The 56703-nt window shown below is 62.2% G+C and carries 55 protein-coding genes and 1 pseudogene (1 of these 56 only partly in view); 16 read left to right on the top strand and 40 right to left on the bottom strand.

Annotated features, from left to right (window positions below; genetic code table 11):
* The 12 genes from ABIT12_RS08840 to ABIT12_RS08785 all read right to left on the bottom strand — a co-directional run.
* Positions 1–441: the 5' end (the start) of an FAD-dependent monooxygenase gene (locus ABIT12_RS08840; RefSeq protein ID WP_348042580.1), read on the bottom strand. The gene continues 1011 nt to the left of window position 1, outside the view; the window shows 441 of its 1452 coding nt (coding positions 1–441); the start codon lies at positions 439–441; the stop codon falls past the left edge of the window.
* Positions 442–574: 133 nt separating this feature from the next.
* On the bottom strand, positions 575–1252 hold the full coding sequence (locus ABIT12_RS08835) for an ROK family protein (protein ID WP_348042579.1): 678 nt from the start codon (positions 1250–1252) through the stop codon (positions 575–577).
* Between the two features lie 12 nt (positions 1253–1264).
* The gene (gene zwf, locus ABIT12_RS08830) at positions 1265–2641 is read right to left on the bottom strand and encodes a glucose-6-phosphate dehydrogenase (RefSeq protein ID WP_348042578.1); all 1377 of its coding nucleotides are present in this window, start codon (positions 2639–2641) and stop codon (positions 1265–1267) included.
* 2 nt (positions 2642–2643) lie between these two features.
* Complete coding sequence (gnd, locus tag ABIT12_RS08825; protein ID WP_348042577.1) at positions 2644–3654, bottom strand: phosphogluconate dehydrogenase (NAD(+)-dependent, decarboxylating); 1011 nt, start codon at positions 3652–3654, stop codon at positions 2644–2646.
* An 18-nt stretch (positions 3655–3672) separates the two neighbouring features.
* On the bottom strand, positions 3673–6072 hold the full coding sequence (locus tag ABIT12_RS08820; RefSeq protein WP_348042576.1) for a glucan 1,4-alpha-glucosidase: 2400 nt from the start codon (positions 6070–6072) through the stop codon (positions 3673–3675).
* A 160-nt stretch (positions 6073–6232) separates the two neighbouring features.
* Positions 6233–7234, bottom strand: coding sequence for a TIGR03842 family LLM class F420-dependent oxidoreductase (locus ABIT12_RS08815; protein ID WP_348042575.1), 1002 nt, complete (start codon positions 7232–7234; stop codon positions 6233–6235).
* 64 nt (positions 7235–7298) lie between these two features.
* Positions 7299–8108, bottom strand: coding sequence for an ABC transporter ATP-binding protein (locus tag ABIT12_RS08810; RefSeq protein ID WP_348042574.1), 810 nt, complete (start codon positions 8106–8108; stop codon positions 7299–7301).
* A complete protein-coding gene (locus tag ABIT12_RS08805; RefSeq protein WP_348042573.1) occupies positions 8105–9121 on the bottom strand; it encodes an iron chelate uptake ABC transporter family permease subunit in 1017 nt (338 codons plus the stop codon). The genes ABIT12_RS08810 and ABIT12_RS08805 overlap by 4 nt, the downstream gene beginning before the upstream one ends.
* On the bottom strand, positions 9121–10062 hold the full coding sequence (locus tag ABIT12_RS08800; RefSeq protein WP_348042572.1) for a putative F420-0 ABC transporter substrate-binding protein: 942 nt from the start codon (positions 10060–10062) through the stop codon (positions 9121–9123). Before ABIT12_RS08800 ends, ABIT12_RS08805 begins: the two co-directional genes overlap by 1 nt.
* Positions 10063–10068: 6 nt before the next feature.
* Positions 10069–10902 (bottom strand): coenzyme F420-0:L-glutamate ligase, encoded by an 834-nt coding sequence (cofE, locus tag ABIT12_RS08795; protein WP_348042571.1) that lies wholly within the window; start codon positions 10900–10902, stop codon positions 10069–10071.
* The gene (gene fgd / locus ABIT12_RS08790; protein ID WP_348042570.1) at positions 10899–11909 is read right to left on the bottom strand and encodes a glucose-6-phosphate dehydrogenase (coenzyme-F420); all 1011 of its coding nucleotides are present in this window, start codon (positions 11907–11909) and stop codon (positions 10899–10901) included. The genes cofE and fgd overlap by 4 nt, the downstream gene beginning before the upstream one ends.
* A 119-nt stretch (positions 11910–12028) precedes the next feature.
* Positions 12029–12451, bottom strand: coding sequence for a nitroreductase/quinone reductase family protein (locus ABIT12_RS08785; protein ID WP_348042569.1), 423 nt, complete (start codon positions 12449–12451; stop codon positions 12029–12031).
* Between the two features lie 371 nt (positions 12452–12822).
* Here ABIT12_RS08785 and ABIT12_RS08780 point away from each other — a divergent pair, with 371 nt between their 5' ends.
* The 7 genes from ABIT12_RS08780 to ABIT12_RS08750 all read left to right on the top strand — a co-directional run bounded on the left by ABIT12_RS08780 (position 12823) and on the right by ABIT12_RS08750 (position 20889).
* On the top strand, positions 12823–13908 hold the full coding sequence (locus ABIT12_RS08780) for a LacI family DNA-binding transcriptional regulator (RefSeq protein WP_348042568.1): 1086 nt from the start codon (positions 12823–12825) through the stop codon (positions 13906–13908).
* Positions 13905–15164, top strand: coding sequence for an extracellular solute-binding protein (locus ABIT12_RS08775; RefSeq protein ID WP_348042567.1), 1260 nt, complete (start codon positions 13905–13907; stop codon positions 15162–15164). The genes ABIT12_RS08780 and ABIT12_RS08775 overlap by 4 nt, the downstream gene beginning before the upstream one ends.
* A 210-nt stretch (positions 15165–15374) precedes the next feature.
* Entirely contained in the window at positions 15375–16466 is a 1092-nt protein-coding gene (locus ABIT12_RS08770; protein ID WP_348042566.1) for a sugar ABC transporter permease, read from the top strand.
* Entirely contained in the window at positions 16466–17344 is an 879-nt protein-coding gene (locus ABIT12_RS08765; protein WP_348042565.1) for a carbohydrate ABC transporter permease, read from the top strand. Before ABIT12_RS08770 ends, ABIT12_RS08765 begins: the two co-directional genes overlap by 1 nt.
* Positions 17345–17371: 27 nt before the next feature.
* Positions 17372–18364, top strand: coding sequence for a hypothetical protein (locus tag ABIT12_RS08760; RefSeq protein ID WP_348042564.1), 993 nt, complete (start codon positions 17372–17374; stop codon positions 18362–18364).
* A gap of 22 nt (positions 18365–18386) precedes the next feature.
* A complete protein-coding gene (locus tag ABIT12_RS08755; protein WP_348042563.1) occupies positions 18387–19469 on the top strand; it encodes a sn-glycerol-3-phosphate ABC transporter ATP-binding protein UgpC in 1083 nt (360 codons plus the stop codon).
* A gap of 259 nt (positions 19470–19728) precedes the next feature.
* Positions 19729–20889, top strand: coding sequence for an acyltransferase (locus ABIT12_RS08750; protein WP_348042562.1), 1161 nt, complete (start codon positions 19729–19731; stop codon positions 20887–20889).
* Between the two features lie 92 nt (positions 20890–20981).
* On the opposite strand, the gene ABIT12_RS08745 is transcribed toward ABIT12_RS08750, so the two are convergent.
* From ABIT12_RS08745 to phnG, 17 genes are all read right to left on the bottom strand, one after another.
* Positions 20982–21896, bottom strand: a complete 915-nt coding sequence (locus ABIT12_RS08745; RefSeq protein WP_348042561.1) for a TIM barrel protein — start codon at positions 21894–21896, stop codon at positions 20982–20984.
* A 16-nt stretch (positions 21897–21912) separates the two neighbouring features.
* Positions 21913–23040: a sn-glycerol-3-phosphate ABC transporter ATP-binding protein UgpC gene (locus tag ABIT12_RS08740; RefSeq protein WP_348042560.1), complete on the bottom strand. Its 1128-nt coding sequence runs from the start codon at positions 23038–23040 to the stop codon at positions 21913–21915.
* 11 nt (positions 23041–23051) lie between these two features.
* Positions 23052–23969, bottom strand: coding sequence for an ABC transporter permease subunit (locus ABIT12_RS08735; RefSeq protein ID WP_348042559.1), 918 nt, complete (start codon positions 23967–23969; stop codon positions 23052–23054).
* 9 nt (positions 23970–23978) lie between these two features.
* Entirely contained in the window at positions 23979–24863 is an 885-nt protein-coding gene (locus ABIT12_RS08730) for an ABC transporter permease subunit (RefSeq protein WP_348042558.1), read from the bottom strand.
* Between the two features lie 261 nt (positions 24864–25124).
* Positions 25125–26471, bottom strand: a complete 1347-nt coding sequence (locus tag ABIT12_RS08725; protein WP_348042557.1) for an extracellular solute-binding protein — start codon at positions 26469–26471, stop codon at positions 25125–25127.
* 289 nt (positions 26472–26760) lie between these two features.
* Positions 26761–26997, bottom strand: coding sequence for a hypothetical protein (locus ABIT12_RS08720; RefSeq protein ID WP_348042556.1), 237 nt, complete (start codon positions 26995–26997; stop codon positions 26761–26763).
* A gap of 62 nt (positions 26998–27059) precedes the next feature.
* On the bottom strand, positions 27060–28391 hold the full coding sequence (phnE, locus tag ABIT12_RS08715; protein ID WP_348042555.1) for a phosphonate ABC transporter, permease protein PhnE: 1332 nt from the start codon (positions 28389–28391) through the stop codon (positions 27060–27062).
* A gap of 4 nt (positions 28392–28395) precedes the next feature.
* Positions 28396–29349: a phosphonate ABC transporter, permease protein PhnE gene (gene phnE, locus ABIT12_RS08710; RefSeq protein ID WP_348042554.1), complete on the bottom strand. Its 954-nt coding sequence runs from the start codon at positions 29347–29349 to the stop codon at positions 28396–28398.
* Positions 29350–29578: 229 nt separating this feature from the next.
* On the bottom strand, positions 29579–30493 hold the full coding sequence (gene phnD, locus ABIT12_RS08705) for a phosphonate ABC transporter substrate-binding protein (RefSeq protein WP_348042553.1): 915 nt from the start codon (positions 30491–30493) through the stop codon (positions 29579–29581).
* Positions 30494–30575: 82 nt separating this feature from the next.
* Positions 30576–31397 (bottom strand): phosphonate ABC transporter ATP-binding protein, encoded by an 822-nt coding sequence (phnC, locus tag ABIT12_RS08700; RefSeq protein ID WP_348042552.1) that lies wholly within the window; start codon positions 31395–31397, stop codon positions 30576–30578.
* Between the two features lie 295 nt (positions 31398–31692).
* Complete coding sequence (locus ABIT12_RS08695) at positions 31693–32307, bottom strand: DapH/DapD/GlmU-related protein (RefSeq protein ID WP_348042551.1); 615 nt, start codon at positions 32305–32307, stop codon at positions 31693–31695.
* Positions 32304–33005: a phosphonate C-P lyase system protein PhnL gene (phnL, locus tag ABIT12_RS08690; protein ID WP_348042550.1), complete on the bottom strand. Its 702-nt coding sequence runs from the start codon at positions 33003–33005 to the stop codon at positions 32304–32306. Before phnL ends, ABIT12_RS08695 begins: the two co-directional genes overlap by 4 nt.
* A 175-nt stretch (positions 33006–33180) precedes the next feature.
* On the bottom strand, positions 33181–33957 hold the full coding sequence (phnK, locus tag ABIT12_RS08685; protein ID WP_348042549.1) for a phosphonate C-P lyase system protein PhnK: 777 nt from the start codon (positions 33955–33957) through the stop codon (positions 33181–33183).
* The gene (locus tag ABIT12_RS08680) at positions 33954–34835 is read right to left on the bottom strand and encodes an alpha-D-ribose 1-methylphosphonate 5-phosphate C-P-lyase PhnJ (protein WP_348042548.1); all 882 of its coding nucleotides are present in this window, start codon (positions 34833–34835) and stop codon (positions 33954–33956) included. Before ABIT12_RS08680 ends, phnK begins: the two co-directional genes overlap by 4 nt.
* Positions 34836–35004: 169 nt before the next feature.
* Positions 35005–36087, bottom strand: coding sequence for a carbon-phosphorus lyase complex subunit PhnI (locus ABIT12_RS08675; protein WP_348042547.1), 1083 nt, complete (start codon positions 36085–36087; stop codon positions 35005–35007).
* Positions 36087–36686 (bottom strand): phosphonate C-P lyase system protein PhnH, encoded by a 600-nt coding sequence (phnH, locus tag ABIT12_RS08670; protein WP_348042546.1) that lies wholly within the window; start codon positions 36684–36686, stop codon positions 36087–36089. The genes ABIT12_RS08675 and phnH overlap by 1 nt, the downstream gene beginning before the upstream one ends.
* Entirely contained in the window at positions 36686–37141 is a 456-nt protein-coding gene (gene phnG / locus ABIT12_RS08665) for a phosphonate C-P lyase system protein PhnG (RefSeq protein ID WP_348042545.1), read from the bottom strand. The genes phnH and phnG overlap by 1 nt, the downstream gene beginning before the upstream one ends.
* Positions 37142–37218: 77 nt before the next feature.
* Here phnG and phnF point away from each other — a divergent pair, with 77 nt between their 5' ends.
* On the top strand, positions 37219–37956 hold the full coding sequence (gene phnF / locus ABIT12_RS08660) for a phosphonate metabolism transcriptional regulator PhnF (RefSeq protein ID WP_348042544.1): 738 nt from the start codon (positions 37219–37221) through the stop codon (positions 37954–37956).
* Here the strand turns inward: phnF and ABIT12_RS08655 are convergent.
* The 3 genes from ABIT12_RS08655 to ABIT12_RS08645 all read right to left on the bottom strand — a co-directional run bounded on the left by ABIT12_RS08655 (position 37953) and on the right by ABIT12_RS08645 (position 40919).
* Positions 37953–39098: an alpha-D-ribose 1-methylphosphonate 5-triphosphate diphosphatase gene (locus tag ABIT12_RS08655; RefSeq protein WP_348042543.1), complete on the bottom strand. Its 1146-nt coding sequence runs from the start codon at positions 39096–39098 to the stop codon at positions 37953–37955. The genes phnF and ABIT12_RS08655 overlap by 4 nt on opposite strands.
* A 3-nt stretch (positions 39099–39101) precedes the next feature.
* Entirely contained in the window at positions 39102–39806 is a 705-nt protein-coding gene (locus tag ABIT12_RS08650) for a DUF1045 domain-containing protein (RefSeq protein ID WP_348042542.1), read from the bottom strand.
* Positions 39807–39872: 66 nt separating this feature from the next.
* A complete protein-coding gene (locus ABIT12_RS08645; RefSeq protein ID WP_348042541.1) occupies positions 39873–40919 on the bottom strand; it encodes an ornithine cyclodeaminase in 1047 nt (348 codons plus the stop codon).
* A gap of 132 nt (positions 40920–41051) precedes the next feature.
* On the opposite strand from ABIT12_RS08645, the gene ABIT12_RS08640 reads away from it, so the two are divergent.
* Positions 41052–41477 carry an Lrp/AsnC family transcriptional regulator gene (locus ABIT12_RS08640; RefSeq protein WP_348063328.1) on the top strand — a complete coding sequence of 142 codons (426 nt, stop codon included), beginning with the start codon at positions 41052–41054 and terminating at the stop codon, positions 41475–41477.
* A 6-nt stretch (positions 41478–41483) separates the two neighbouring features.
* On the opposite strand, the gene ABIT12_RS08635 is transcribed toward ABIT12_RS08640, so the two are convergent.
* Positions 41484–42167, bottom strand: coding sequence for a GntR family transcriptional regulator (locus tag ABIT12_RS08635; protein WP_348042539.1), 684 nt, complete (start codon positions 42165–42167; stop codon positions 41484–41486).
* A 119-nt stretch (positions 42168–42286) separates the two neighbouring features.
* Between ABIT12_RS08635 and ABIT12_RS08630 the strand changes: the two genes are divergently transcribed.
* Positions 42287–43816: an aldehyde dehydrogenase family protein gene (locus ABIT12_RS08630; protein ID WP_348042538.1), complete on the top strand. Its 1530-nt coding sequence runs from the start codon at positions 42287–42289 to the stop codon at positions 43814–43816.
* A 161-nt stretch (positions 43817–43977) separates the two neighbouring features.
* Here the strand turns inward: ABIT12_RS08630 and ABIT12_RS08625 are convergent, their stop codons facing one another.
* The 7 genes from ABIT12_RS08625 to ABIT12_RS08595 form a co-directional block, all read right to left on the bottom strand.
* Entirely contained in the window at positions 43978–45063 is a 1086-nt protein-coding gene (locus ABIT12_RS08625) for a sn-glycerol-3-phosphate ABC transporter ATP-binding protein UgpC (protein ID WP_348042537.1), read from the bottom strand.
* A 10-nt stretch (positions 45064–45073) separates the two neighbouring features.
* Positions 45074–46156 (bottom strand): Gfo/Idh/MocA family oxidoreductase, encoded by a 1083-nt coding sequence (locus ABIT12_RS08620; protein WP_348042536.1) that lies wholly within the window; start codon positions 46154–46156, stop codon positions 45074–45076.
* Positions 46153–47169, bottom strand: a complete 1017-nt coding sequence (locus tag ABIT12_RS08615) for a Gfo/Idh/MocA family oxidoreductase (protein ID WP_348042535.1) — start codon at positions 47167–47169, stop codon at positions 46153–46155. The genes ABIT12_RS08620 and ABIT12_RS08615 overlap by 4 nt, the downstream gene beginning before the upstream one ends.
* 22 nt (positions 47170–47191) lie before the next feature.
* Positions 47192–47965: a carbohydrate ABC transporter permease gene (locus tag ABIT12_RS08610; protein ID WP_348042598.1), complete on the bottom strand. Its 774-nt coding sequence runs from the start codon at positions 47963–47965 to the stop codon at positions 47192–47194.
* Positions 47966–48074: 109 nt separating this feature from the next.
* Positions 48075–49025 (bottom strand): sugar ABC transporter permease, encoded by a 951-nt coding sequence (locus ABIT12_RS08605; protein WP_348042534.1) that lies wholly within the window; start codon positions 49023–49025, stop codon positions 48075–48077.
* A 6-nt stretch (positions 49026–49031) separates the two neighbouring features.
* Positions 49032–50327 carry an extracellular solute-binding protein gene (locus ABIT12_RS08600; RefSeq protein WP_348042533.1) on the bottom strand — a complete coding sequence of 432 codons (1296 nt, stop codon included), beginning with the start codon at positions 50325–50327 and terminating at the stop codon, positions 49032–49034.
* A 237-nt stretch (positions 50328–50564) separates the two neighbouring features.
* Positions 50565–51260: a TetR/AcrR family transcriptional regulator gene (locus tag ABIT12_RS08595; protein WP_348042532.1), complete on the bottom strand. Its 696-nt coding sequence runs from the start codon at positions 51258–51260 to the stop codon at positions 50565–50567.
* Positions 51261–51488: 228 nt separating this feature from the next.
* On the opposite strand from ABIT12_RS08595, the gene ABIT12_RS08590 reads away from it, so the two are divergent.
* From ABIT12_RS08590 to ABIT12_RS08565, 6 genes and pseudogenes are all read left to right on the top strand, one after another.
* Positions 51489–52640 carry a Gfo/Idh/MocA family oxidoreductase gene (locus ABIT12_RS08590; protein ID WP_348042531.1) on the top strand — a complete coding sequence of 384 codons (1152 nt, stop codon included), beginning with the start codon at positions 51489–51491 and terminating at the stop codon, positions 52638–52640.
* A gap of 1 nt (position 52641) precedes the next feature.
* Complete coding sequence (locus ABIT12_RS08585) at positions 52642–53811, top strand: dihydrodipicolinate synthase family protein (protein WP_348042530.1); 1170 nt, start codon at positions 52642–52644, stop codon at positions 53809–53811.
* The gene (locus tag ABIT12_RS08580) at positions 53808–54632 is read left to right on the top strand and encodes a sugar phosphate isomerase/epimerase family protein (RefSeq protein WP_348042529.1); all 825 of its coding nucleotides are present in this window, start codon (positions 53808–53810) and stop codon (positions 54630–54632) included. The genes ABIT12_RS08585 and ABIT12_RS08580 overlap by 4 nt, the downstream gene beginning before the upstream one ends.
* A gap of 79 nt (positions 54633–54711) precedes the next feature.
* On the top strand, positions 54712–55944 hold the full coding sequence (locus tag ABIT12_RS08575; protein WP_348042528.1) for a Gfo/Idh/MocA family oxidoreductase: 1233 nt from the start codon (positions 54712–54714) through the stop codon (positions 55942–55944).
* 110 nt (positions 55945–56054) lie between these two features.
* A complete protein-coding gene (locus ABIT12_RS08570; RefSeq protein WP_348042527.1) occupies positions 56055–56420 on the top strand; it encodes a response regulator in 366 nt (121 codons plus the stop codon).
* A gap of 72 nt (positions 56421–56492) precedes the next feature.
* Positions 56493–56703, top strand: a pseudogene (locus ABIT12_RS08565) (hypothetical protein); the annotation flags it as partial.

Genomic DNA, 56703 nt, shown 5'->3' with positions numbered 1-56703 from the left:
ATACCGGGCGCGCAAGGAGCGCCCGTCCTTGAGCGTAACGTCGATGCCGGATGCCTCCTCAGTGATGCCGGTGATTTCGGCGCCGCGCAGGATCGGCACGCCGAGTTCCCGGGTCCAATCGAGGATAATTCGTTCGCTATGCTTCTGGATCAGCGAGAGACCATAGGGATGGCGGCTGGGAAAAGCGCTGATATCGAGGCGCACGCCAGCAAAGCCAAGCACCTGCATCACCTTGCCTGCGGCGAGAAAGCGGTCGGCAATGCCGCGCTGATCGAACACTTCGATGGTGCGCGCATGCAGACCGAGCGCCCCAGGCTGGTTGCGCTCCTCGGCGACCCGCTGTTCGAGGATGACGACGTCGACGCCGGCTAAAGTCAGCTCGGCGCCGAGCATCAGCCCGGTCGGGCCACCACCGGCAATGATCACGGCATGGTCGCTCATTTGCACACCTCCAAGTTCGGCAATGGAGGTTTCTTACGCGATGAGCGGGGACTTGAAGCAAGCCCCTTGTGCGCTACATATCAGTGTGGGGAGAGACGGATCAGCCAGGCCGGTTGCAGGCGAAGGCCATCTCTTAAACCTTCAACGACGCATCGAGCCAGAGCGCGAAGCCGCCCTTGAAGGCGTTGGCATTGTCGCCGCGCCGGGCGCCGGGCGGCAGCGTTTTCAGCGCTTCGACATTGCCGCCACCGATGACCACGTAGTCGGGCTCCAGTGCCGCGTTCAACTGCTCGACGGCGCGAAAGACATGCTTTTCCCACTTGTCATGGCCGCGCTGTGCAAGGCTGGCGGCGCCCAGATAATCCTCGAAAGTGCGCCCCTTGCGGTAAGGCAGGTGCGCCAGCTCCATGGGCTGGGCAACATTGTCCACGATCATGGCAGCGCCCAGGCCGGTGCCCAGCCCCAGAAACAGCATCCGTCCGCCGGCATAGCTGCCGATGCCCTGCATCAGCGCATCGTTGACGATGCGGACCGGCTTGCCGAAGCGCTGGGCAAAATCGAACGCCGTCCAACCCGGAGCCAGATTATGCGGCTCGGCGAGAATGCGGTTGTGAATGACCGGCCCGGGATAGCCCATGGCGATCACATCATAGCTTAGCCCCGATGCCAGCTTTTCGACCGCATCGGCCATCGCCTTTGCATTCATGGCTGGCCCGGACACCGCCTTGCGCTCGTCGCCACCGGCACTGCTCATGATCTTGACGTGCGAGCCGCCGATATCGATGGCGAGGACGGTTTGAGGTTCACCCATTGCAGGTTTCCTTCATGGTTGCGGATCGACCCAGCCGCCGGGCGGGGCGAAATCTTTCATGGCCTCGGCTGGGCCCCAGGAGCCAGGCGCGTAAGGAGCCGGCTGGTCAGTCAGATCGAGCACCGGGTCGACCACCCGCCAGGCCAGTTCGGCGGCGTCCTGCCGCGTGAACAATTGGCGTTTGCCGTTGAGCGCGTCCCCGATCAGCCGTTCATAGGGCATCATGTCATCGGTGGTGTCATCGACCGCGTCCAGTTCGACCGGCTCGCCCACCATGTCCCCGCCCGGCGCCTTGCGGCGCGCGCCGATGCCGATGGTCACCTGCGGACCCACCCGGAAGCGCACGTAATTGGCGCCGGCGGTAGCCACATCGTCAAACAGCGCCACTGGCGGCCGGCGGAACCGCACCACCACTTCGGTGGCGCGCACCGGCAGGTTTTTTCCGGCGCGGATATAGAAGGGCACATCCTTCCAGCGCCAGGTATCCACGAACAGGCGCACCGCCGCGAAGGTCTCGACCGGCGATTGCGCAGCAACGCCCGGCTCGTCGCGATAACCGTCGAACTGGCCGCGCACCAGATTATCCCGCGAGAGCGGGCGAATGGCTTTGAGGATCTGCACCTTTTCATCGCTCAGATCATCGGAACTGCTGGTCACCGGCGGCTCCATGGCCAGCAGCAGCAGCACATTGACCAGATGGTTCTGGATCACGTCGCGGATGCATCCCACCTCGTCGTAGAACTTGCCGCGCCCGGCAATGCCGAAATCCTCGGCCATGGTGATCTGCACGCTTTCGACATGGGTGCGGTTCCACACCGGTTCGAGAAAGGCATTGGCGAAGCGGAAATACAGCAGGTTCTGCACCGCCTCCTTGCCCAGGAAATGGTCGATGCGAAACACCGCATCTTCCTCGAACACCGCGCGCAGCACGCCGTTGAGCGCCCTGGCGGTTTCGAGATTGCGCCCGAATGGCTTTTCCACCATCAGCCGCGCATGGTCGGCAATGCCGGCGGCCTTGAGCCCATCAATCACGGTGCCGAACAGGCTGGGCGGGATGGCGAGGTAATACAGCGGGTGCGTGGCCCCGCCCAGCGCGTCGCGCAGCTTGGCAAAGGTTGTGGCGTTCTTGTAGTCACCGCTGACATAGCGCAGCAGGCCCTTGAATTTGGCAAAGACGGTTTCGTCCACTTGGCCAAACTGCGTGACGATGCCGTCGCGGGCGCGATCGGCCAATTGGTCGATACTCCAATCATCAAACGCCACGCCGATGATGGGCTCGCTGAGATGACCCCGTCGCACCATCTGATACAGCGATGGCAGGATCATCTTGTGCGCCAGATCGCCGGTAGCGCCGAACACCACCAGCGCGTCGGACCGCTTGTTGTCCATGCTCATTTCCCTTCGGGCTTTTCGGCGTGGCCGCCAAAGGAATAGCGCATGGCCGAAAGCAGCTTGTTGGCAAATTCGTCGTTGTCGCGCGAGGCGAACCGGCCAAACAAAGCCGAGGATAGCACTGGTGCCGGCACCCCGGTTTCCACGGCGGCCCGCAAGGTCCAGCGGCCTTCGCCCGAATCCGAAACACGGCCGCCAAATTTTGACAGTTCGGGGTCCTGCTTCAATGCGGTTGCCGTCAGATCGAGCAGCCACGAACCGATGACGCTGCCGTGGCGCCACACCTCGGTGACCGCCGCCAGATCGATATCGAAGCGATAATATTGCGGATCGTGCAGCGGTGCGGTCTCGGCGTCGGCCTCGCGGGTGTCATTGCCGGCATTGGCGGCGCGCAGGATATTGAGCCCTTCGGCATAGGCGGCCATCATGCCGTATTCGATGCCGTTATGGACCATTTTGACGAAGTGCCCGGCCCCGGTCGGGCCGCAATGCAGATAGCCCTGCCCGGCGGTTTCGGCTGTGCCCGGCGTGCCGCCATGACCATCGGCGCCCGGTGCCAAGGCGGCAAAGATCGGATCGAGCCGCTCGACGGCGTGCAGCGATCCGCCAATCATCTGGCTATAACCGCGATCGAGCCCCCATACCCCACCGCTGGTCCCCACATCGACAAAGGCGATGTCGCGTGGCGCCAGTTCGGCCGCCAGATCGACAGCGTCGCGATAATAGGAATTGCCGCCATCGATCAGGATGTCGCCCGCCGCCATCTGGCTCGCCAGATCCCGCGCAATCCTGCCGGTAATCGCGGCTGGCAACATCAGCCAGACCGCCCGTGGCTGGGCCAGCTGGCCCAGAAATTCGGGATAGCTGGCAGCCCCGACCGCGCCTTCGGCAACCAGCGCGGCGACGCTTTGCGGGTTGACGTCATAGACGACGCATTGGTGCCCTGCCTTGAGCAGGCGCCGCACCATATTGGCGCCCATGCGCCCCAGACCAACCATGCCCAGTTGCATGTGCAACTCCTGTTTGCGTTATTTGCCCATCACTTGGACCGTGAATTTGGCGTCGTCCCAGCGCGCATCACCCAACCAGAGGAATGTGAACACCACGGCACAACCCGCTTCCAGCGTGCTGGTATCGAGATCGACCACGTGCAGGCCAAAACCAGTCTCAAGGGTTGGCGTATCCGTCGCACTTTGCCAGCCATCAACCGACCAATGCACACGCGCGCTCCGCTCAAGCTGCAGTCGCAGCATCTTGCCCTGCGGGATCTTGGACAATTGGTTATTGTTGCGCCAGATCCGCAGCGTCGACGGCGTCTGCTGCGTCACGTAGCGCGCCACGGTTTGCGGCGGCATGTCGAACACCGTGCCATCAGCCAGCGAGCGCAGCAGCTTGATATGCTCGGCATGGGCCCAGACCAGCGGCATGGCGCTGCCCGAGGGGCGACCCAGGAACAGTTCGTGCGCGGGCACGTCGGCACTGTCCCAAACCTGTTCGGGCAGCAGTCCCTCGCCGCTGGCCGAAGCCTCGATCGTTGCCAGCAGTTTTTCGGCTGCTTCGGGACGACCGGCGGCCAGTTCGTAATGGGCGCGCTCACCAGCCAGCAAAGGCCAGGCGCGTCCCTGCCCGATGCCGTCGAACGGGCTGCCATCGGGATTTTCGCCATAGCCATCGCCGGTATAGCGATACCACAGCGGGCCTTGGGGCAGGTCCACCTTCAAGGTCCGGTCGATCACCTTGATGGTATCGAGAATACGCGGATCGTGCGGCGCTCGCAGCCCGAACCGTACCAGCGCCAGCGCATCCGGGCTCAGCACATTCCGTGTCGGCAGCCAGGACTTATCCGTCACCTGATTTCGGATCGGCGTGCGCCCCTCGGCGGCGCCGGCCACATCGGTAATGTCATTGCCGCTGATCCGCACATAGTAACCCGCCACGCCCATTTCGGCGCAGAGGTCCGGATCGCCGGCATAGGTCCAGTCTTCGATCTGCTCGTTCCAGCAATCGGCGGTCTGGCGCAGCAATTCCGCCGCTGCGGCGTCGTTGCGGTGCTCCAGCAGATCGGCCGCTGCCAGCAAGGCGGCAATCTCCACCGCCAGAGTGAACGGACTATAGCCGCCGTCTTCTTCCCAGCGATCCTGGCTGGTGGCCGGGCCATTGGCGATGATGTAGCCGGCGGCGCGCCGGACCATCGGCATGAAGCGGTCGAGCAGCGTGCCGGTCAGGTGATCGCGACGATGCAGCAGGTCGGTCAAAAGGATCGGGAACGCGCATTCATCCATCTGCACGCCGTGCCAATACGGCCGCCCGTCGAGCCACAGATTTTGTGGCCAGCGCCCGGACGCCAGTTGCACCTCGCGCAGATATTGCAGGATGGCGAGCGCCTCCCGATCGTCACCCGCTGCCAGAAAGCCGCCGGCGGTCTCGACCAGATCGCGGGGCCAGATCAGATGATAGCCGCCCAGATCGTCATCGCCCTTGCTGGCGCCCCAGGGGATCGACAGGCTTGCCACCACGGCGCCGGGTCGATCGGCGGCGCGGTGACTTGCCAGCACCGCGGTCGAGACGCGATAGGCGCGGCCACCTTCACGATCAAGCGGGCGCAGTCCCTGCTGCCAGGTCTGCCAATTGGTGGTGTAGGCCTGCGATGCGCCATCAAAGCCGTCACGCAGACTGGCCAGCACATGCGCCCCGGCCTCGGTTTCCGATTGGCCGAAGCCGAGCGCCAATATCGCGGTCGTGTTGCCCTCGGAAAAGCCGATCTCGCCCACCAGGGCGATATTGCCATCGTCGGCCCGCTGATATTGCGGATCGATCACCCCGTCGCGCAGCAATTGCTGATAGCCATCCGATTGCCCGACAAACCCCACCGAACGCTCCCGCAACGGCAGAGAACAGCCCAGCGCCAGATAGCGCGACCGCCCGCTGGCAAACAGCAGGGGCACATCGCGTTGCTCGCCGATCCAGGCCGAATTGGCCATGCCGGCATTGACCAGATGCGGCGCCAGCAGCGCATAGACCCGATAGTCCGATGGCTTTCCCACCAGGGCAGTGAAGGTGATGCGCTGTAAAACCGTCGGGCGGGACGGATCGGAAATGACCTGCTTGTCGATGCGGTAGCGGCCGTCAGCGGAGGTGTTAACGACGTGAAAGGCGGGAACGCCGGCCTCGTTCTGCTGCGTCACCGTAGCGCAATCGCGCTTTTCCTCGGAGAAATAGCCGTTCGGTCCGACGATCAGCAGGCCGAAATCGCGGATGCAGGCGCTATCCACCCTTGGATAATAGACTTCGTTCAGGATGCCGTGGCTGAGGGTGAACCAGACCGGCGATGCCGCCGACAATGCCGTCCCCACCCCGCTTTTGGCGCTGGAGGTCCAGCGCGCCGGAATGCCGGGACCGCCGGGGGCAAAATCAAGCAGCGTGTTCAATTGGGCATCGGTTCCTAAGTCGGCAGAGCCACAGGCTCCCCCATTGTGGCCCTTCTTGGTCAGCTTCGGAACAATGAACGAATGTTAAAATGGCCGACCGCAACGGCACGAGCGAACGCGGCAGAAATCCACGCCGCGTTCGCTTCGTCGGCAGTTCGGTCTAGCGGAAGGCCGGGATTACCTCGCGGCCGTAACGAGCAATGATGTCTTCTTCTTCGCCGCTGTCGAGATAGATGTTGAACTGGGTGACACCCGCCGTTTCGAGGTCACGGATCTTGGCGATGTGGTCGGCGGGTTCGCCCAGCACGCAGAAGCTTTCGACGATATCGTCGGTGATGAAATCGAGGAACGGGTTATCGGCCTGGCCGTGCTTGGAATAGTCATAGCCGCGGCGCTTTTCGACGTAGGAGGTCAGGCTCTTGGGCACCTGGTCGCTGTCGGCGCCGTACTTTTCCACGATATCGGCGACGTGGTTGCCCACCATGGCGGGGAACCATTTGACCGCTTCGATGGCCTTCCGCTTGTCGCCAAAATAGGCCGGCGCCGCCGCCATCGAGCGGAAGCCCGACATGTCCTTGCCCGCCGCCTTGCCGGCATCGATGCACTGGTCGGTGAACCACTTGCACAGCCCCGGATCGGCAATCTGCAACACCACGCCTTCGGCGGCTTCGCCCGCAGTCTTGAGCGCCAGCGGCCCATAGGCGGCAATCCAGCTGGGTATTTCGTGGCCCACGGCCCAGGGGAACTTCACCGGCGCCGGGATTTCGCCGTAGGAGACTTCCTCGCCGCGCACCATGGCCTTGGTCTTGGCGATGAATTCGGCGACCCGGCCGAGCGTTGCGGGTTTCTTGCCCATGACGCGCATCGAACTGTCGCCACGGCCAACTGCCAGGTCGAAGCGTCCCCCGCTCTGCTTGGAGAGCGAACCGAAGATCGAGGCGGCGACCGACCAGTCGCGCACGTCGGGATTGGTCACCAGCGGACCAAAGCGCATGTGCTCGGTGTGTTCCATGCACATGGCGATGGCGGCGTAGCAATCGCGCCAGAGAATATGGGAATCGTAGAACCAGCAATAGGTGAAGCCGGCAAACTCGGCCTGCCGCACCAGATAGCGGGCCCGCTCGGCATCGACAAAGCCCTTGAAGGTGATCCCGAATTCCATGGTGTCGCGCTCCTCGCCCGAAATTTGACCAGACGATCAAATTCTGTCTGTCGGCGCGCCATTGTCAATCCAATTTTGCAGCGGCGGCATCAGTTTCGGCGCGATCATAGACAACAATGGGGTGCGCACTGCCCGGCAGGCGCACGATGGTGGCGGCAACGCCATAGACCTGCCGTAGCAGATCGGGCTGCAGGATTGCATCGGGCGAACCCTGTGCAACCACGGCGCCCGCCTGCATCACCACCAGATGATCGCAAAATCGCGCCGCCAGATTGAGATCATGCATGGCCAGCACGATGGTGCAGCCGGCCTCGGCGCGGCGGCGCAACAGATCGAGCACCAGCAGTTGGGCCTGAATATCGAGGTGGCTGGTGGGTTCGTCCAGCAGCAGCAACTGGGGCTCCTGCGTCAACGCCCGGGCAATCTGCACCCGCTGCTGTTCGCCCCCGGACAGCGTGTGGTAGAGCCGGGTGGCAAAGGCGGACAGGCCGATCGCCTCAAGCGCAGCCTGCACCAGCAGCGCATCGTGCCCCGACGGCATGGTCTGCCAGGCGGTCTGGAACGGCACACGCCCCAGCGCCACCACGTCGCGCACGGTCAGGCGCTCCGCTGTCGTGGCGGACTGTTCGACATAGGCGCACAGTTTTGCCCGCTCCCCGGGCACCATGCCGGGCAGGTTGGTGCCGTTGAAGGCGATGGTGCCAGAGGAAAGGCGGCGCAGGCCGAGCATGGCCGCAATCAGCGTCGACTTGCCGGCGCCATTTGGCCCGATCAGCCCGGTGACACCGCCTTTGGGCGCGGTCAGGCTGACCCGGTTCAGGATCGTGCGGTCGCCGGCTTTGACCGTGGCATTGCCCACCACCAGCCCGCTCATGTCACCCGCCGGTAGCGCAGCAGGATCAACAGGAAGGCCGGTGCGCCGATCAGAGCGGTGACGATGCCGACCGGCAGTTCGCGCGGGTCGAACAGGGTGCGCGCCGCCGTATCGGTCCACAACATGAAAATGGCGCCGACCAGCATCGACATCGGCAGCAGCACGCGATGGCGCGACCCCACCGCCAGCCGCACCGCATGGGGCACCACCAGTCCGACAAAACCGATGGCACCGCCAATGGCCACCATCACCCCGGTCAACAGCGCGGTGGCGGCCAGCAGGGTCCAGCGCAGGCGCGTGATGTCGATGCCAAGACTGGCGGCGGCATCATCGCCAAAGGCAAAGGCATCAAGGCCGCGGCCGGACAACAAAATGATCGGCGTACACAGCGCCAGCGCCAGCATCACCAGAACGGCATCGCCCCAGGTGGTGCCACTGAGCGATCCCAGCAACCAGCTGAGGATTTCACGATAGGAATCGCCGGTAGCCGACCAGAAGATCAGCAGCGATGTGGCAGCCGAGGCCAGCGCGGCGATGCAAATGCCGGCAAGGATAGCGCGTGACGGCGTGGCGCCGCCGAGTAGTCGGGCGATCAGCAGGGCCAGCCCCAGCGCGGCAAGGCTGCCCAGAAACGCTCCGACCGGCATCAGCAGCGCCGCCCCGGTCAACAGGAAAATCACCGCACCCAGCGCCGCGCCCGATGACAGGCCGAGCAGATAGGGATCGGCCAGCGGATTGCGGGTCAACACCTGCATGACCGTGCCAGCCAGTGCCAGACCGGCGCCAATCCCCAAAGCGGCCAGCACGCGCGGCAGCCGCAATTGCCAGACGATGGCATCGCGCAGGTGGGACAGCGGGCTGTCGCCCGCCATCCCCAGATGATGCAGGATGGTGCCCCACACCTCGGTCGGCGAAATTTCGGCCGGCCCGAAGGTTACCGCGATGGTGGCGCTGGCCAGCAACAGCGCCCAGAGGCCAGCATAGGCGGCCAGATAGGCTGGCCGTTGCGGCATTACTTGGCCGGAATGTTCAGAGCGGCCAGTTGTTTGGCCAGATCGAGCGTCGCCGGTACATTGCGCACCCCGGCTTCGGAGGCCGGGAACGGAATGATCAGATAGCGCTGGTTGACCACGGCATCGAGCTGGCTGGTGATCGGATTTTCCGACAGCAGCTTGATCTTTTGCGCCGCCGGATTCCAGGCCGCATCGACCAGCACGATCACGTCCGGATTGGCATCGACCACAGCCTCCCAACTGGCGGCGACCCAACCGTCATCGACATCGCCGAAGACGTTCTTGAGGCCAAGCGCAGTCATGATCATTGCCGGGGCGTTGCTGCCCGCGCCGACATAGGGCGCCTTGGTGCCGGAGGAATACCAGACAGCGGTCAGGCCCCGCGGATCGGGCGCGAGCGCTGCAAGGCTGGCCTTCTGGCTGTCGACCAGTGCGGTGGCCGCCGCGTCGGCATCGAAAATGCTGCCCATTTCGCCGATTTCGGCAAAGATGGCGTCAAAGCTCAGTTTGGGTGGCTTGACGGTGCGGCAGGCAGCGGGCGCGACATAGGTTTTGACGCCCAGCTGTTCCAGCGTTGGCCGTTCCCCAGCACCGTCGGCAGCAAAGTTGCTTTCCCAGCCGCCATAGATGAAATCGGGGTCGGTTTCGAGCACCACTTCCTGCGACGGCAGCTTGTCGGCAAGCACCTTGAGACTAGCCCCGGCTGCAGCCAGCGCCTCGGGCAGAGGCCCATCCTGAAAGCCGACACCGACAATGCGGTCACCCAGACCCAGCGACAGCAGCAGTTCGGTGGCGGTGGACTTGATGGTGACGACGCGGGCCGGTGCCTTGTCGAAGGTGACTTCGGCGCCGCAGTTCTGCAGCGTCAGCGGATAGGTGGTGGCGGCAAAAGCCGGGCCGCTAAGGGCCAACAGAGCGGTGGTAAGGACGACGAGACGCATGATCGATTAATTCCCCTGCCTGGCGTCCTGCCGAATGGCCGAACCCTTGCCTTCAAGTTCTGCCCGCGCCGTATCATAGCCGAGCTGGTAGGCTTCGGCTGAACCGAAGCGGAACATGTCTTCCTCGAGCGACCGCACCAGCGCCCGCGCCCCGGGGGCGTCGAGGCCGCACACCAGCCGGCCCAGCCCGCGCACCACGGCAACCGGCAGGCCGCCGGCCTTGCCCTTGACCAGATCGGCAGCGCCGGCAATTTCATCGGCGACCACAGCAATGGTGGCATGCAATGGCCTTCCATTGGCATCATTGCCGCCGCGCAGGTCTTCGGACAGCTGCACCCCAGCCGCGCCGATGGCGACATCGGTCTGCCCGACGCGCCAGGGGCGGCCAAAGGTGTCGGTGATAATGACGCCCAGCGCAAAGCCGAGGCGATCGCGCAGCGCGGCGCACAGCGCGTTGGCGGATTTGTCGGGATCTTCTGGCAGGCGCAGCGCAAAACCATCAGGCACATTGGACATGTCGATGCCCGCGGCAGCCATGATCAGCCCCTGCCTTGTTTCCACGATGCGGGTGATGCCGCCGGGATGAACGCGTTCGGCGACGACGCGGACGGTGTCTTCGGTGATGGCTTTTTCGCGGTCGGTGGCAGGCACCAGCCGCCCCTCGGCCTTGGCGATAATCTTGCTGGCAACCACCAGAATATCGCCATCGGCCAATGCCAGCTCGGGATCCCCTGCGGCCATGGTATCGATGGCGTCAAGGATCAGTGCGCGCAGATCGTCGCCATCATGGACTTCGGGAATGCCGGGGACCGCCCAGACGAAAAACCGCGGCAAGCTCACGATGGCAATCCCGTCAGCTGGCGCAGACGCGGCAAGATTTCCCGCGCGTAGAGATCGATGAACCGGGCCTGATCGTTGCCCGGCGCATGGAACACCAGATGATCGAAGCCATAGTCGATATAGGTCTTGATCGCGGCGACATGTTCCTCGGGATCGCTGGAAACGATCCAGCGCTTGGCGACCCGCTCGATCGGCAGTTCGGCGGCCAGCCGCTCCATTTCGGCGGGGTCCTGCACCGAATGCTTTTCCTCGGCCGAAAGCGACAAAGCCGCCCACAGCCGCGTGTCGTTGAGGGCACGATCCGGATCGGTATCGAACGACACCTTGACCTCGATCATGCGCTCATAGGGCTTGCCGGCCGTCTCGCTTTCGGCGCGGCCGATTTCCACATTGGGCAGCAGTTGATCGACATACAGCTCGGCGCCCTTGCCCGACGTGCAGATAAAGCCGTCGCCGGCGCGGCCGGCATATTTGGCATTCAGCGGCCCGCCGGCAGCGATATAGATCGGCACCGGTTCGGCAGGCTTGTCATAGATCGTGGCATTGACGGTCTTGTAGTATTCGCCCTCGAAGCTGACGCGATCCTGCGTCCAGAGCTGGCGGATGAGTTTGACCGCTTCGCGCAGCCGCGCCGAGCGCTCCTTGAGTTCGGGCCATTCCATGCCGGTGGCCGGCACTTCGTTCAGCGATTCGCCGGTGCCGACGCCCAGAATGACGCGACCGGGAAACATCGCTCCCAATGTGCCGAAGGCGTGGGCGACAACGGAAGGATGCAGCCGGAAGGTCGGGGTCAGCACCGAAGTGCCCAGAATGATCCGCTCGGTCCGCGCCAAAACTGCAGCCATCCAGGCCGGCGCGAACGGGGCATGCCCATCGGTATGTTTCCAGGGCTGGAAATGGTCGCTGACAAACACCGAGTCGAACCCGGCCTGTTCGGCCTGCACCGCGAAGGCCAGCAGCGCATTGGGTGAAAACTGCTCGGCCGATGCCTTATATCCAAACCGCATTTGCGCCTCCCAGCCGGAATTCGTTATTTTGACCAAATGGTCAAAGATTTGTCCACCGGAATCTTGCAGGCGGAGCGCGCCGCCATTTCAGTGGCGCGCTCCGCCTGTCCTGCCAAGACTCAGCGACGGTTCAGCTCGACCACCGGAATGATATCGCGCGTCGTTTCTTCCGCATATTTGGCAAATTGGGGAAACCGCTTGGCCTGCTCGGCATAGATGGTGTCCCGTTCGGCGCCTTCGAGCGCGCGGGCGTGGACGGGAACCCGCTCGATGACCTTGCCGTCGCCGACCGAAATCTCGAAATCGGGATGAGCGACGACGTTGTGGAACCATGCCGGGTCCTTGGGTGCCCCTCCATAGGAGGCAAAGACGTACCAAGGGCCCTTCCCGTCCCGCAGGAACATCAATGGCTGGGTGCGTTCCAGGCCGGATTTGGCGCCGATGGCGTGCAGCAACAGCACCGGAGCATCCTTGAAGTAACCCCCTGGCTGGCCGCCGTGCTGGTTGAAATCGGCGATAACCTGTTGATTGAAGTCGTTCATTTTTGAACCTTCCCACTTGTTGGCGAATGCCTTGCAGCGATCGATGCCAACCTTGGGCGCCAAGGCTACGCCACCTCAAACAGATAGGCGAGGCTCACTGGTAGTCAATGCTGCTTTGAAGCCGCCTGGCACGTCGACGTCGCATTTCTGATCGACGGACACGCCGGCCGACGGCCTGATTCAGGCTCGTTCCATGCACAGATGTTGACGTCCTGGCAAAACTATGCGAAATGACATCGGTGTCATGACATCGGTGTCATAAGCTGAGCACGACACGCTGCTGGAGGATTTTCCACATTCCGGGCCTGGGCGCGACGCCGTTTCGCGCTAAGCATCGGCTTGGAAATTGTTCCAGCGCCAGGGAGAAACCGATGGCCACGATTTACGACGTTGCCCGCCTTGCGGGTGTATCGCCCAAGACGGTCAGCCGCGTCCTCAACGGGGATGCGCCGGTCAATGACAAGACCCGCGAAGCGGTCAATGCCGCCATGGCCAGTCTGACCTATGTGCCGTCCAGCGCCGCTCGCTCGATGCGCAGTCAGAAATCGGGCCTGATCGGGATGATCACCGGCGCCATCAGCACCTCGCTGCAATCGTTCGAGGCGGCGGGCCTGCCTGACATCTATATCGTGCAGGGCGCCCAGCGCGCCTTTGCCGAACATGGCATGACGCTGCTGATTTCCGACACCGGCGGCAAGCCGGACCGGATTCCCGCGCTGGTGCAAACCTTTCTCGAACATCGGGTCGAGGGGCTGATCTATATCGCGGGCTGGCACCAGCAGGTGGAACTGCCGGCCAGCGTGCGCAAAACCAAGCTGGTGCTGGCCAACTGTTTTGATGCCCATGGCACCCCCACAGTGCTGCCCGATGACGAGGGCGGCCAGCACGACCTGACCGCTCTGCTGATCCACAAGGGCCACCGCCGCATCGGTTTTCTCACGTTGCCCGAGCGTCAGACGGCGCGGCCGCTGCGCACCAAAGGCTATCAGCGGGCGCTGGCCGAGAATGGCATCGCCTATGACGCCGATCTGGTACTGGCCGGGGCGCTGAGTGACGAAGCCCATGAATTCGACAGGCTCTGGGACTCGCTGGACCGGTTGCTGCGGCTGCCTGAACCGCCCACCGTGATCTGCTGCGCCAACGACAAGATGGTGATGCGCGTCTACACGCTGCTGCGCCAGCGCGGCCTGTCGATCCCCGACGACATCTCGATCGCCGGCTATGATGACTACAAGATTATCACCGAGCATCTGCACCCGACCGTGACCAGCGTCGACCTGCCCTATGGGGTGATGGGCATGCGGGCTGCCGACAAGCTGATGCGCCTGATCACAGGCACAACCAAACCGAATGAACCGAGCCAGGAACTGGTCTCGGGTCCGGTGGTCTGGCGGGAATCCGTCAGGGCCCGTGACACCGTCGTCACGCCATTCATAAGCAGGAGGAAAGAAACATGACGTTCTTCAGGACACTCATTGGTGCTCTGGCGATTTCGACCGCCTTGGGCGGCACGAGCTTTGCCGCAACTGATCTGAGCATGTGGTATCACGGCGCCGGCAATCCGGTGGAACGCCAGGTGCTGATCGGCATCATCGACGATTTCAACACGTCGCAGACCGATTGGGCGATCAAGCTCGAAGAATTCCCGCAGGGCGCCTATAATGACAGCGTCACCGCTGCCGCCCTGTCCAACAAACTCCCCGATATTCTGGACGTCGACGGCCCCAATATGCCGAACTGGGCCTGGTCGGGCTATATGGCGCCGCTCGATCTGCCCGAGAGCATGTTTGCCGATTACCTGCCCGGCACGCTGGGCAAGTGGCAGGGCAAGCTCTATTCGGTCGGCCTGTGGGACGCGGCGGTGTCGATGGTCGCGCGCAAGTCGGTGCTCGATGAATTTGGCATCCGCGTGCCGACGCTGGAGCAGCCCTGGACCGGCGACGAGTTCGAGGCAATCCTGCAAAAGCTCAAGGCCAGTGGCAAGTTCGAATACCCGCTCGATCTGGGCATGGCCTGGACCGGGGAATGGTATCCCTATGCATTCAGCCCGCTGCTGCAGAGCTTTGGCGGCGATATCGTTGACCGCACCACCTATAAGACCGCCGAAGGCGCGCTGAACGGGCCTGACGCGATCAAGTTTGGCGAATGGTGGCAGCACCTGTTTGTCGACAAGCTGGCGCCCGGCACCTCGCAGGATCCGGCTGACCGCGATACCGGCTTCATCAACGGCAAATATGCCCTGAGCTGGAACGGCAACTGGGCCGCACTCGGCGCGCTCGAAAAATTCGATGACGTGCTGTTCCTGCCGGCGCCTGATTTCGGCCATGGCCCCAAGATCGGCGCTGCCTCCTGGCAGTTCGGCGTCACCGCCGGCAGCCAGCATAAGGATGGCGCCACCGCGTTTATCAAGTTCGCCCTGCAGGACAAGTATTTCGCCGCCTTCTCCGATGGCATCGGCAACATTCCGCCGACCAAGACGGCAGCGGCAATGTCCAAGAACTACAAGGACGGCGGCGCCATGACGGCGTTCTACGCGCTCAGCGAAAAGCAGGCGCTCGTCCGTCCGGTGACCCCGGGCTACATCGTGGACGCCAAGATCTTTGAAAAGGCCCTCGCCGATATCGCCAATGGCGCCAACGTCACCGACACGCTCGATGCGGCGACCGACGAGATCAACGCCGATATCGAAAAGAACAAGAACTACGGTTTCTAGAGCATTTGTTGTCACGTTTCCGAACCGCAAAAGTGGCGTCCACTTTTGCTGGAAACGCTCTGGCGTCCCGCCGCTTGCGCGGCAGACTAAGGCGTTGCGGCATCCGACCCCCTCGGGATCCGCAACGTCTCGACCTCCCACGTCCCTCCCGGACGGCGGTTCGCCCACGGGCGAACCGCACCCCAACCAAGCCACCGCAGGGAGACCAAGATGTCCGGACCCGTTTCAAGATCGAAATTGCAGGATTCCCCGCGCGCCGGCTGGCTGATGGCACTGCCCGCCTTCCTGCTGCTGGTGACCTTCCTGATCGTGCCGTTCGTTCTGGCCTTTGCGCTGTCGTTCACCAATCAGCGGCTGGTTTCGCCCAACCCGACCGAGTTTGTCGGAACCCGTAATTTCGAGAGCCTGCTCGGGGTCGGCATCCTGACGCTGCAACCCGATCTCGATTCGACCTCCAAGCAAGTGTTGCGCGACGCGACCGGCGCGGCGAGCTATCCGGCGGTGCGCGGCTTTACCCGCAACAATCCCGACTATCCGCAATATGACGGCATGCGCGAAATGACCTCGCTGCAGTTTGGCGACACCAGGGTCGTGGTGCTGGCGCGCGATCTGCTGTTCCTCAAGGCGGTCGGCAATACGCTGCTGTTCGTGATTTTCGTGGCGCCGTTGCAGGGTGGGCTGGCGCTGCTGCTGGCGCTGCTGATCAACCAGAAACTGCGCGGCATCAACGTGTTCCGCGCCATCTATTTCATGCCGGTGGTGGTGTCGATCGTCGTCGTCGCCCTGCTCTGGCGCTTTATCTATGACGGCCAGAACGGCCTGCTCAACTCCATGCTGGGCGCCATCACCTTTGGCGGGTTCAAGCCCGTCGACTGGCTGGGCAATCCAGCCACGGCGCTCGGCGCCATCATGGCGATGTCGATCTGGCAGGCGGTGGGGTTTCACATGGTGATCTGGCTTTCGGGCCTGCAAACCATTCCCGTCTCGCTCTATGAGGCGGCCGATATCGAAGGCGCCACCGGCTGGCAGAAATTCAGGTACGTAACCTGGCCCGGCCTGCGCAATACCGCAGTGCTGATCCTGATCGTCATCACCATGCAGGCTTTTGCCCTGTTCTCCCAGGTCAACGTCATGACCCGTGGCGGCCCGCTCGATAGCACCCAGACCATGGTGTTGCAGGCGGTATCGCGCGGCTACGAAAAGCAGGACATCGCCGGCGGCTCCTCGATTTCGGTGGTGCTGTTCCTGATGGTTTTGTCGATCTCGCTGCTGCAACGCTATCTCACCCGGGAGAAGAAGTGATGACCGCCCTCAAATCCGGCAATGGTCCGGTCAAGCTGACGCTGCGCTATGGACTGCTGGTCGTGGTCGCGCTGATCTTCATCTTCCCACTGGTGTTTATGCTGGTGTCGTCGCTGAAACCGGATCAGCAATTGCTCAGCGATACCTCGTCGCTGCGCGCCTTCCTGCCAGTGGGCGATATCTCGCTCGACAATTACTTTGCCGCATTCAAGCGGGCGCCGGTGGCGCTGTTCATCTTCAATTCGATCCTGGTCACTGCCATCACCGTGGTGCTGTCGCTGTTCCTGTGTTCGATGGCGGCGTTCTCGTTTGCCTGCATCACCTGGCGCGGCCGCGAACTGGTGCTGGCGATCATCATCGCCACCTTGATCGTGCCCTTTGAAACCATCGCCATTCCGATGCTGATGGTGGTCAACAACCTGCCCTGGGTCAGTTCCAGCGGCGTCACCTTTGGCTGGCTCAATTCCTATCATGTGCAGATCGTGCCGTTCATTGCCGATGGGCTGACCATCTTCCTGTTCGTGCAATATTTCCGCGACCTGCCAAAGGAGTTGATCGAAGCGGCGCGGCTCGACGGCGCCACCTGGTTCCAGGTCTATTCCAAGGTCATCGTGCCGATCTCGGGCCCGGTGTTTGCCACAGCGGCGATCCTGAAATTCCTGGCCATGTACAACCAGTATCTGTGGCCATTGATGACCACCCAGTCCGAGCAGTTCCGCCCGGTCATGGTGGGGCTGCAATACTTCTTCCAGCTCAATATCGCCTGGGGCGAAGTGATGGCCTACCTGTCGCTGATCACCATCCCCGTCCTTGCCTTTTACCTGTTCCTGCAACGGGCGTTCATCGCTTCGATCGCCTCGACCGGGATCAAGGGCTGACTTTTACCCCATAGAAAGACGTTTACCGTGGCACTCGCACTCAAAGACAAATGGATCTGGGACTTCTGGCTGGCCCGCGACGGGCAGGATTGGCACATCTATTTCCTGCAGGCCGACAAGAGCCTCGGCGATCCCGACCTGCGCCACCGCAACGTGACCCAGGGCCACGCCATCAGCCAGGATCTGTCGAACTGGACCCATCTGGGCACCACCTTTGCCCCCTCCAAGGGCAATGGCTTTGACAGCTGGACCACATGGACCGGTTCGGTGCTCAAGGACGACACTGGCCTCTGGCATCTGTTCTACACCGGCACCAGTACCGAGCAGGCGGGCATGCACCAGCGCATCGGCCACGCCACCTCCACCGACATGCACCATTGGCAGCGTGTCGGCAGCGGGCTGGCGCTGGATATTTCCGGGCCCGATTACGAGGAATACACCCCGGGCCACTGGCATGACCGCGCCATGCGCGATCCGTGGGTGATCAAGGATCCGGATGGCGACGGCTGGCTGATGTATTTCACCGCCCGCGTCCCCAGCATTGCCGAACCCAATGCCGGCGGCTCGATCGGCTTTGCCACCTCGCCAGATCTGTACACCTGGACCATCCAGCCACCGGTATTTGCCGGCGGCATGTTCGGCCAGATGGAAGTGCCGCAGGTCTTTAACGTCGGCAGCCAATGGTACATGCTGTTCTGCACCGATGGCTCGCACTGGTCAGAGGCCTATCGGCGCTTCAATCCCGAACAGCCGACGCGGGGAACCCACTATCTGATGGCCGACAATCCGCGCGGTCCGTGGCAGGTAGCACCCGGCCCGTTCCTTGAAGGGCACAATGGCAGTCGCTATGCCGGCAAGGTCGTGCCGACTGACACCGGTCTGATGCTGATGGGCTTTATTCACGATGACGCCGAGGGCAATTTCGTCGGCGAAGTGTCCGATCCGATCCCGGTCAGCATCGATGCCGAAGGCCTGCTGCATGCGCAGATCGACAAGGTCGCGCCCGGCGCCAAGATTTAACCCTCACGTTGCGAGAACCACCATGGCCAATCTTGAACTCAAAAATCTGCACAAGAGCTTTGGCAGTGTCGACGTCATCAAGGGCGTCGATCTCAAGGTCGAGCATGGCGAATTCGTCGTCTTTGTCGGCCCCTCGGGCTGCGGCAAGTCCACCCTGCTGCGGATGATCGCCGGGCTTGAGGACATTTCGAGCGGCGAGCTGCGGATCGGCGGCAAGCTGTGCAACGATGTGCAGCCACGCGACCGGGGCGTCGCCATGGTGTTCCAGTCCTATGCGCTCTATCCGCATATGACGGTGTACGACAATGTCGGTTTTGGCCTGAAGCTGGCCAAGACCCCCGAAGCGATCCGCGACGCCAAGATTCGCGAAGCGGCCCGCATCCTGCAGATGGAACATCTGTTGCAACGCAAGCCGGCAGCGCTGTCCGGCGGCCAGCGCCAGCGCGTCGCCATCGGCCGCGCCATCGTGCGCCAGCCCGAAGTGTTCCTGTTTGACGAACCACTGTCCAATCTCGACGCTGCGTTGCGCGGTGACATGCGGGTGGAGCTGGCCAAGCTGCACAATGACCTGGGCGCCACCATGATCTACGTCACCCACGATCAGGTCGAGGCGATGACGCTGGCCGACAAGATCGTGGTGCTCAATCAGGGCGTGGTGCAGCAGGTCGGCACCCCGCTCGATCTTTATCACCACCCGGCCAACCTGTTCGTCGCCGCTTTCATCGGCGCCCCCAAGATGAACCTGCTGCCGGTCACCGTCGCGGCCAGTTCGCCCACCAGCGTCACCGTGCATTCCGCGGTGATGGCGCCGGTCACCCTGCCGCTCGACGGCAAGGCCCTCAAGAGCGGCGATACCGCAACATTGGGCCTGCGCCCGCATCACCTGCTGCCAGCACCAGACGGCGCAATCGCCGGCAAGGTGGTGCTGGTAGAACGGCTGGGCAACGAAACCATCGTCAACCTGACGCTGCCCTCGGGCCAGACCATGATCGCGGCGCTGGGCAGCGAAAGCAACGCCGCCATGGGCGAAACCCTGACCCTCGGCTTCGCGCCCGACAAGGCCCTGCTGTTTAACGCCGAAGGCAACAATCAGCAGGTTATCTAGGGCGAACTCACTCTGCTCCCCGCCCCAAGGGCGGGCTATCACATCTGTAAAGTTCACCTGCCCAAATTCTGAAGTCGACACCCTCCCCCTTGCGGGGAGGGATCAAGGGTGGGGGTGGGCAAGCCATGATATTGGTGAAACCCACCCAGCATCCCGGCAATGCACTTGCCGAATGGGGGCACTGCCGCAGGCAACCCTTGGATGCGTCGGGGATTTAGGGGATAAGCTGGTTTTCCACCCGAACGACGGACGCTGTCATTTGCCCAATCCTTTTTCCGCCCCGGCTGCGGCCCCGCCCGAGCCCAAGCGGCTGCATTCGCTCGATGCGGCGCGCGGCGTGGCGGCTTTGGCCGTGGTGTTCTGGCATTGGCAGCATGTCTATGCCATCGGCGGCGGCGAACTGAAAGATCGCACGATCCAGCCGTTTTATGGGCTGCTGTTCCCGCTCTACAATGCCGGCTGGCTGGCGGTGGAGTTCTTCTTCACCCTCTCGGGCTTTGTGTTCTTCTGGCTCTATGGGCAGGCGATCGCAGACAAAACTCTCGGCCTGCGCAGCTTCTGGGTAGCGCGGTTTTCCCGGCTCTATCCGCTGCACCTGCTGACGCTGCTGATCATCGCCGTGCTGCAGATCGCGCTGATGAGCCATGGGCTCAAGAGCTATATCTATGGTGGCACCAACGTGCCCAACTTCCTCTGGAACCTGTTTTTCCTGCAATATTTCGTGCATGGCTGGACCTATAATGGCCCCGAATGGTCGGTCGGCGTCGAGATCATCCTGTACGCGCTGTTTTTCCTGTATTGCCGCCTGCTCAAGCCGCACTGGATCTTGCCGCTGCTGATCGCGGTGGGCATCGGGGTTTACGTGCTGTTCCACGATTGGGCGACCGGGCGCGGCATTATCGGCTTTTTCGCCGGCGGGCTGGTCTATCAGGCCTGGCGCTGGTGGCGCGCCCAACCGCGCCTTGCCACCTGGGTCACGCCCCTGTTCTGGCTGACCGTGGCGCTGTGGGCCTTCTCGATTTTCGAACTGAAATTCCATCCGGTGGCCAATTGGCTCAACCAGTTCGACGGGCGCGGCTGGTGGTGGATGGAAATGGCGTTCCGGATGGTGCTGGTGCCACTCTCGGTGCTGGCCTTGGCGTTGCATGACGAGCGCGGCGCCCGCTTCTGGCAAAAGGTCTCGCCGCTGGGCGATCTGACCTATGCGCTTTACCTCTGGCACTTCCCGCTGCAACTGCTGATGGCGGTGGCGGTGCTGCTGCTCGGCTTCCCGCTGGCGCCGATCCAGACCCCGTGGGGTCTGCTGGTCTATCTGTCGGCGCTGATCGGCCTCTCGATCCTGAGCTATAACTGGGTCGAACGTCCGGCGCAGTCGTGGCTGCGCAAGCGGCTATCGGCGCCGCAGCGTCTGCCCGGATAGTGCAGTCGACACCCTCCCCATCAAGGGGGAGGTGCCGTCCTGTGGGTGGACTGTGCTGTGCCCTGATCGCTGTGCGATAGTCTTTGCAAACCCTACTCGGCCGCCATCGCCGCATTGCGGGCATTGATTTCGATCAGGCGATAAGCCCGTTCCAGGCTGGCGGGCTGTTCGCTGCGATAGCGCTGGCCGATTTCCATCATCAACACGGTATCGGGCAGGAACTGCAGTTCGGCAAAGATGTCTTCCCAGTCGATATCGCCCCAGCCCAGCGGCATGTGCAGATCGCCCAGGCCAAGCGCAGTGGCCTCCTGCGGGTGATAGGGCTGGTAGTGCGCAATCGGCAGGCCGAAGCTGTCATGCACGTGCAGATGGCCGGCAACCGGGGCCATGGCGCGCAGCTGCTCGCGGAAATCCAGGCCCCGATAGGTCGATTCGATATAGGCATGGGAGAAATCGATCAGCGCCACCACATTGGGGTGGTTGACCGCCTTGACCGTGGCGGCGACTTCGGCCGGGGTCTGGCGATACTGGCCGGGCTCGGTGGTGAAGATGTTTTCCAGCGCGATGCCGACGCCATAGGGGCGGGCAAATTCGGCCAGCTCGGTCAGCGCTTCACGCTCGACCATATCGGCATGGGCGCGGTCCTTGATTTCAGCGGCGCGGATATTGCCGCCATGCTGCACCAGGATGCGGGAATCAATGCGATCGCACAGTTCGACCAGCGCCTTGGCGGCCGCCACCTGATGGCGCACGGTGGCTGGGTCCATGAAGTTGGACGAGACCAGGCCGTGCACGGTGTAGCGGAAATCGAACTGGTCGGTCAGTGCGACCAATCGCGCGGCGCGCTCTTCGATGATGCGACCGCCCGAGATCAGATCCATTGTGGTCAGGGCGATCTCGACGGTATCGACGCCGATATCGGCGAGACGACGCAGGTCCAGTTCAAGGCTTTCCAGCTCTCCATCGAGCGAGCCGGAATTGAAGCCGGTGGCAACGATATTGCTCATGTTTGTCTCCCTAGGGTCAGGCTTTGATGGTCAGATCATTGGCAGGCGAACTGGAGCGGCGCGGATCGGCAATGCCGGTGTCGATGCGGCGACCGTCTTCGGCGGCAAACAGGTGCATGTCCTGTTCGGCAAAGGTGAAATGGAGCTGGCTGCCTGTCGGGATGGTGGCCGAACTGGTGTCCACGGCGATGATCTGATGGCCATTATTGCTGGCATAGATCAGCCGCGATGCGCCCAGTTCCTCGACATAATCAACGGTAGCAGCGATTGCTCCGGACGTGCCCGGTTGAGCGCGGCGCACCGCTTCGGGACGCACGCCCAGGCTCACCTTGCGGCCGGCCATGCGGCTGCCCAGATCGACCGGCAGGCGGCCATCCTTGCCATAGTTGAAGAACCCATGGGCATCGAACACGCCCTCGATCAGGTTCATCGCCGGCGAGCCGATGAAATCGGCGACGAAACGGCTAGCGGGGCGGTGATAGACTTCGGACGGGGTGCCGACCTGCTCGACCTTGCCGGCATTCATGATGATCAGCCGGTCGGCCAGGGTCATGGCTTCGGTCTGGTCATGGGTAACGAAGACCGAGGTGACGCCGAGATCGCGGTGCAGGCGGCGCACTTCGGAGCGCATCGCCACGCGCAGCTTGGCATCAAGGTTGGAGAATGGTTCGTCGAACAGGAACACCTTGGGTTCCCGCACCATGGCGCGGGCCATAGCAACGCGCTGGCGCTGGCCGCCGGACAATTGCCCCGGACGACGATCGAGGAAGGTTTCAAGGCCCACCGAGGTGGCCACGGCCAAAACCTTGGCGTCGCGCTGGACGCGCTTCATGCCGGCGACCTTAAGCGCGTAGCCGATATTGCCGGCCACGGTCATGTGCGGATACAGCGCGTAGTTCTGAAATACCATGGCGCAGCCGCGTTCGCGCGGCTCCAGGTCATTGACCACCTTGCCGCCGATCAGGATTTCGCCCTCGGAAATCTCTTCCAGACCCGCAATCATGCGCAGCAGCGTAGACTTGCCGCAACCCGATGGCCCGAGGATGACGACGAACTCACCCTGTTCGATGGTGACGTCAACGCCATGCACCACCAGCGATTTCTGGTAGCGCTTCTTGACCGATTTGAGGGTGATGGCTGACATAAACATTGGGCTCACTTGTCCGAGGAGATGAGGCCGCGCACGAACCAGCGCTGCATGAAGGCAACGACGAGGAGCGGTGGCAGCATGATGATGAGGGCGCCCGCCATGGTGACGTTCCAGTCCGGCGTGCCGTTCTGCGCCGGGATCAGCGCCTTGAGCTGCATCACCGCGGTGCCATAGTTCTTGCGGTCGGTGGTGATCAGCAGCGGCCACAGATACTGGTTCCAGGAATAGACGAACATGATGGTGGCTAGCGCCAGCATATTGGTGCGGCTCAGGGGGATCAGTACTTCAAAGAAAAACCGCATCGGCCCCGAGCCATCCATCTTGGAGGCTTCGACCAGCTCGTCGGGAATGGTCATGAAGAACTGGCGATAGAGGAACGTGCCGGTCGCCGTGGCGATCAGCGGCAGGATCATGCCGGGATAGGAATTGAGCAGGTTCCAGCTCATGGCAATCTGGATGCCGGTCAGCGACTGGATCAGGCCGGTAAGGCCGGTCATATCAAGCAGCGACTGGAATGGCCCCAGCGCATTGGCCGCCACCGAATAGGTCGGCACGATCCGCACTTCGAGCGGCAGCATCAGCGTCACGAAGATCAGCCAGAAGCTCAGCATCCGGCCCCGAAAGCTGAAGAACACGATGGCAAAGGCCGAGAGTGCCGCCAGTACGATCTTGCCGGTGGTAACGCCCAAAGCCACGATCAGCGAATTGACCAGCTTTGGCCCCAGGTCCGTGCGGGTCCAGGCGGCAGAAATGTTTTCAAACAGATGCCCGCTCGGCCACAGGCTGATCGGCACGCGCGAGACTTCCTGCAGCGATTGCGAGCCGGCGACGAACACCACCCAGAACGGGGCAATGACGACGACAAGGCCGATGGCCATGACGCAATAGGTAATGATATCGAAGGTACGGGAGCGTTCGATCATGGCCGGACCTCAGTTATAGTGAATCTTGCGTTCGACCCATCTGAACTGGATGAACGTCAGGACGATGACGATGAGCATGAGCACGATCGATTGGGCGGCGGCGCCCGAGTAATCGAGGCCTTTGAAACCATCGAAATAGATCTTGTAGACCATCACATTGGTGGCCCCGATCGGGCCGCCCTCGGTCATGGTGTCGATCAGCCCGAAGCTGTCGGTGAAGCTCGAGATAATGTTGATGATGAACAGGAAGAACGTCGTCGGCGCGATCAGCGGCAATTGCAGGTCGAGCATGCGGCGGAACGGGCGTGCCCCGTCCATGGCCCCGGCTTCGTTGAGCGAGCGCGGAATGCCTTGCAGCGCGGCGAGAAAGAACACGAAATTGTAGCCGATGCCGAGCCAGGCGTGGCAGACGATGACCATGCCCAGGGCCTGAAAGCCATTGGTCGAGGGGTCCCAGATGCCAGGCCAGATCTGGTTGACCGCCCCGATCAGCCCGGCCTCGGGCGAAAACATGAAGCGGAAGGCGACGCCGGCGGCGGGGGCAGCAATGGCATAGGGCCAGATGAAAATGCCCTGAAACAGCTTGGTGCCCTTGAGCGCCCGGTCGGCGAACAGCGCCAGGGTCAGCGCGGCAGCCATGGACAGCGCGGTGGCGGTTATCGCATAAAACGCGCTGCGGATCACCGTGGACCAGTAGCGGTTGTCCTGGAACACCGAGATGAAATTGTCCCAGCCAGCCCAGCTATTGCCGCCGCCCCAGGGTTGTTCCAGCGTGAACGCCCAATACAGCGCCTGCGTCGTCGGCCAGTAGAAAAAGACCAGGATCAACAGCAATTGCGGGGCCAGCAGCAGCCAGGGCAGGCTGGTCTTGCGGTAAAAGGCGCGGCGTTCCATTGGCGGTTGTCCTTGGGCGTCTTCAGAAATTTTGCTGCCGAGATCAATCAGTCGACACCCTCCCCCTTGCGGGGAAGGAGTGATGAGCCACCTTGCCAAGGTCCGGTGGACCTTGGCGGCGAAGAACGCCCGTAGCGCTACGCGCGAAGGGCTGTGGGAGGGGGTGGGAAAGCCCATATATCCGGGCTCTCGCACCCCCTCCCAACCTCCCCCGTCAAGGGGGAGGTGCCGCCGGGCAGGCGGGGCCAGTTCAGTCGCAGATCAAGGCAGAGCGACGCCCTGGTAGGTCTTTTCGAACTTGCGCAGCACGGCATTGCCATGTTCGACAGCGGTATCGAGAGCCTGCTGAACCGGTACGTTGTCGAACAGCACGGAAGCGATGGCGTCGCCAACTTCCTTGCGGATCTGCACGTAGTTGCCCAGGCGAATGCCGCGGGTGTTTTCGGTCGGCGGGGTGAAGGTCAGGCTCTGGATCGCCAGTTCACGGCCCTTGTAGGGGGCTGCGTCGTAGAAGCCCTTGGCCTTCATGGCTTCAAAGCCGGTATTGGTGACTGGGATGTAGCCGGTCACGGTCGACCACCATTCGGCCTGTTTTGGCGTAGCGAGGAAGGCAAAGAACGCAGCGGCGCCCTTGTATTCTTCGGCAGTCTTGCCCTTGAGGGTCCACAGCGAAGCGCCACCGACGAGCGAATTCTTGCGCTCGGTGCCAGCCCAGACGGGCAGCATGGCAACTTGCCAATGCACGGTGGGGTCGGCCAGCTTGGAGAAGGTGCCGTGATCGGCAACCGAGGACGAGGTGATCTGGCAGTGGCCATGTTCGAAGGCGTCATTGGCGGTTTCGCCAGAAGCCTTGGATTTGTTCACGAACAGGCCGGCGTCATACATCTTCTTGATCCAGGTCAGCTGATCGACGAACTTGCCCTTGTTGAAGACGAGTTCCGCATCGAGGCCGCCAAAACCATTGCCTTCGGTGGCGATGGGCTGGTTGTGGATAGCCGAGAACTGCTCGAACCACTGCCAGACGCCGCCGGTCGGATCGAAGGCGACCGGGCAATCATAGCCGGCGGCCTTCATCTTGGTCGCAACGTCTTCGACTTCTTCCCAGGTCTGGGGCACGCCGGTAAAGCCAACCTTGGCCAGTGCGTCGGTGTTGTAATAGATCATTGCCGTCGAGGAGTTGAACGGCATCGACAGCAGTTCACCCTTGGAGGTGGAGAAATAGCTGGCGATACCGGAGAAATAATTGGTCCAGTCGATATCGTAGCCGTTTTCCTTCATCAGCTGGCCGACGGGCATGTAGGCGCCCGACAGCATCAGGTCGAGCGTGCCGGCATCGTGGATCTGGGCGATGGTGGGCTGCTTGTTGGCGCGGTACGCGGCAATGGTGTTTTGCAGGTTGGTGTCGTAATCGTCCTGGCTGGTGCAGACGATTTCGTAATCAGCCTGCGACTTGTTGAAGTCGCCGCACATTTCCTGAACGCGCTCGCTGAGGTCGCCAGACAGGCCGTACCAGAATTCGAACTTGGTGGGCGCGGCCAAAGCCGGCGCGCTGGCCAGCGCCACAGCGCCTGCCGAGATTGCTGCGGTTAGCAGCCAATTGCGTGTCATCGAGGTCTCTCCGAATAGGGTGCCGATCGCTTTCGTGCGGCGCAGTCCTATCGGGGGTCAGTGACGCTCAGATTTCAGAGCGATGAATGCGGCGTGACAGTTCAATGATGATCGCGTGTCAGTGGCTGCAGCAGCCGGTGCCGAAAATGTCGGCCTCCGGGGCCTCCTGTTACCATGACTCAATGCCCGCAATCTTGGGCCTAGTGCATCATGGGCCAACCCACCGCAATCACCCTCCCCCTTGCGGGGAGGGAAGGGAGGGGGTCGCTTCCGCTCCCACTGGCCTCGCTTATTCGCTCACTGAACCGCGTTCGCTCAGCGCAAAATTCTGCAAGGCCTGGCTCTTTTCCACGTCCTGATCGGCGGTGTGGATCAGGGACGAGAACGCTGCCCGGATGATGTCCTTCTTGGACGCCTTGGGATGCAGCTTTTTGGCCTGCCGCAGCATTTCCTTGGGCGAGACATTGGGGGTAGCCAGCTTGAGCAGCGTGGTTTCGAGCGTATCTTTTTTGTCTGAATTGGGCATGTCGACTCCGTGTTTGGCATACGAAAGTCACAGGCCACTGTCATAATCTAGTCATTTAAACGCTAGTGCATCCGCTGCCCGATCAGCCGCGTGCGCAGGGCATTGGACAGATTGTCGAAAATGAACACCACCGCCAGCATCAGCAGCACCATGTAAAACACATTGCTCCAGTTGGAATTGGTGCGCATCGCCTCCCACAGCTTGAGCCCGATGCCGCCGGCTCCGACCGCGCCGATAATGCTGGCCGAGCGGGTGTTGGATTCCCATTGATAGAGCGTCTGGCTGACCATGACCGGCAGCACCTGCGGCACCACGCCATAGCGCTGCACCAGCATCGGACTGGCGCCGGTCGACTGAATACCCTCGCGCTGCTTGTCGTCGATATTTTCCAGCCCTTCGGCATAGAGCTTGCCCAAAGTGCCGGTTTCGGTGAAGGCAATCGCGCCGATGCCAGCCAGCGGGCCAGGCCCGAAGGCGCGGGTGAAAAACAGCGCCCAGATCAGCATGTCGACCGAGCGCAGGAAATCGAACAACCGCTTGAAGCCCTGATTGAGCGCGCCATTGGCCGTGATGTTGCGCGCCGCAAGGAAGGCCAGCGGAAACGCCACCATCGCCCCGATCAGGGTGCCGGCAAAGGCCATGACAATGGTCTGCAGCAGCTTGATCAGCACGTCGCCATGCTGCCACTGCGCATTGTTCCAGAAATTATCGAAGGCCAAAGCCAGGTTGGAGGTGCCCGGCACCAGATCTGGACCCGAGACCAGCAGTGCGGTCACTTCTCCGACGGATTTACCGAAGAACGGCGAATTGGGATCGAAGATGAAATTGGGCCAGCCCAGCGTGCGCTTGCGGAACTTCACCCGATCATGATTGACGCGGATATCGCCGGAAAAACCGAAATCGGCGATCACCTGGCCGGACTTGAGGGTCACCCAATCCGGCACCGGTTGGGTGACGAACACTGCATCGGTGCCGCTCAGATCGACCACCACGCTATCGCTACCGTGACGGATGGTTGCCTGCGTCGCGGTAAAGGTCACCGAGTGATCGGCACCGGACAGTTCGAGCGTGGTCGAGCCATCGGCGCCGGTCTTGATCCATTCGGGACGGGGATTATTGCCCAGCACCGAAAAGCGCGGGAATTTTGCTACCGGCGGGCTCTGGTCGAGGCGGAATTCGGCCGACACGTCATAAGCGATCCACTGCTGGGTATAATCGCCCAACCGATCCCACTTGGCCGCACCCAACACCGTGGGCAGGCCGAAAAACCACACCGCATAAACCAGATAGACCGCGACCGCGATCACCCCGATCAATGGAGCAAAGCGTTTGACCGGGGATTGGTGGAACACGGCGGGAAAGCGCTGTTCCAGGCTCACGCTCATATCGGTCATGGGGTCACCCGTGTACGAGGAAGGCGGCGTCGCCGATCAGGCGCCGGCGGATATGGGCCGAAATCTGGTCAACGATGATGATGGTGGTCAGCAGCAGCGCGATCAGCGCCACGGTCTTGGCGCCAAAGCCGCGCGAGATCGAGAGCTTGAGCTCTTCGCCGATGCCGCCGCCGCCCACTGCGCCGATAATGGTAGAGGCGCGCACGTTGATTTCGAGCCGCAGCATGGCATAGCTGACGAAATTGGGCAGCACCTGCGGCAGCGCACCGAACCGCACCCGCTCGATCCAGTTGCCGCCGACGGCGCGAATGCCCTCATCGGGCTTCATGTCGATATTTTCGATGACTTCGAAATACAGCTTTCCCAGCGCCCCGATGGTGTGCAGCCCCACTGCGACCATGGCCGCGACCGGCCCGATCGACAGCACCGCGGCAAACAGCCCGGCAATGACGATTTCGGGGAAAGCCCGCAGGATTTCCATGGTGCGGCGGACGAAAAACCGCACTGGCGCATAGGGCATCAGGTTGCGGGCGGCAAAAAAGCACAGCGCCAGCCCGCCGGTGAAGCCGATGATGGTGGAGACCAGCGCCACATTGATGGTGATCAGCATCAGGTAAAAATATTCGGGGATGTAGAAGCCGCCGCCGATCTCCACCTTGCCGACCGGGAAGTTGAATTCCTGGGTGCCGTTATCGGCGGGCGAGGGCAGATCGAGCAGCGCGCGCCAGACGTCGTTCCAGTCGTGCGGAATGAGCCAGCTCAAAAAATCAAACAGATGCGGCAGCCGGTCCCAGAAGTGGCCGGCATTGCTTTCGTCGGCAAACCATAGCGACGCCACCAGCGCCAGCGCCAGCCCGCCAAAGCCCAGGATGGAATACAGCCGCCGCTGCCCGGCCAATTGCCGCCAGGCGAGATCGACAGTGCGCACGGCTTCGGACGGTTCAGTGGCTAGGGTCATCGGCAATCCTGAATAGACTTGGGGCGGGGCAGGCCGGTTTTTTCAGCGGCCTTCGACGTTGCTCGATCCAGCCCACCCACCGGACGGCACCTCCCCCTTGATGGGGGAGGCTGGGAGGGGGTGTGCGGGGCCCCTATATCCGGGCTTACCCACCCCCACCCTTGATCCCTCCCCACAGGGGGAGGGTGTCGACTGAACAATCGCGGTCCAGCAGGCTATCGATCAGAGATCAGCCGCCGATCGCAGCCTTACGGGCTTCGATGATGGCGTTGTAGAATTCTGGCTTTACCGGGACGTAGTCGGTGAAATCGCCGCCTTCGACAGCCGAGAAGCATGCTGCGTCCTTGGTGGGCAGGGCGGTGTAGAAATCGGTGAGCTTCTTGATCCATTCATCGCCGAGAGCGGTACGCACCACCACTGGGCCGTTCGGGATCAGCGGCGAGCGCCACACTTCGACCAGATCTGCGGGATCGACAGCGCCCTTGGCAACCAGCTTGTGGAAGGTACCCGAAGTGAAGCCGTCAGCGAAATCGCCGATACCCGACGAATCGTCCACCGATACGTCCGACTTGCCGTCGATCACGGCGAGCAGGTTGTTTTCGTGGCCGCCGTTGAAATCAGCCGAGGCGAAGAACTTGTCGTTTGGCATGCCGGTGGTGGTTGGGATCTGGGTCAGCGGGATCAGGTAGCCCGAGGTCGAATCCGGGTCTGCATAGCCCAGCTTCTTGCCCTTGGCGGACATGATATCGGTGATGCCGGAAGACTTGAGCGCCAGGCCGATCGAGTAGTAACCGGTCGAGCCATCGGTCTGCTTGGTGGTCAGGATCGGGGTGACAACCTTGGGGTCCTTGATAAACACCTTGGCATAGCCGGAAGCGCCCAGTTCGGCGACGTCCAGAGTACCGCCCAGCAGGCCCTGGATCACGCCGTCATAGTCAGCAGCGGGGAACAGCGACACCTTGTCGAAGCCGAGATCGGCCTTGAGGTGGTCGGCCAGGCAAGAGTAGTTGCGCAGGCGGTCGGCTTCGTTTTCGCCGCCGAGGATGCCGATGCGCAGTTCCTTGATGTCCTGGGCATAGGTGGCGACCGAGCCGGCGCCGAGAGCGACGAGGGCAACGGTGGTGAGCAGAATGGTCTTGAGCATGCGAGGGTCTCCTGATTGCATGTCATCGTGACAATTCGGGCAGCCGAGCGGCCGCCGAATGGGGGAAAGGCCGGAGCAGCGGTCAGACCGCGCCCTCAAGGGCCGGAACGCGGGCGCGCTGGCCCGGCATGGATGTGGAGGTGATGGCTTCGGAAAAGGCTTCCTTCATGCCGTCGGCGCCGTAGATTTCGCGGGCGGCAGCTTCGGTGAGCTGTTCGGGGCGGCCGTCGAACACCACCCTGCCGGCGGCCATGCCAATGATGCGGCTGCAATAGGCGCGGGCGGTATCGAGCGTGTGCAGGTTGGTGATCACCGTCAGGCCCTGCTGGCGATTGATATCGCGCAGGCTATCCATGACGATCTGGGCATTGCGCGGATCGAGCGAAGCGATCGGCTCGTCGGCCAGCACCAGCTTGGGGCCTTGCATCAAGGCGCGGGCGATGGCCACGCGCTGCTGTTGCCCACCCGACAAGGTGCCGGCGCGCTGCAGCGCGGTCTGGGCGATATCGAGCCGGTCCAGCGCCAGCAGCGCATCGCGCCGTTCGGCGTGGGAAAACATGTTGAGCACGCTCGACAGCGTGGAGCGGCCATTGAGGCGCCCGAGCAGCACATTGGTCAAAACATCAAGGCGCGGCACCAGATTGAACTGCTGGAAGATCATGGCGCAATCGCGCTGCCAGCTGCGCAGCGCCTGGCCCTTGACCGCCGAAACGCGCACGCCGCCATATTCGATAAAGCCGTCCGACACATCTGCCAGCCGGTTGATCATGCGCAACAGCGTCGATTTACCGGCGCCGGAGCGACCGATAATGCCAACCATCTGCCCGTCTGGAATTTCCAGATCGATATTTTCGACGGCGGTCTTGGAGCCGAACCGTCGTGAGACCCTGGAAATCTTGAGCATACGTATTCTCCGGTCATGCAACCGAGCGGAATGCCTATGTCCTGCGCATAAACCTGCAATGTCAGTTCGGTGACGGATTGGTGACGATGGGGGGCGGACGGTCCACGCACCAGACCATCAGTCCTCACCCTCGCCCCTTGCGGGAGAGGGACAGACTTTTCGCGTTCAGCGAAAAGTCAGGGTGAGGGGTTGCTTCCGCAAATATCGCGTTAAGCAAGAGACCCCTCATCCGCCCTTCGGGCACCTTCTCCCGCAAGGGGAGAAGGAAACAGGTAGTTTTGTCGGGTCTGGGAGCCTACCCCTCGTATTTCTCCAGAAACGCCTCGATCGGCAGCGTCCGGAAGTCCTTGAGCCCAGCGTGAAGCCGCTCATGGCTCCAGTCCCACCACGCCAGCGCATCCACCCGCGCGGCGACAACGTCGGAAAACCGCTGCTTGATGGTGCGGGCCGGCACGCCAACGGCGATGGCAAAGTCCGCCACGTCCCTGGTCACCACCGCATTGGAGCCAATAACCGCCCCATTGCCGATCCGCACCCCGGGCATTACCACCGCACCATGGCCGATCCAGGTATCGTGGCCGATATGGATGCGCTGTTCGGCGCGCCAGTCGAAGAACTCGGCATTGTCCACCTCGCCCTCGAAATACCACGACGAGCGATAGGTGAAATGATGCAGCGACGCATGCTGCATCGGGTGCATCGAGGCGTAAATCCGCACATGCGCCGCGATATTGGCAAACTTGCCGATCGTCGCATAGGCGATCTGGGTGTTTTCGACGCAGTACGAATAGTCCCCCAGCGTGGAATTGGCGATGTGACAGCCGGCGCCGACTTCGGTGTAGCGGCCCAAAGTGGCGTTTTTCACCTCGGCCGTCGGGTGGACGAACGGGGCTTCGGACAGCCGGGTCATGCCGCGATCCTGGGGGCAAAGCCGGTGACGTCAACAATCCGGTCGGCGACCTGGCTGCGCACATCCTCGTCGTGGAAAATGCCGAGCAGCGCCGTCCCCGCCGCCTTCTTCTGCGCGATCATCTCGACCACCACGGCGCGGTTGGTGGCGTCGAGCGAGGCTGTCGGCTCATCGAGCAGCAGCACCGTGTGATCGGTGATGAAGCCGCGTGCGATATTGACCCGCTGCTGTTCGCCGCCTGAAAACGTCGCCGGCGGCAGCGACCACAGCCGTTCCGGCAGGTTGAGCCGAGCCAGCAACGCCTTGGCGCGCTCCTGCGCCTCGGCCTTGTTGACGCCGCGAATGACCAGCGGTTCGGCCACCACGTCGAGCGCCGAAACCCGCGGCACGGTGCGCAGGAACTGGCTGACATAGGCGATGGTATCGCGCCGCAAGGTCAAGACCTCGCGCGGATCAGCCGTTGCCAGATCGACCTGTTCGCCGCCATGGGCCAACAGGATCTGCCCTGCATCGACGCCGTAATTGCCATAGACCATCTTGAGGATCGAGCTTTTGCCCGCCCCGGATGGCCCGCCCAGCACGACGCATTCGCTAGCCTCGACGGCAAAATTGACGTCATGCACCACCGGCAGCACCACGCCATCGCGCAGATGCATGGTGAAGGTTTTCGACACGGCCTGGACGAGGAGAGGGGTCATACGTGAACTCCGAGAAAGAGACCCCTCATCCGCCCCTGCGGGGCACCTTCTCCCTCAAGGGGAGAAGGGGGGCACTGTGGAAGGGCAACCACCGGACCTCCCCTCGCCCCTTGAGGGAGAGGGTGGATCGCGCGCAGCGCGAGACGGGTGAGGGGTTGGGATGCTCGTGCCATCCTCACACCTGCAAAATCGAGGACACGAGCAGCTGCGTATAAGGCTCGCGCGGATCGTCGAGCACCCGGTCGGTCAGTCCGGCCTCGATCACCCGCCCGTCCTTCATCACCATCATCCGATGGCTGAGCAGCCTTGCCACGGCCAGATCGTGGGTCACGATCACCGCCGCCAGCCCCAGTTCACCCACGAGGCCACGCAGCAGGTCGAGCAGCCGCGCCTGCACCGAAACGTCGAGACCGCCGGTCGGCTCATCCATGAACACCAGCCGTGGGCCGGTCACCAGATTGCGGGCAATCTGCAGGCGCTGGCGCATGCCGCCCGAGAATGAACGCGGTTGATCATCAATCCGGTCGGCGGCGATTTCGACACGCCCGAGCCAATCGAGCGCGGTCGAGCGGATGTGGCCATAGTGCCGGTCGCCCACTGCCATCAGCCGTTCACCGACATTGGCGCCGGCCGATACGGTCATCCGCAACCCGTCCGCCGGGTTCTGGTGGACAAAGCCCCAGTCCGTCCGCATCAGGAAGCGCCGCTCGGCTTCGCTCAACTCATAAAGATTGCGCCAGACAGCGTCGCGCATCCGGTATTCGGCCACGCCGGAGCTGGGCTCCAGATTGGTCGACAGGCAATTGAGCAGCGTGGTCTTGCCCGAGCCGCTTTCCCCGACAATGGCCAGCACTTCGCCGGGCCACAGCTTGAAGCTCACATCAACGCAGCCCATGCGGGTGCCATAGTATTTGGTCAGGTTCTCGACCTTGAGCAGGGGTTCGTCACTCATTCCGCCGCCTCCAGTGCTTCCCCGCTCAGCGCGCCACGGTGCCCATGGGCGCGGCGGTCTTCGCAATTGTCGGTGTCGGAGCAGACGAACATGTGCCCGCCATGGTCATCGAGGATGACCTCGTCGAGATACACCCCGGTCGCCGCGCAGAGCGCGCACGGCTCCTTGAATTCCTGGATTTGAAACGGATGATCCTCAAAATCGAGGCTTTTGACCTCGGTGTATGGTGGCACCGCATAGATGCGCATTTCGCGCCCGGCGCCGAACAGTTGCAGGGCTTTGGACATGTGCATCTTGGGATTGTCGAACTTGGGCGTCGGCGAGGGGTCCATGACGTAACGCCCCTCCACCTTGACCGGATAGGCATAAGTGGTGGCGATCTCGCCGTGCCGGGCGATATCTTCGTAGAGCTTGACATGCATCAGCCCGTATTCCTCGAGCGCGTGCATCTTGCGCGTCTCGGTTTCGCGCGGTTCGAGAAAGCGCAACGGTTCGGGAATCGGCACCTGATAGACCAGCACCTGCCCTGCCGCGAGCGGCTTTTCCGGGATGCGATGGCGGGTCTGGATGATCGTGGCCTCGCCGGTTTTTGTAGTGGTCGCCACATCGGCCACCTTGGCGAAGAACGCCCGGATCGACACCGCATTGGTGGTGTCGTCGGCGCCCTGGTCGATCACCTTGAGCACGTCGTCCGGCCCAATGATCGAGGCCGTGACCTGCACCCCGCCGGTGCCCCAGCCATAAGGCATCGGCATTTCGCGGCTGGCAAACGGCACCTGATAGCCCGGAATGGCAATGGCCTTGAGGATCGCCCGGCGGATCATCCGCTTGGTCTGCTCGTCGAGATAGGCAAAGTTGTAGCTGGGGATCAGGGTCATGCGACTGGCTCCATATGTGCGGAGGCAACCCCCTCCCTGGCCCTCCCCGCAAGGGGGAGGGTGACATCGCGTTTCTGGCAGAATGCCGCCACACCCACCGGGTTCACCCTCCCCTTGATGGGGAGGGCAAGGGAGGGGTGACGAGAGCCACGATCTTGCAGAGTACCCGTCACTCCGCCGCCTCCCGGACCGCGTCCTGCTCCGCCCGCATCCGGCGCACCAGATCCAGCTCAGCCTGGAAATCCACATAATGCGGCAACTTCAAATGCTCGACAAAGCCGGTGGACTGCACATTATCGAGGTGCGAAATCACAAACTCCTCGTCCTGCGCCGGCGCCACGATATCGTCGCCGAATTCGCGGGCCCGCAGCGCCCGGTCGCACAGCGACATCGACATCGCCTTGCGCTCCGATTGGCCGAACACCAGCCCGTAGCCACGGGTGAACTGCGGTGGCAGTTTTGCCGAGCCCTTGAACTGGTTGACCATCTGGCATTCGGTGACCTTGACCCGCCCGAGGCTGACGGCAAAACCAAGCTCTGGAATATCGAGTTCGACCTCGACTTCGCCGATGCGGATTTCCCCGACAAACGGATGCGAGCGGCCAAAGCCACGCTGGGTGGAATAGGCCAGCCCCAGCAGGAACCCCTCGTCTCCGCGCGCCAGGGCCTGCAGCCGCACATCGCGGCCCAGCGGAAATTGCATAGGTTCGCGCGTCAGGTCGCCAATATCCTGCGCCGATGCGTCACCATCTGGCTCGATCAGTCCCTCGGATGCTAGCAAAGTGGTAACGCGAGGGGCGGCGATGTTAGCGCTCTGTCGTGTGGTTGGAGCCGCAACATCGGCGCCTTCGGCCACTGCCGGGTCGAGCAGGCGATGGGTATAATCGAAGGTCGGGCCCAGCAATTGGCCACCTGGCAGGTCCTTGAAGGTTGCCGAAACCCGCCGTTCGATCAGCATGTTAGCCGTGTCGATCGGGTTGGAATAGCCAAAGCGCGGCAGCGTGGTGCGGAAGGCGCGGACCAGAAAGATCGCCTCGATCAGATCCCCGCGCGACTGGATGATCGCCAGCGCTGCCAGTTCCTTGTCATACAGCGAACCTTCGGCCATGCAGCGATCCACCGCCAGGCCAAGCTGTTGAACGATCTGCTCAATTCCCAGCGCCGGCACCGAACGGTCGCCCCGGCGCCGGTCGGCCAGCAGGGCATGGGCATTGGCAATGGCGGCCTCTCCGCCTTTGACGGCAACGTACATTACGCGTCCTTCCGTGAAATGCGGGTGGTCCGGGGCAGGCCGATCACCTGCCCGTCGGCAACCAGCAACAGGTCGATACCGCGCGGAAATTGGCCCGCATTGTCAGTCCATTGGGCCAGGAAATCCTCGGGCAGCCCGAGCGGTGCTATTGTGATCTGTCCATCCACGCCGGGTCCCCGGAGCGTCAACACAGCGCCCCCGGTCAATGATGGCAGCGCCAGCACCAGAGTGGTCGAGCGATCCGGATAGAGATCGCTGCCTTGGGCAAAGGCCGAAAAGGAGACGGCTGTGGCCGCATCGAGCAAAGCAAACTGCGCCAGTTCCGGGCGTTCAGTCAGCGGTGCGCCGCTGTGAAACCGCAACCAGCCGATAACGGCGTCGGTGGCGAGGTGAGGCGCCAGATACAATTGGGTGTCGTGATCGCACAGGGTCAGGGCCGCTGCGGCCAATTCGGCAGTCAGCGGGCTGGGCGGCAGCAGACCAGCATCGAACGCCTGCACGGTCCCGGGATTGGCCAGCGCGTTCATCAAAGCGCGAAAGGCGCCCTGCGACTGCATGACGGGATCGGCAAAGCCGCCATCGAGAACCAGTGTTTCCATCAATTGTCTCCCCGCACCATGGTGAAGAAGTCGACCTTGGTCGCGGCGGTTTCTTCGCGCTTTTTGAGGTCATGTGCGGTGGCAATCGTGCGCAGCGGCACCAGCAGTTGGGTCTCGACCCGCTGGGGATCGCGCTGGAACAGCGCATCGAATACGGCGATCAGCCGGGCCTTTTCCAGATCGCGGCCAAGGCAATAGCCATGGCCGATCTCGCCGGTTTCGAGCTTGATCGTGGCGCGGCTGACCGTTGCCTCGCCCAGATTGAACGGCGCCCCGCCGCCACCGGCGCGACCACGCATCATCACCAGCCCGGTTTCCGGGCCGCGCACCGCGCGAAACTCCGGCTTGTCGGCCCACTCGGCCCAGGCGGTGTTCAGCGCGCCCGATGGGGCCGCCGCCAGCGCGGTCAGCGCCAGCCGCCGTGGTTCGGTAGTGTCAGCAACCTGTGCAATCATCGCTTGCCTCAACTTGTCTAATAAAATAGACAACTTATATCCTGATTTCCGTCTTAGGCTTCTGATGTGAATTTGCAATGACAAAAAACCTCACCACACCCGAAAGCCATCTCAGCGGCGTCGCCATCTGGCGCCGTATCGCCGATGCCATCCGTCTCGATATCGTCGGCGGCAAGCTGGCGCAGGGCGACCGATTGCCGCCGGAAAGTGAGCTTGCGGAACGGTTTAGCGCCAATCGCCATACCGTGCGGCGGGCACTGGCGGCGCTGCAGGCCGAAGGTGTGGTCAAGACCGAACAGGGTCGCGGCAGCTTTGTCGATCAGGCGCGGCGCCTCAGCTACAAGATCGGCAAGCGCACCCGGTTTTCGGAAAATCTGGCCGGACAAGCCGATGAATTGCGCAGCGCACTGCTGTCGCAACATCTCGAAAATGCCTCGGCTGCTTGTGCGGCAGCGCTAGCGATCAAGATCGGCGCCAAAGTGAGCCGGCTCGAAACCCTGTCCACCGCCGACGGCCGCCCGGTGTCGCGGGCCACCGCCTGGATCGCCTTTCGCGACTTCCCCGACTTTGCCGAACGCTTTGCCGCCAGCCATTCGGTGACGGCGACGTTCCGCGAACTGGGCATTGCCGACTATTCCCGCGCCAGCACCAAAATTTCGGCGCGCCACGCCAATGCCGAGGAAACCACGATGCTCAAGCTGGCGCCGGGCGCCATCCTGCTGGTGTCGGAGGCTGTCGACATCGACCCCGACGGCAAGCCCATTCTCTATGGTTTGAGCCGGTTTCCGGCCGATCTGCTCGAGTTGGTGGTCTAAATGACGCGCTGGCCTTCGCGCCATACGGTGCGCACGATCGGGATGCCATCGTCCACCCGCGCCCGCACCAGATCGGCGCGCTTGCCGATGGCGATTTCGCCACGATCATCCAAGCCTGCCGCATCGGCGGGGCGCTTGGAGACCATCTGCACGGCGCGCGGCAGCGAAATGCCGTCAACCGCATCGCCCAGCGAGAACGCTGCCTGCAACAGGCTGAACGGGATATAATCGGACGACAGGATATCGAGCAGCCCCGCTTCGGCCAGCGTCCGCGCCGAGATATTGCCCGAATGGGACGAACCGCGCACCACATTGGGCGCGCCCATCAGCACCGCCAGGCCAGCATCATGGGAGGCCTTGGCCGCTTCCATGGTGGTGGGGAATTCGGCGACGTTGATGCCCTGTGCAATGGCTTCATCGACATGGCCCAGCGTGGCATCGTCGTGGCTGGCCAGCACGATGCCATTGTCGCGGCAGTATTGAGCGATCGTGGCGCGATGCGGAGCCGAATAGGTCTCGCTCTCGCGGATCCGGCGGGCCGAAAACTCGGCGAGGGCCGCGTCGCTCATCTTGAGCTTGCCCTGATAGTAAATCCTGTACGCCTCGAAGCTGGCGAACTGACGCTGGTTGGGCGCGTGGTCCATCAGCGAAGCCAGTCGCACCAGCGGATCGGCCTGCAACCGCTCAAAGCTGATGCCGCAATCGGGCGCCGAAACTTCGCAGCGCAAATGGATGAAGTGGTCGGCGCGCAGGCGGTTAGCGGCCTTTGCAGTCTTGATGGCGTCGGCCAAAACGGTCATTTCGGCGCTGCCCATATCGGCCTGCTCATCGGAGCCGACGCGCAGGGCATCGAACACCGTGGTAATGCCCGATGCCGCCACCTGCGCATCGTGGGCCTGCACCGCCGCAATGGCGTTCCAGCGCACTTTAGGGCGCGGCGCATAGTGGTTTTCCAGGTGATCGGTGTGCAGTTCGACCAGACCGGGAATGACGTAGTCGCCCTCCATATCCTCGCCCCCGGCAAAGGGTCCGTCGATGGCGGCGATCTTGCCGTCGCGCAGCAGCACGGAGCCGAGGATGATTTCATCGGCCAGCACGATGCGGGCATTGGTCAGCACGGTTTCTTGGACGGAGCGGGTCATGGATCAGGCAGTCTTGCGTTGATGATGGGCGGTGAATTGATGGGTCGAGTGAATCAGGAAAGGCGCATTTGGCTCCGGTTCAACAAACAGCGCAACCTGTCCAAGCTGGAGCGGCGCGGTGGCCAGATCGCCGAAATGACGCTGCAGCACGAATGCGACGTAATCGCGTTCCAGCTCATCGATTGGCCCGCTCAGGGCCATGTGGAAGCGGAATTCGTCGAGCACATGGGGATGGCCCCAGCTCATCAGATTGTTGAACTGGCGACCGCTCAGCCGGCCAATGTCGCCCCGGGCCATATCCAGATCCGTCAGCGGCGCGCGGAATTGGTCGAACACGGTGACGAAATCGGCGGCCAGTTCATTGAGTTCGGGCGCTGGCGCCGCCGGGATCAGGGCGAAGAAATTATGGATCAGCGCAATCCGCACCGGATCGACGGTGATCGGAGGCACCCGACGGCAGAATTTGGCAAGGAACTGTTCCAACTCATCGATGCTGCGCTCCGGATCGAGCCGGAACGACGCCTTGAGCGAGCCGTGAAAGCCGATACGGCGGGGAGCGGCGGTGAGGAAGGCGTGGTCCTTTTCCGCCAGCCCCTCCACCATATGGGCAATCCGCGCGCCGGAATAGGGATCGCGGCGCAGCCAGCGGCCCGCTGCGATGGTCAGCACATCGTCGGCCGGGGGTATGAAACAAATCGCGCAGCGCATCGCCGATCCTTGAGCAGGTCAGCAGGCGCTATCCGATTTATGTGACAGTGGCGCGAAATCGCCGGCTCACGCCGCACCCATCAGCATGGGAGCCACGACCGGACGGCGCAGCACGCCGAATAGATTGCGCGGATCCTGTGGTTCGGCCAGCAGGTTCAGTTCCGAATAATGCCGGGTGCCCTGCACATGATCGCGCAGATAGCGCAGCGCCGAGAAATCCTCGGTGGCAAAGCCGACGCTGTCGAACAAGGTGATCTGATCTGCCGAGCGGCGACCATCGACCTGGCCGGTCATCACCTGCCAGAGTTCGGTGACCGGAAAATCGGCCGGCATCTGCTGGATTTCGCCTTCGATGCGGGTCTGCGGAGTGTATTCCACGAACACGTCGGCGCGCAGCAGGATGTCGCGCTGCAATTCGGTCTTGCCAGGGCAATCGCCGCCGACGCCGTTGATATGAACGCCGGCGCCGATCATGTTGTCGGAGAGGATGGTGGCCTTGAGCTTGTCGGCGGTTATCGTGGTAATGATATCAGCGCCCAGCACTGCCTCGGCCGCACTGCGGCAAGCGACAATGGTGAAACCCAACCCGCTCAGATTGGCAAGGAATTTGGCTTCGGCGGCCGGGTCGATGTCATAGACTTGCAGCGACTGAATGCCGAGCAGGGCGCGGAAGGCCAGCGCCTGGAACTCGGACTGGGCGCCAAGGCCGATAATCGCCATCACCCTGGAATCCGACCGGGCCAGATAGCGGGCAGCCAGTGCCGACGTTGCGGCGGTGCGCAGTGCCGTGGTGATGGTCATTTCCGACAGGAACAGCGGATAGCCGGTGCGCACGTCCGAGAGCACGCCAAAGGCAGTGACCGTCTGCAGGCCTTCGCTGGTGTTGCTGGGGTGGCCGTTGACATATTTGAAGCCGTAGTGCTCGCCATCGCTGGCGGGCATCAGCTCGATGACGCCAGCGCCGGAGTGGCTGGCGATGCGCGGCACTTTTTCAAAGTCCAGCCAGCGGCGGAAGTCGTCCTCGATATATTGAGCGAGACCGACAAACACCTCATCGATGCCGATTTCCGCGACGAGATCGACAACATTCTTGACGTCTGTGAACTGGACCATTTGGCGCACCGCGGGTTGGCTTTCAGGATATAAGCCATCATACCGGGGCGCCCTGCCTTAAAATATGCCGATCTAGCGCACATAATTGATCGGAACTTGGCAAAATGCCTAGCTCTGATGTACAATTTTACAATGCACATCTTTGATGATCTCGATCGCTCGCTGCTCTCCATCCTGCGCAAGGACGGGCGGGCGCCACTGTCCAAGATTGCGGAAATCCTGTCGGTGTCGCGCGCCACGGTGCAATCGCGGCTGGACCGCCTGATTGAATCGGGGGCAGTGCTGGGGTTTACGGTGCGGGTACATCAGGACCAGGAAGCCGACATGATCCGCGCCATCATGTCGATCGAGGTCACCGGCAAGTCGACCACCAACCTGATCAAGAGCCTGCGCGGTATTCCGGAGCTGTATTCGCTGCACTCCACCAATGGGGCCTGGGACCTGATCGCCGAAATCCGCGCTGCGACGCTGGCGGATTTTGACCGGGTTCTGCGGGACGTGCGCGAGACCGATGGGGTGCTCAACAGCGAGACCAGCATTTTGCTGAGTTCGGTTTAGGCCACCTCAGCCGAACAGGTGCGGATAGCTTGCCTCTAAAGCCGGCATGGCATCGAGAATGCTTTCCAGATGGGCGGTCATTGCCTTGCGGGCAGACTTGCGCTCGCCATTGTCGATGGCCTCCATGATGGCACGGTGCTCCTTGACCCGGCGCAGCATGTCGCTTTCGGTTTGCAGCGTCAGGTTACAGACCCGGTCCATATGTGACTTCATGTCGGCGATGGCGATCCAGGCGATACCGACGCCGGCGCCCTGAGCCAGCGCGATATGAAACGCCTCGTCGTGCTCGCGGAACGCGGCGTGATCGAGCGCGTTGGCAGCCTCTTTCTGCTTTCCAATCAAGGCGTCGATGCGCTTGCGCTGCCAGGGATCGAAGTTTTCCACGGCCCGTTCGACCACCGCCAGTTCCACTGACAGGCGCACGAACAGCGCCTCGGTCATTTCCTTGGCCGAGATGCGCACCACCACCGTGCCGCGATTGGGACGGATTTCGATCAGCCGCGAATTGGCCAGACGGATCAGGGCTTCGCGGACCGGCTGGCGCGAGACCCCGAGCCGGTTGGCGATCTCCTGTTCGGAGAGCTTGCTGCCCGGCCCCAGCTCAAGTTCGATGATTGCCTTACGCAGCCCGCGTTCGACCAGGTCGGTGGCGCTGCCGTCGGCTTTGGGGATTTGTGGCTGAACATTCATGGCTTGATCCATCGCGTTGACACGCAGCGGCCAACCACCATACACTACCATACAATCAAACACGCAACACTCAAAAGCGCTGCTCGACTGAGGAGGGTGGAGGTTTTCCACCGCGACATATGAACCAACTTACGCCGTTCCAAAGCAATTTCCTGCCGCCGAACCTGGCCGATCCGCGCCTGAAACGCCGCGACTATCGGATGGTGATCGATGGACAATCGCGCGATGCGGCGTCTGGGGACGTGGTGGTACGGACCAGCCCGGGGCATCTGGGCAAGGAGGTTGGCGCCTGGCCTGCGGCCTCGTCCGATGACGTGAAATCAGCCATTGCTGCGGCGCGCACCGCGTTCGATCACGGTCCATGGCCACGCATGAGCGGTGGCGAGCGCTCGGCGCTGATGCACAGGGTAGCCGAACTGATCCTGCGCAACGTGGACGAGTTGGCACTGATCGAGTGCCTTGAAGTGGGCAAGCCGATTGCACAGGCGCGCGGCGAGATCGGCTTTTGTGCCGAGCTTTGGCGTTATGCGGCCGGGCAGGCGCAGGGGCTGACCGGCGATACCCACAATGCCATCGGCGAGAACCGGCTCGGACTGGTGTTGCGGGAACCGGTGGGGGTGGTGGGGATCATCACGCCATGGAATTTCCCGTTCATCATCGCTTCGGAACGGGTGCCGTGGGCGATTGGCGCGGGTTGCACCGTGGTGGTCAAGCCGAGCGAATTTACCTCGGGCACCACGATCCGCATGGCTGAACTGGCGATGGAAGCGGGCATTCCGCCCGGCGTGTTCAATGTCGTGACCGGCTACGGCCCCGTCGCCGGACAGGTGCTGGCGGAGGACGATCGCGTCGACATGGTGGCCTTTACCGGCTCGGTGCGGGTTGGAACCAGGCTTGCCGAGATCGCCGCCCGAACCGTCAAGCGCGTTGGCCTCGAGCTGGGCGGCAAGGGGCCGCAGGTGGTGTTTGACGATGCCGATCTCGACGCGGCGGCGGATGGCATTGCGTATGGCGTCTATCACAATGGTGGCCAGTGCTGCATCTCTGGCAGCCGATTGATCGTGCAGAACGGCATCCGCGACGCGCTGCTGGCGCGGCTGCTGGAGATTTCGCGACGGGTCAAATTTGGTGATCCGCTCAATGAGGCGACGCGGTTTGGGCCAATGATTTCGGCGGCGCATTGCGACAAGGTTGCCGGGCACGTGCAAAAGGGCATGGACGAAGGCGCCGAGGTCTTGCTTGGCGGCGGCGCCATCGCCCAGGATCTGGGGTTTTACCATTCGCCGACAGTGTTTGGCCGGGTGAACCCGGACATGTCGATCGCGCAGGAGGAAATCTTCGGGCCGGTGCTGTCGGTGCTGGGTTTCGATACTGCCGATCAGGCCGTGGCTTTGGCCAACGGCACCGATTTCGGGCTGTCGGCCAGTGTCTGGTCACGCGATCTGGAGCGCGCCATCCAGACCACGAGGCGCATTCGCGCCGGGCGGTGCTGGATCAATTCGGTGATCGATGGCACCCCGGAAATGCCGATCGGCGGCTACAAGCGCTCCGGGCTAGGCCGGGAGTTGGGCAAATACGGCTTTGACGAATATTGCCAGTTCAAGAGCCTGCATATGACCTTGGGCAGCGCGCCGCGATGGTTTGCGTGAACCCTGCTTCCCTTCTCCCCTTGAGGGAGAAGGGAAGCAGGGCGGATGAGGGGTTTCTTTCTGGATTCCGAGCATGGGCGAGCGCAGGACCCCTCACCCTGAAATTCCGCTGGACGCAGAATTTCTGTCCCTCTCCCTCAAGGGGAGAGGGTGGCCCGGTGTTAAATCGCCACCCCGGCCTCGTTGAACACATGGCAGCGGGCCGGATCGACATAGGCGGTGACCATGGAGCCGAGCGCCACTTGCCGCTGGCCTTCGAGCGAGATGGACAGGGTCTGCCCGTCTGCCAGGGTGGTGTAGAGCATCGTCGCGCCGCCGAGCTGTTCGACCAGATCGACGCGCACCTCGCCCAGCTTGACGCCGGAATTGTCGCTAATGGTGATGTGCTCGGGGCGGACGCCGAAGGTCAGCGCTTCAACCGACCCGGCATTGATCGGGCGCGGCAGGATGATGTCGTGGCCACCGGCACGCAGCGTGGCGCTGCCGGTTTTGTCGGCTTCAAGGCTTTGCCGGGCCGACAGGAAATTCATCTTGGGTGAGCCGATGAAGCCGGCGACGAACTTGTTGCGCGGGTTGTTATAGAGTTCGAGCGGCGCGCCAACCTGTTCGATATTGCCGGCGCTGAGGACCACGATCTTGTCGGCCATGGTCATGGCCTCCACCTGATCATGGGTGACATAGACCATGGTATTGCCCAGGTCATTGTGCAGCTTGGCGATTTCGACGCGCATCTGCACGCGCAGTTCGGCATCGAGATTGCTCAGCGGTTCGTCGAACAGGAACAGCTTGGGTTCACGCACGATGGCCCGGCCGATAGCAACGCGCTGGCGCTGGCCGCCGGAGAGCTGCTTGGGCTTGCGCTGCAGCAGCGGGACGATCTGCAGGATTTCAGCGGCGCGGCGAACGCGCGGCTCGATTTCGGCGCGCGACAGGCCAGCGGTTTCCAGTCCGAAGGCCAGGTTCTTGTAAACCGACATGTGCGGATAAAGTGCGTAGGACTGGAACACCATGGCGATGCCGCGCTTGGCGGGGGGAATATCGTTCATGCGCACGCCATCGATCAGCAGGTCGCCGCCGGTAATCGGCTCCAGTCCGGCAATCATGCGCAGCAGGGTGGATTTGCCGCAGCCGGAAGGGCCGACAAAGACCACGAATTCACCCGGCTCGATGGCGAGATCGATGCCGTGGACAACCTCGAGATCGCCATAGGCCTTCACCACTTTTTTTAGTTCGACGCGGGTGGTCATCGGCTTCTCCCTAGCTGCGGAACGCGGCTGGAACCCAGCTCTGGTATTTCGGATGGTCCTTGCCGATCGGCATTGTGACTTCGGTATGGGTTTCCGACGAGTGATAAAACGCGGTGACGATTTCCAGCGCCCGACGCGAATCGGCCGAAGTCACCGGCAAGGCCGCATTGCCTTGCAGCGCATCATAGAACCGGCTGACCTGGGTCTGGAAGCGCGGCGGCACATGGCTCCAGCCGGCCAGCAGCGTATCGATGCGGGTGGCAATGCCGGGATTGGCCGGGATGATCTTCCATGGCTTGGCGCCGGGCGAATAGGCTTCATGATCGCTCTCGAAGGCCACGTTTTCAAAGGCCAGCCGGATGCGGCTGATTTCGTCCTGATTGCCCAGGGTAGCGGTCAGCGATGCCAGCGCGCCGCTTTCCAGCACGCAGGATGCGGAAATGCAGTCTTCGACCTCGATCTGGTTGACGCGAGTGGCAACGCGCCCGAACAGGCCGGTGATCGGCCCCATCAGATAGGTGACGATATCGTGGATATGGATGGCGTGGGTCATCAGGACCCCACCCAGCTCGGTGGCCCATTTGCCGCGCCACGGCACGTCGTAATAGTCCGGGCCACGCTTCCAGAAGGTTTCGGCAGTCGCCACATAGGGCCTGCCCGCCAGCCCCGAGTCGATGATCTTTTTGACCTGCTCGATGCCATCGCCATAGCGATACTGAAAGATCGGCATCAGCATTCCCTTGGCAGTCTTTTCGACGGCCTCGATTTCGTCCATCTGCGCCAGCGAGCCGACCAGCGGCTTTTCGCAGATGACGTGCTTGCCGGCCTTGAGCGCGGCCATGATCTGGGGATAGTGCACCATCGGCGGCGTGCAGATATCGATGATGTCGATGTCGGGATCGTTCAGCAATTCATTGAAATCGGTGACGCGCTTGTCGATGCCGAAATCATCGCCCAGCGACTTGAGCCGTTCGGGGTTGAGGTCGCAGATGGCGGCAACCCTGAACTTGTCGGCATTGGGCAGATAGCCCTCAACGATATGGCTGCGGCCAATGCCGCCACCGACGACGGCGACGTTATAAATCCGGCTCATGACTGCCACTCCGTTCCCCGCTCGGCCAATTGCTGGGCGGTCAGGGCCAGCTCCATCGCCTTGTAGCAATGGGCCTGGCTCATCGCCGTTTCGGTGCGGTTGCGCACGTCCTCGATCAGTTGGCGACCATAGGGCAGCTCGACGGCAGAACAGTCGATGTGCTGCACGCCCTTTTTGTCGACCAGGAACAGGTGATCGGTCCCCGGGCGACCGGCGATGTCGATATATTTGCGCAGCTCGATATAGCCTTCGGTGCCCAGAATGGTCAGGCGGCCATCACCCCAGGTCGGCAGGCCTTCGGGCGTAAACCAGTCGACGCGGATATAGCCCGTAGTGCGGGTTGAACGCAGGTGAATATCGCCGATATCCTGCAGGCCCGGCTTGGCCGGATTGCCACGATTGGACACGGTGGCCGAAACCACTTCGGCATCCAGCGTATCGGAAAAGAACAGGAACTGTTCGACCTGATGGCTGGCGATATCGGCCAGGATGCCGCCATAGCGGGCGCGGGTATAAAACCAGTCGGGACGCTGGTTGTTGCGGATCGAATGGGGGCCGAGGCCCACCGTGTTGACCACCTCGCCAATAGCGCCAGAGCGCACCAGTTCGCCCGCCTTCACCGTAGCGTGGGTTTCGAAATGCTCAGAATAGCAGACCGAAAAGATGCGCCGGGTTTCCTGCTGCACGCGCTTGATTTCATCGAGTTCAGCAAAGGAAATCATGCCCGGCTTGTCGCTCATCACATCCTTGCCATGGCGCATGGCCGCCAGCGATATCGCGGCGCGATCGCCGGGAATCGCCGAGGTCAGCACCATGGCGATCGAGCCATCCTCAAGGATAACTTCGGGTTTTTCGACGCGCTGCGCCTGCGGATATTTGGCGGCAAAGGCGTGGGCCAGATCGTCTTCGATGGCGTGGAAGGCGACCAACTGCCCACCGGCGCGCAGCAGGCTATCGACCTGCCCATAGATGTGGCCGTGATTGATGCCGATGGCGGCGAATTTGATGCTCATGGGATAACTCGGGAATAAAAGGTCAACGCTTCATGCCGGTAGTGGCAATGCCTTCGATCAGCAGCCGCTGGAAGAACAGGAAGAACACAAAGATCGGCAGCAGCGACAGGATGGACATGGCAAACAGCCCGCCCCAGTCCGATTGGGCGCTGCTGTCGACAAAGGTGCGCAGGCCCAGCATCACCGTGTAGGTGCGGATATCGCTGAGATAAATCAGCGGCCCGAAGAAATCGTCCCAGGTCCAGATGAAGGTGAACACGCCTGCGGTGGCCAGAACCGGCGTCGACAGCGGCAGCAGGACTTTCCAGTAAATGCGCCAGGGCGAACAGCCATCCATCTGGGCGGCCTCGTCCAGCTCCTTGGGGATGCCGCGGAAGAACTGCACCATCAGGAAGATGAAGAACGAGTCGGCGGCAAGGAATTTTGGCACCACCAGCGGCAGGAAGGTGTTCACCCAGCCGAGGTTATGAAACAGCACATATTGGGGGATCAGCGTGACCTGATAGGGCAGCATCAGCGTGCCCAGCATCATGGCGAACCAGAATGGCTTGCCCCAGAAATCCAGCCGCGCAAAGGCAAAGGCCGCCAGCGAGCAGGTCATCAGATTGCCGATAATCGCCAGGATGGCCAGGATGAACGAGTTGAGGAAGAACGTGCCGAAGCTGGTGCGCAGGCCCGACCAGCCGCGCACATAGCTATCGAAACTCCAGCTCGACGGCCACAGCGAGGTGGCGGTAAAAATCTCGTTTTCCGGGCGGAACGAGGCCGAAAGCATCCACAGCAGCGGATAAAGCATCAGGATCGAAGCGCCGATCAGCGCCGCATGCGCCAGCAGCGACAGGGCGCGCCTGGTCCAGCGGGAAGCATTGGTATCGACACCGGTAACGACAGTCAGGCGGGGCGCTTCACTCGTCATAATGCACCCAATATTTCGAGGTGAGGAACGAGAAGCCGGTGAACAGCGCCACTACCGCCAGCAACACCCAGGCCAGAGCCGAGGCATAGCCCATGCGGAAGAAGCTGAACGCCTCCTGATACAGGTAGAGCGTATAGAACAGCGTCGAATTGATCGGATTGCCGGTACCGCCCGAAATGATGAAGGCGGGGGTAAAGCTCTTGAAGCCTTCGATGGTCTGGATGATGGCGTTGAAAAACACCACCGGGGTCAGCAGCGGCAGCGTGATCTTCCAGAAAATGCGCCACTTGTTGGCACCCTCGAGACTGGCGGCTTCATAAACGTCCTGCGGGATCTGCCGCAGGCCGGCGAGGAAAATGATCATCGGCGAGCCGAACTGCCAGACCGCCAGGACGATCAGCGTCCACAGCGAATAGCGCGGGTTGGAAATCCAGCTTGGCCCTTCGATGCCAAAATTGGCGAGGAACTGGTTGACGATACCGCTGCCGGCAAACAGCTGGCGCCAGAGCACGGCGATAGCCACGCTCGCACCCAACAGCGACGGTAGGTAGAACACCGCGCGATACAGCGGCAGTCCGCGCATGCCGCGATTGAGCAGCAGCGCCACCGCCATGGCAAAGGCCAGCTTGAGCGGCACCGAGAACAAGACGAACAGGAACGTCACCTTCATCGATTGCACAAATTTCGGATCAGCCGTGAAGATGCGCACATAATTGGCCGGCCCAACCCAGTCGGGCGGCGTCAGCAGGTCGAAATTGGTGAAGCTGAGATAAAGCGAGGAAATGATCGGGCCCAAAGTCAGCCCGAAAAAGCCGATGAACCATGGGAGCAGGAACAGGTAGCCGCCGGCATTGCGGTTCCACAGCCGCGACCAGACCGAGGGAGAAGCCGCGCGCTCCAATGGAGTGCCAGAACTGGCGACAGAGGAGCGCGCGGTCATTGCAGCTTACTTCTTGGCGCGGGCGAGGATTTCCACCGCCTGCTGATAAAATGCCGGGCCGGCATCGGCCGGGGACTGCTGGCCGAAAGCCACTTCCTGGCTCTTGGTCTTGAACGCCACCGAAACTTCACCGGCATTGGCCGGAGGCGACGGTGGCAGCTTGCCGAGCAGATCGCCAAGATTGGACACGAAGTTCAGCGCGATCTGGCTCTGCGCATCCAGCGTCGACGCGATAGCATCGCGGGTCGAGGACTTGCATGGAATGCCGCGTTCGACGCCGAGGATTTTGGCGCCTTCGGGATCGGTGATGAAGAAATTGATGAACTTGGCGCCCTCTTCCTTCTGGGTCGACGAAGCGCCCAGCGAGAAGAACATCGATGGCTTGCGATAATGCCCGCCCATGCTGCCAGCCTTGGCGCGCGGGTAGTTGGTCATGGTCAGCGGGTCCTTGTTGACCGCCTGGAAAGCGATCAGCTGGTTGGAGTTGGCATAAGTGACTGCTGCCTTGCCCAGCGTGACCATGGTATTTTCGATGGCGTCGGTCGCATCGAGCGCCTGATCGTCGGGCGAAACGGTGACGCCGGCATCGCGCAGGTCATTCCACATCTGGAACCAGTCGGTGATGTCCTGGGCTTCAAAGCCGGCTTTGCCTTCGGCGGTGTAGAGTGCCTTGCCGCGCTGGCGCAGCCAGTTTTCAAGGCCCGGCTCGGTGCCGCTGCCATCCTGCCATAGCGCCATGCCGGCACGCTTGTTGCCCGCCTTCCAGGCCTCGGCCAGTTTGGGCAGGTCTTCATAGCTGGTATTGGCATCAGGAACCGGCACGCCAGCTTCCTCAAAGGCCGCCTTGTTGACGATCATGGCGACGGAATTGGCGCCCAGGCTGATGCCATACAGCTTGCCGCCAACCTTGCCGCCGTCGAGCTGGTCAGCATCGAAATCGTCCAGCATGAGATGCTTGCCGACAAATTCGTCGAGCGGCGCGATGGCGTTGCGATTGGCGTATTCAACGATGTAGCGATAATCCATCTGGATCACGTCAGGCGAATTGCCGCCGGCCGTCTGGGTGGCCAGCTTTGGCCAGTAATCCTGGAAGGCCATGAATTCGCCGTCGAAGGTCACGCCCGGATTGGCCTTGGTGTAGAGATCCGTGACGCCATAGGTGCGGTCGGCGCGGGCCTGGCCGCCCCAGAAGATCAGGCGCATGCGGGTTTCGGCCGACATGACCGGATTGATGCCAATGGCGCCGACGGCGAACAGGGCGGTGGTGCCGAGCAGAAACTGACGGCGATCGAGATGGGTCATTGCGTGTCCTCCCAGAGTGTGGCGGCGGGATTGTTCCTCGCCCTTTGGCTTCAGCGCCCTCCAGCGCTAAATAACCAGTTAGTTACAACCTATGGATAGCAGCATGGCACTGTCAAGCCGCTGAATCAATCTTGAATGGAAGATTGTGGCACCGAAATGGGTTGCGGGGAGCCGCCAGCGTTAACGAATGGGTGCCCGAAACCGGGCGGATGCTAACGCGATGGTAACGGCTTTTGCTCAGGCGCGACGGGTGCGCAGATAGTCCAGAACCATCTGCACGGCCTGGGCTTCGCGATCCTGAATCATCGAGAACTGGCTCAGATCCTGCCCGAACACCACCGACAGGGTCTGCATGTTGGACACATAGAAGTAGCAGAGCGAAATGATCGAGATGTAGAGCTGCATCGGATCGACATCGACGCGGAACACGCCTGAGGCGCCGCCGCGCCGGATGAGTTCCTTGAGTTCGCCAACGATGGGCGAGCGAATCTCGTCCAGGTTTTCTATCTGTTTGACAAACTTGGCGTTTTGCAGGTTTTCGACCGACAGCAGGCGGGGAAACCAGGGATTGGCCAGGAAGTGGCGGAAGGTGAAGCGGATGATGCGATCGACGCCCTCGACCGGATCATATTGCGAGATGCGCAATTCGCGCTCGCCCGAGCGGATTTCACGGTAGGCATCCAGCAAAACCGCCAGATACAGGGCCTCCTTGTTGCCCCAATAGTGATAGAGCAGCCGCTTGTTGGCGCGGGCGCGCTCGGCAATCGCATCGACCCGGGCGCCGTTGAACCCCTGTTCGCAAAATTCGTCGCGGGCAGCCTTGAGAATGGCCGCCTTGGTGCGTTCGGGATCGCGCGGCCGGGCAATGGCGGCCTTCCGCGCAGCCGCGCTGCCGGCCTTAGGGGTTCGCTTGGCGATGTCTTCGCTATCCATGGCCGCGCTTTATCCCCCCGGTCGACCCATCGCTTACAATCCTTGCGCAAAAGCGGCAATCCCCGCCCGCAGCACCAGCGTCGGTCGGGATCGGAAAAGACCAATCGCCAACGCGGGTTACCGCAGCACCCCGGCACGAGCGAACGCCCGGGCCTTGACGCTGGTGGTTTGGCGAGTATATCCAAGTAACCAGATAGTTACAATATTGCGTCTGCGGAGGAGTTGACGATGGCGGAACGGCGGCTAGGGCTGATCATGCACGGGGTAACCGGGCGCATGGGCTACAACCAGCATCTGGTGCGCTCGATCCTGGCCATCCGCGACCAGGGCGGCGTGGTGTTGGGTAATGGGGACAAGCTGGTGATCGACCCGATCATCGTCGGGCGCGATGCCGAAAAAATCGAAGCGCTAGCCAGAAAACACGATATCGCCCGCTGGTCTTCCGACATCGACGCCGCCTTGGCCAACCATGATGACACGGTGTTTTTCGATGCCGGCACCACGCTGATGCGCGCTTCGCTGCTGGAAAAAGCACTCGACGCCGGCAAGCACGTCTATTGCGAAAAGCCGATTTCGGATGATCTCGATGTGGCCGTTGCCTTGGCGAAAAAGGCCCGCGCCTCGGGGCTCAAGCATGGCGTGGTGCAGGACAAGCTGTTCCTGCCGGGCCTGCTCAAGCTCAAGATGCTGGCCGACAGCGGCTTCTTCGGCAAGATTTTGTCGGTGCGCGGCGAGTTCGGCTATTGGGTGTTCGAAGGCGACTGGCAAAAGGCGCAACGCCCAAGCTGGAACTACCGCAAGGGCGATGGCGGCGGCATCATCCTCGATATGCTGTGCCACTGGCGCTACGTGCTCGATAACCTGTTCGGCGAAGTGAAGGCGGTGTCCTGCCTTGGCGCCACCCACATTCCGCAGCGCGTCGATGAAAAAGGGCAGACATTCCAGGCCGATACCGATGATGCGGCCTACGCCACCTTTGAGCTGGAAGGCGGGGTGATTGCCCAGATCAATTCAAGCTGGACCACCCGCGTTCGCCGCGATGACCTGGTGACTTTCCATGTCGATGGCACGCACGGCTCGGCCGTCGCGGGCCTACACAAGTGCTGGACCCAGCATCGCGTCAACACGCCCAAGCCAGTGTGGAACCCCGACCAGCCGCAAGCGATGAATTTCTTTGCCGACTGGGAAGAAGTGCCGGACAACTGGCCGGCCCAGAACGGCTTCAAGGCGCAGTGGGAAATGTTCCTCAAGCACCTCGCCGAGGACGCGCCCTGGCCCTATGGACTGGAAGCCGGCGCCAAAGGCGTGCAACTGGCGATTCTTGGTCTCAAGAGCTGGGAAGAGCGGCGCTGGCTGGATGTGCCGGTGCTGGATTTCTGAGATGCCCAGCATCAACCTGCCCAATGCCGATCGCAGTATCTCCGCCTATAGGCTGCGCGGCGCACCGCTACCCTTGGTGAAGCGAAAGGCCAGCGATTTCAATCGCATCGCCTACGCCGCCGCGCATGTGGTGGCCGATCCGCTGGCCCCAAACGATCCATGGCTGACCCCGGCGATCGACTGGGACACGACGCTGGCCTTCCGTCACCGGCTGTGGGACCTGGGGCTCGGCGTGGCCGAGGCGATGGATACGGCGCAGCGCGGCACGGGGCTGGGTTGGACCGACGCGCAGGAGTTGATCCGCCGGGCGCAGAACGAAGCCAAGACCCGCAGCGACGTGCTGATTGCCTATGGCGCGGGCACCGACCATCTGGTGCCCGGACCGGATGTAACGATCAACGATATTATCCGCGCCTATGAAGAACAGTGCGAATTTGTCGAAGCGCAGGGGGGCCGGATTATCCTGATGGCAAGCCGGGCGCTGGCGTTCGCGGCCAAGTCGCCGTCAGATTTTGGCCATGTCTACGAACGGGTCCTGAACGGGGTTTCGCAACCTGTCGTCATCCATTGGCTGGGCGAAATGTTCGACCCGGCGCTGGCAGGGTATTGGGGCCATGCTGACCACGATGCGGCAATGGATGTGTGCCTCGATGTCCTTGCCGCCAATGCCGACAAGATCGACGGCATCAAGATTTCTCTGCTCAGCAAGGAGAAGGAGATCGCCATGCGGCGCCGGCTGCCGAAGTCGGTACGAATGTATACCGGCGACGACTTCAACTATGCCGAACTGATCGCCGGCGACGCGCAGGGGCATTCCGATGCGCTGCTGGGGATTTTCGATGCCATCGCGCCAGTGGCTTCGACGGGCCTCGCCGCCTTGGGCGCGGGCGATGATCGCGCGTTCTTCGCCCTGCTCGAACCTACCGTGCCGCTCAGCCGTCATATCTTTTCGGCGCCGACGCGCTTCTACAAGACTGGGGTGGTGTTCCTCGCTTACCTCAATGGCTTGCAGGAGCATTTTTCGATGATCGGCGGGCAGCAGAGCACCCGCTCGCTGCAGCATCTGGCGGAGCTGTTCCGGCTGGCCGACAAGGCGCGGGCCCTGAGCGACCCGGACCTCGCGGTCGCGCGGATGAAGCATGTGCTGGCGGTTCATGGGGTGGTGGGGTGACCGACAACATCCTCTCGCTCAATCTTGCCACCACGCGCCAGCAATGGGGTTTCGCCCAAGCGGTCGATGGTTGCCTGCGCCATGGCGTAACAGCGATTTCGCCGTGGCGCGACCAGGTAGCGGCAATCGGGCTGAGCGAAGCGGTCAGTATCGTGCGGGCCAATAATCTGCGCGTCACGGGCCTTTGCCGTGGCGGCATGTTTCCGGCGGATAGTACCGAGGGGCGACAGCGCAACGTTGACGATAACCTGCGGGCCATTGACGAAGCAGCGGCGCTCAATGCCGATTGCCTGGTGCTGGTGGTGGGCGGATTACCGGGCTCGAGCAAGGATATCGCAGCGGCGCGGGGCATGGTGCTGGACGGCATTGCCGCCATGCTGCCCCATGCCGAGGCTTCGGGGGTGAAGCTCGCCATCGAGCCCCTGCACCCGATGTATGCGGCGGATCGAGCCTGCGTGAACACGATCGATCAGGCGCTCGATATGGCCGAGCAACTGGGTGCCAATGTCGGCATTGCCATCGACGTCTATCACGTCTGGTGGGATCCGAAGCTGCCCGAGGCGATTGCGCGGGCGGGGCGGATGAACCGGATTTTTGCCCATCATATCTGCGACTGGCTGGTGCCGACGCGCGATCTGCTGCTCGATCGTGGCATGATGGGGGATGGGGTGATCGACCTGAAGGCGATCCGCGCCCTGATCGAGCAGGCGGGCTATCATGGCCCGCAGGAGGTCGAGATCTTCTCGGCCGAAAACTGGTGGAAACGTCCGGGCGACGAGGTAGTTGAGACCTGCCTGCAGCGCTTCCGCACGGTGTGTTGACGACAGGCTCTCAGGCTGGATTGGACCGCCTGGACTGGGCCTGGTGACAGCGGGAGCAAATCCCGCGCGGGAGACGGATATGAGTGACGAACGGCGGAAATTTGCGCTGGTCGGGACGGGCAATCGCGGCACCACGATGTGGGGCCAGAACCTTTTGGAAGGCTGGCGCGACAAGGTTGATCTGGTGGCGATCTGCGACACCAATCCGCTGCGGGCGGAGCGGGCGCGCGCCATGATCGGCTCGAACGTGCCGATCTATACCGATATTGCCACCACGCTGCGGGAAGCGAGGCCCGAACTGGTGATCGTGTGTACCCGCGACAGCAATCACGATGATATCATCGTGGCAGCGCTCGATGCCGGGTGCGACGTGATTACCGAAAAGCCGATGACCACCTCGGTGGACAAAATCCGGCGCATCCGCGAGGCGGAAAAGCGCAGCGGCAAGCGGGTTGACGTTTCGTTCAACTACCGGTTCGCGCCGACGGCCTACAAACTCAAGCAATTGCTGAAGTCCGGCGCCATCGGTGAGCTGACCTCGATCGATTTTCATTGGTATCTCGATACCAATCATGGCGCCGATTATTTCCGCCGCTGGCATGCCTATGTGGAAAATTCCGGTTCTCTGTTCGTACACAAGGCGACGCACCATTTCGACCTGCTCAACTGGTACACCGAAGCCGATCCAGAAACCGTGGCGGCATTTGGCGAGTTGCGCAATTATGGCGCCAAGGGGCCATTCCGCGGAGTACGCTGCAAGGGCTGCGAATTTGCCAGCCGCTGCGATTTCTATCTCGATCTGGATGCGGATGCGTTCCTCAACGCGCTGTATGAAGACCCTTCGGAGCTGGACGGCTATGTGCGCGATGCCTGCGTTTACCGCGCCGATATCGACATTCCCGACACGATGACCGCCAATATCCGCTACACCAATGGCGTGGTGTGTTCCTATTCGCTCAACACCTATATGCCGATCGAAGGCCACCACATTGCCTTTAACGGCACCAGGGGAAGGCTGGAGATGCGTCAGTTCGAAAAGCAGCCGTGGGAGCGGCCGGACCATGACGAAATCCTGCTGGTCAAAAGCTTTGCTGGCGGGGTCGAACGGATCAAGGTGCCACACGCGGCGGGTGGCCACTTCGGCGGCGACGATATCATGCGAAACATGATCTTTAGAGGGGCCGAGGACGTATTGGGCCAGAGGGCGGGCTCACGGGCCGGCGCGATGAGCGTGATGACCGGATTGGCTGCCCTGAAAAGCGCGCGTTCCGGTGAGATGGTGCGCGTGGCCGAACTGGGGGACATCGGCTAGCGCCCTGCAGGTTCCCTTATTTCGGTTCATGTTGGTACGAAAGCGGACAGCGGCTTGTTACACGGGCCGCTTAGTCTAGTTTGACCCCGTGCGGATAGAGGCAGACCATAATGCAAGCTGGCAATGGCGAAGTGCTCGTCGTTGAAGATGAGCCACTCGTTGCCCTGATGATCGAGGACATGCTGACGGACATGGGCTTTACCGTGGCCGCAGTTGTGCATACCGAGCCGGCGGCGCAAGATGCGTTGGCCAAACATCGTCCGCGACTGGCCATTCTCGATTTCGAATTGGGTCGCGGCAATAGCCTCGACCTGATTGCCCAATGCCGAACCAATGGTACGGCGGTGATTGTGGCGACCGGGCATACTGCCGCGGAACTGCCCGAAGAATGCCGGGACAGCCCGATTCTGACCAAGCCGTTTTCGATCGAACAACTTTCGGCCGCTCTTGAACAAGCCCTTGCAAGCGCAAGATGACCTAAAACACTGAGGCGAGAACGGCACGGCATCGGCCGCGCCGAATCTGGTCCGTCAACAAACGAGTTATGAGTGATCGAGCCTGACTATCAACATCGCAACAAGCTGCTTGCCCTGCTGAATGCCGAGGACATCGGTTTTCTCAACGCCCATCTTGTGCCCATCGAATACCGGCAGCGAGACGAAATCGAACGCCCCGGCACCACCATTACCCAGGTGATCTTTCCGGAAACCGGCTTGCTGTCGGTGGTCGCCAAGCTGCCCGAAGGGCGCGATATCGAGG

This window comes from Devosia sp. (assembly GCF_039927955.1).
Taxonomy (GTDB): Bacteria; Pseudomonadota; Alphaproteobacteria; order Rhizobiales; family Devosiaceae; genus Devosia.
The sequence above is the reverse complement of the archived record's forward strand: the minus strand, read 5'-3'. Positions and strand labels throughout refer to the sequence as shown.

Excerpts from the sequence above, each read along its gene's own strand:
- ABIT12_RS08835 (WP_348042579.1), bottom strand. The coding sequence starts at position 1,252 with ATGGGTGAACCTCAAACCGTCCTCGCCATCGATATCGGCGGCTCGCAC.
- zwf (WP_348042578.1), bottom strand. The coding sequence starts at position 2,641 with ATGGACAACAAGCGGTCCGACGCGCTGGTGGTGTTCGGCGCTACCGGC.
- gnd (WP_348042577.1), bottom strand. The coding sequence starts at position 3,654 with ATGCAACTGGGCATGGTTGGTCTGGGGCGCATGGGCGCCAATATGGTG.
- ABIT12_RS08815 (WP_348042575.1), bottom strand. The coding sequence starts at position 7,234 with ATGGAATTCGGGATCACCTTCAAGGGCTTTGTCGATGCCGAGCGGGCC.
- ABIT12_RS08810 (WP_348042574.1), bottom strand. The coding sequence starts at position 8,108 with ATGAGCGGGCTGGTGGTGGGCAATGCCACGGTCAAAGCCGGCGACCGC.
- ABIT12_RS08805 (WP_348042573.1), bottom strand. The coding sequence starts at position 9,121 with ATGCCGCAACGGCCAGCCTATCTGGCCGCCTATGCTGGCCTCTGGGCG.
- ABIT12_RS08800 (WP_348042572.1), bottom strand. The coding sequence starts at position 10,062 with ATGCGTCTCGTCGTCCTTACCACCGCTCTGTTGGCCCTTAGCGGCCCG.
- fgd (WP_348042570.1), bottom strand. The coding sequence starts at position 11,909 with ATGCGGTTTGGATATAAGGCATCGGCCGAGCAGTTTTCACCCAATGCG.
- ABIT12_RS08785 (WP_348042569.1), bottom strand. The coding sequence starts at position 12,451 with ATGAACGACTTCAATCAACAGGTTATCGCCGATTTCAACCAGCACGGC.
- ABIT12_RS08780 (WP_348042568.1), top strand. The coding sequence starts at position 12,823 with ATGGCCACGATTTACGACGTTGCCCGCCTTGCGGGTGTATCGCCCAAG.
- ABIT12_RS08775 (WP_348042567.1), top strand. The coding sequence starts at position 13,905 with ATGACGTTCTTCAGGACACTCATTGGTGCTCTGGCGATTTCGACCGCC.
- ABIT12_RS08770 (WP_348042566.1), top strand. The coding sequence starts at position 15,375 with ATGTCCGGACCCGTTTCAAGATCGAAATTGCAGGATTCCCCGCGCGCC.
- ABIT12_RS08765 (WP_348042565.1), top strand. The coding sequence starts at position 16,466 with ATGACCGCCCTCAAATCCGGCAATGGTCCGGTCAAGCTGACGCTGCGC.
- ABIT12_RS08755 (WP_348042563.1), top strand. The coding sequence starts at position 18,387 with ATGGCCAATCTTGAACTCAAAAATCTGCACAAGAGCTTTGGCAGTGTC.
- ABIT12_RS08745 (WP_348042561.1), bottom strand. The coding sequence starts at position 21,896 with ATGAGCAATATCGTTGCCACCGGCTTCAATTCCGGCTCGCTCGATGGA.
- ABIT12_RS08740 (WP_348042560.1), bottom strand. The coding sequence starts at position 23,040 with ATGTCAGCCATCACCCTCAAATCGGTCAAGAAGCGCTACCAGAAATCG.
- ABIT12_RS08735 (WP_348042559.1), bottom strand. The coding sequence starts at position 23,969 with ATGATCGAACGCTCCCGTACCTTCGATATCATTACCTATTGCGTCATG.
- ABIT12_RS08730 (WP_348042558.1), bottom strand. The coding sequence starts at position 24,863 with ATGGAACGCCGCGCCTTTTACCGCAAGACCAGCCTGCCCTGGCTGCTG.
- ABIT12_RS08725 (WP_348042557.1), bottom strand. The coding sequence starts at position 26,471 with ATGACACGCAATTGGCTGCTAACCGCAGCAATCTCGGCAGGCGCTGTG.
- ABIT12_RS08720 (WP_348042556.1), bottom strand. The coding sequence starts at position 26,997 with ATGCCCAATTCAGACAAAAAAGATACGCTCGAAACCACGCTGCTCAAG.
- phnE (WP_348042555.1), bottom strand. The coding sequence starts at position 28,391 with ATGACCGATATGAGCGTGAGCCTGGAACAGCGCTTTCCCGCCGTGTTC.
- phnE (WP_348042554.1), bottom strand. The coding sequence starts at position 29,349 with ATGACCCTAGCCACTGAACCGTCCGAAGCCGTGCGCACTGTCGATCTC.
- phnD (WP_348042553.1), bottom strand. The coding sequence starts at position 30,493 with ATGCTCAAGACCATTCTGCTCACCACCGTTGCCCTCGTCGCTCTCGGC.
- phnC (WP_348042552.1), bottom strand. The coding sequence starts at position 31,397 with ATGCTCAAGATTTCCAGGGTCTCACGACGGTTCGGCTCCAAGACCGCC.
- ABIT12_RS08695 (WP_348042551.1), bottom strand. The coding sequence starts at position 32,307 with ATGACCCGGCTGTCCGAAGCCCCGTTCGTCCACCCGACGGCCGAGGTG.
- phnL (WP_348042550.1), bottom strand. The coding sequence starts at position 33,005 with ATGACCCCTCTCCTCGTCCAGGCCGTGTCGAAAACCTTCACCATGCAT.
- phnK (WP_348042549.1), bottom strand. The coding sequence starts at position 33,957 with ATGAGTGACGAACCCCTGCTCAAGGTCGAGAACCTGACCAAATACTAT.
- ABIT12_RS08680 (WP_348042548.1), bottom strand. The coding sequence starts at position 34,835 with ATGACCCTGATCCCCAGCTACAACTTTGCCTATCTCGACGAGCAGACC.
- ABIT12_RS08675 (WP_348042547.1), bottom strand. The coding sequence starts at position 36,087 with ATGTACGTTGCCGTCAAAGGCGGAGAGGCCGCCATTGCCAATGCCCAT.
- phnH (WP_348042546.1), bottom strand. The coding sequence starts at position 36,686 with ATGGAAACACTGGTTCTCGATGGCGGCTTTGCCGATCCCGTCATGCAG.
- phnG (WP_348042545.1), bottom strand. The coding sequence starts at position 37,141 with ATGATTGCACAGGTTGCTGACACTACCGAACCACGGCGGCTGGCGCTG.
- phnF (WP_348042544.1), top strand. The coding sequence starts at position 37,219 with ATGACAAAAAACCTCACCACACCCGAAAGCCATCTCAGCGGCGTCGCC.
- ABIT12_RS08655 (WP_348042543.1), bottom strand. The coding sequence starts at position 39,098 with ATGACCCGCTCCGTCCAAGAAACCGTGCTGACCAATGCCCGCATCGTG.
- ABIT12_RS08650 (WP_348042542.1), bottom strand. The coding sequence starts at position 39,806 with ATGCGCTGCGCGATTTGTTTCATACCCCCGGCCGACGATGTGCTGACC.
- ABIT12_RS08645 (WP_348042541.1), bottom strand. The coding sequence starts at position 40,919 with ATGGTCCAGTTCACAGACGTCAAGAATGTTGTCGATCTCGTCGCGGAA.
- ABIT12_RS08640 (WP_348063328.1), top strand. The coding sequence starts at position 41,052 with ATGCACATCTTTGATGATCTCGATCGCTCGCTGCTCTCCATCCTGCGC.
- ABIT12_RS08635 (WP_348042539.1), bottom strand. The coding sequence starts at position 42,167 with ATGAATGTTCAGCCACAAATCCCCAAAGCCGACGGCAGCGCCACCGAC.
- ABIT12_RS08630 (WP_348042538.1), top strand. The coding sequence starts at position 42,287 with ATGAACCAACTTACGCCGTTCCAAAGCAATTTCCTGCCGCCGAACCTG.
- ABIT12_RS08625 (WP_348042537.1), bottom strand. The coding sequence starts at position 45,063 with ATGACCACCCGCGTCGAACTAAAAAAAGTGGTGAAGGCCTATGGCGAT.
- ABIT12_RS08620 (WP_348042536.1), bottom strand. The coding sequence starts at position 46,156 with ATGAGCCGGATTTATAACGTCGCCGTCGTCGGTGGCGGCATTGGCCGC.
- ABIT12_RS08615 (WP_348042535.1), bottom strand. The coding sequence starts at position 47,169 with ATGAGCATCAAATTCGCCGCCATCGGCATCAATCACGGCCACATCTAT.
- ABIT12_RS08610 (WP_348042598.1), bottom strand. The coding sequence starts at position 47,965 with ATGCTTTATCCGCTGCTGTGGATGCTTTCGGCCTCGTTCCGCCCGGAA.
- ABIT12_RS08605 (WP_348042534.1), bottom strand. The coding sequence starts at position 49,025 with ATGACCGCGCGCTCCTCTGTCGCCAGTTCTGGCACTCCATTGGAGCGC.
- ABIT12_RS08600 (WP_348042533.1), bottom strand. The coding sequence starts at position 50,327 with ATGACCCATCTCGATCGCCGTCAGTTTCTGCTCGGCACCACCGCCCTG.
- ABIT12_RS08595 (WP_348042532.1), bottom strand. The coding sequence starts at position 51,260 with ATGGATAGCGAAGACATCGCCAAGCGAACCCCTAAGGCCGGCAGCGCG.
- ABIT12_RS08590 (WP_348042531.1), top strand. The coding sequence starts at position 51,489 with ATGGCGGAACGGCGGCTAGGGCTGATCATGCACGGGGTAACCGGGCGC.
- ABIT12_RS08585 (WP_348042530.1), top strand. The coding sequence starts at position 52,642 with ATGCCCAGCATCAACCTGCCCAATGCCGATCGCAGTATCTCCGCCTAT.
- ABIT12_RS08575 (WP_348042528.1), top strand. The coding sequence starts at position 54,712 with ATGAGTGACGAACGGCGGAAATTTGCGCTGGTCGGGACGGGCAATCGC.
- ABIT12_RS08570 (WP_348042527.1), top strand. The coding sequence starts at position 56,055 with ATGCAAGCTGGCAATGGCGAAGTGCTCGTCGTTGAAGATGAGCCACTC.